The organism is Corynebacterium sp. NPDC060344 (assembly GCF_042725215.1).
GTDB lineage: Bacteria > Actinomycetota > Actinomycetes > Mycobacteriales > Mycobacteriaceae > Corynebacterium.
The window spans coordinates 173,015-214,325 of sequence record NZ_JBHXCS010000006.1; the positions used below are offsets into that span (position 1 = coordinate 173,015).

At 69.6% G+C, this 41,311-nt stretch carries 30 protein-coding genes, 1 tRNA gene and 2 rRNA genes (1 of these 33 only partly in view); 5 read left to right on the forward strand and 28 right to left on the reverse strand.

Annotation, left to right across the window (positions count from 1 at the left end; all coding sequences use genetic code 11):
- Nucleotides 1-1,330, reverse strand: partial view of an accessory Sec system translocase SecA2 gene (secA2, locus tag ACFWGD_RS09065; protein WP_377778330.1) — the 5' portion only. Its footprint begins 947 nt before the window's first position; only the first 1,330 of its 2,277 coding nucleotides appear in the window; its start codon is at nt 1,328-1,330; the stop codon falls past the left edge of the window.
- A 123-nt stretch (nt 1,331-1,453) separates the two neighbouring features.
- Here secA2 and rraA point away from each other — a divergent pair, with 123 nt between their 5' ends.
- Genes rraA through ACFWGD_RS09080 form a run of 3 tightly spaced genes read left to right on the forward strand, consistent with a single transcriptional unit; the run spans nt 1,454 to nt 3,073 of the window.
- Nucleotides 1,454-1,960: a ribonuclease E activity regulator RraA gene (gene rraA / locus ACFWGD_RS09070; RefSeq protein ID WP_377778331.1), complete on the forward strand. Its 507-nt coding sequence runs from the start codon at nt 1,454-1,456 to the stop codon at nt 1,958-1,960.
- Nucleotides 1,961-1,962: 2 nt separating this feature from the next.
- The gene (locus ACFWGD_RS09075) at nt 1,963-2,373 is read left to right on the forward strand and encodes a VOC family protein (RefSeq protein WP_377778332.1); all 411 of its coding nucleotides are present in this window, start codon (nt 1,963-1,965) and stop codon (nt 2,371-2,373) included.
- A 7-nt stretch (nt 2,374-2,380) separates the two neighbouring features.
- Nucleotides 2,381-3,073, forward strand: coding sequence for a glycoside hydrolase family 25 protein (locus ACFWGD_RS09080; protein WP_377778367.1), 693 nt, complete (start codon nt 2,381-2,383; stop codon nt 3,071-3,073).
- A gap of 46 nt (nt 3,074-3,119) precedes the next feature.
- Here the strand turns inward: ACFWGD_RS09080 and ACFWGD_RS09085 are convergent, their stop codons facing one another.
- From ACFWGD_RS09085 to ACFWGD_RS09130, 10 genes are all read right to left on the reverse strand, one after another.
- Entirely contained in the window at nt 3,120-3,695 is a 576-nt protein-coding gene (locus ACFWGD_RS09085) for a TIGR03086 family protein (RefSeq protein WP_377778333.1), read from the reverse strand.
- A gap of 143 nt (nt 3,696-3,838) precedes the next feature.
- On the reverse strand, nt 3,839-6,100 hold the full coding sequence (locus ACFWGD_RS09090) for an LPXTG cell wall anchor domain-containing protein (protein WP_377778334.1): 2,262 nt from the start codon (nt 6,098-6,100) through the stop codon (nt 3,839-3,841).
- A 311-nt stretch (nt 6,101-6,411) separates the two neighbouring features.
- Complete coding sequence (locus ACFWGD_RS09095; RefSeq protein ID WP_377778336.1) at nt 6,412-8,697, reverse strand: LPXTG cell wall anchor domain-containing protein; 2,286 nt, start codon at nt 8,695-8,697, stop codon at nt 6,412-6,414.
- Between the two features lie 227 nt (nt 8,698-8,924).
- Nucleotides 8,925-9,001: transfer RNA gene (locus tag ACFWGD_RS09100), tRNA-Pro, on the reverse strand.
- A gap of 54 nt (nt 9,002-9,055) precedes the next feature.
- On the reverse strand, nt 9,056-11,857 hold the full coding sequence (locus ACFWGD_RS09105) for a DEAD/DEAH box helicase (RefSeq protein ID WP_377778337.1): 2,802 nt from the start codon (nt 11,855-11,857) through the stop codon (nt 9,056-9,058).
- Nucleotides 11,858-11,942: 85 nt separating this feature from the next.
- Nucleotides 11,943-12,926 (reverse strand): PASTA domain-containing protein, encoded by a 984-nt coding sequence (locus tag ACFWGD_RS09110; protein ID WP_377778338.1) that lies wholly within the window; start codon nt 12,924-12,926, stop codon nt 11,943-11,945.
- Nucleotides 12,927-13,899: 973 nt separating this feature from the next.
- Nucleotides 13,900-16,227, reverse strand: a complete 2,328-nt coding sequence (der, locus tag ACFWGD_RS09115; RefSeq protein WP_377778368.1) for a bifunctional cytidylate kinase/GTPase Der — start codon at nt 16,225-16,227, stop codon at nt 13,900-13,902.
- A 92-nt stretch (nt 16,228-16,319) separates the two neighbouring features.
- Nucleotides 16,320-17,213 carry a pseudouridine synthase gene (locus ACFWGD_RS09120; RefSeq protein ID WP_377778339.1) on the reverse strand — a complete coding sequence of 298 codons (894 nt, stop codon included), beginning with the start codon at nt 17,211-17,213 and terminating at the stop codon, nt 16,320-16,322.
- 165 nt (nt 17,214-17,378) lie between these two features.
- Nucleotides 17,379-18,176 (reverse strand): ATP-dependent dethiobiotin synthetase BioD, encoded by a 798-nt coding sequence (gene bioD, locus ACFWGD_RS09125; RefSeq protein WP_377778340.1) that lies wholly within the window; start codon nt 18,174-18,176, stop codon nt 17,379-17,381.
- The gene (locus tag ACFWGD_RS09130) at nt 18,173-19,405 is read right to left on the reverse strand and encodes an adenosylmethionine--8-amino-7-oxononanoate transaminase (RefSeq protein WP_377778369.1); all 1,233 of its coding nucleotides are present in this window, start codon (nt 19,403-19,405) and stop codon (nt 18,173-18,175) included. Before ACFWGD_RS09130 ends, bioD (ACFWGD_RS09125) begins: the two co-directional genes overlap by 4 nt.
- A gap of 310 nt (nt 19,406-19,715) precedes the next feature.
- Between ACFWGD_RS09130 and ACFWGD_RS09135 the strand changes: the two genes are divergently transcribed.
- Entirely contained in the window at nt 19,716-21,200 is a 1,485-nt protein-coding gene (locus ACFWGD_RS09135) for a peptide MFS transporter (RefSeq protein WP_377778341.1), read from the forward strand.
- On the opposite strand, the gene bioD (ACFWGD_RS09140) is transcribed toward ACFWGD_RS09135, so the two are convergent.
- The gene (gene bioD / locus ACFWGD_RS09140) at nt 21,178-21,855 is read right to left on the reverse strand and encodes an ATP-dependent dethiobiotin synthetase BioD (protein WP_377778342.1); all 678 of its coding nucleotides are present in this window, start codon (nt 21,853-21,855) and stop codon (nt 21,178-21,180) included. The genes ACFWGD_RS09135 and bioD (ACFWGD_RS09140) overlap by 23 nt on opposite strands.
- A gap of 234 nt (nt 21,856-22,089) precedes the next feature.
- Nucleotides 22,090-22,647, reverse strand: coding sequence for an SMC-Scp complex subunit ScpB (scpB, locus tag ACFWGD_RS09145; RefSeq protein ID WP_377778343.1), 558 nt, complete (start codon nt 22,645-22,647; stop codon nt 22,090-22,092).
- 40 nt (nt 22,648-22,687) lie between these two features.
- Here scpB and ACFWGD_RS09150 point away from each other — a divergent pair, with 40 nt between their 5' ends.
- Complete coding sequence (locus ACFWGD_RS09150; protein WP_377778344.1) at nt 22,688-24,313, forward strand: aspartate:alanine exchanger family transporter; 1,626 nt, start codon at nt 22,688-22,690, stop codon at nt 24,311-24,313.
- A 28-nt stretch (nt 24,314-24,341) separates the two neighbouring features.
- Here ACFWGD_RS09150 and ACFWGD_RS09155 read toward each other — a convergent pair whose 3' ends face one another.
- The 15 genes from ACFWGD_RS09155 to ACFWGD_RS09225 all read right to left on the reverse strand — a co-directional run.
- A complete protein-coding gene (locus ACFWGD_RS09155; protein WP_377778370.1) occupies nt 24,342-25,148 on the reverse strand; it encodes a segregation and condensation protein A in 807 nt (268 codons plus the stop codon).
- Nucleotides 25,149-25,254: 106 nt separating this feature from the next.
- A complete protein-coding gene (locus ACFWGD_RS09160) occupies nt 25,255-26,127 on the reverse strand; it encodes a ParA family protein (protein ID WP_377778345.1) in 873 nt (290 codons plus the stop codon).
- Between the two features lie 96 nt (nt 26,128-26,223).
- Nucleotides 26,224-27,168, reverse strand: coding sequence for a site-specific tyrosine recombinase XerD (locus tag ACFWGD_RS09165; RefSeq protein ID WP_377778346.1), 945 nt, complete (start codon nt 27,166-27,168; stop codon nt 26,224-26,226).
- Nucleotides 27,165-27,857, reverse strand: a complete 693-nt coding sequence (locus ACFWGD_RS09170) for an NUDIX domain-containing protein (protein WP_377778347.1) — start codon at nt 27,855-27,857, stop codon at nt 27,165-27,167. Before ACFWGD_RS09170 ends, ACFWGD_RS09165 begins: the two co-directional genes overlap by 4 nt.
- Before the next feature lie 16 nt (nt 27,858-27,873).
- A complete protein-coding gene (locus tag ACFWGD_RS09175) occupies nt 27,874-29,535 on the reverse strand; it encodes a CTP synthase (protein WP_377778348.1) in 1,662 nt (553 codons plus the stop codon).
- 633 nt (nt 29,536-30,168) lie between these two features.
- On the reverse strand, nt 30,169-31,227 hold the full coding sequence (locus tag ACFWGD_RS09180; RefSeq protein ID WP_377778349.1) for a copper transporter: 1,059 nt from the start codon (nt 31,225-31,227) through the stop codon (nt 30,169-30,171).
- A gap of 18 nt (nt 31,228-31,245) precedes the next feature.
- The gene (gene steA, locus ACFWGD_RS09185; protein WP_377778350.1) at nt 31,246-32,430 is read right to left on the reverse strand and encodes a putative cytokinetic ring protein SteA; all 1,185 of its coding nucleotides are present in this window, start codon (nt 32,428-32,430) and stop codon (nt 31,246-31,248) included.
- A gap of 61 nt (nt 32,431-32,491) precedes the next feature.
- Nucleotides 32,492-34,243, reverse strand: a complete 1,752-nt coding sequence (gene recN / locus ACFWGD_RS09190) for a DNA repair protein RecN (RefSeq protein ID WP_377778351.1) — start codon at nt 34,241-34,243, stop codon at nt 32,492-32,494.
- A 7-nt stretch (nt 34,244-34,250) separates the two neighbouring features.
- Nucleotides 34,251-35,168 carry an NAD kinase gene (locus tag ACFWGD_RS09195; protein ID WP_377778352.1) on the reverse strand — a complete coding sequence of 306 codons (918 nt, stop codon included), beginning with the start codon at nt 35,166-35,168 and terminating at the stop codon, nt 34,251-34,253.
- Complete coding sequence (locus ACFWGD_RS09200) at nt 35,165-36,001, reverse strand: TlyA family RNA methyltransferase (protein ID WP_377778353.1); 837 nt, start codon at nt 35,999-36,001, stop codon at nt 35,165-35,167. Before ACFWGD_RS09200 ends, ACFWGD_RS09195 begins: the two co-directional genes overlap by 4 nt.
- A gap of 300 nt (nt 36,002-36,301) precedes the next feature.
- The gene (locus ACFWGD_RS09205) at nt 36,302-37,345 is read right to left on the reverse strand and encodes an HAD-IIA family hydrolase (protein WP_377778354.1); all 1,044 of its coding nucleotides are present in this window, start codon (nt 37,343-37,345) and stop codon (nt 36,302-36,304) included.
- 90 nt (nt 37,346-37,435) lie between these two features.
- Nucleotides 37,436-38,671, reverse strand: a complete 1,236-nt coding sequence (locus ACFWGD_RS09210; protein WP_377778355.1) for a hypothetical protein — start codon at nt 38,669-38,671, stop codon at nt 37,436-37,438.
- Nucleotides 38,672-38,856: 185 nt separating this feature from the next.
- Nucleotides 38,857-39,822, reverse strand: a complete 966-nt coding sequence (locus ACFWGD_RS09215; RefSeq protein ID WP_377778356.1) for an RNase H family protein — start codon at nt 39,820-39,822, stop codon at nt 38,857-38,859.
- Between the two features lie 189 nt (nt 39,823-40,011).
- Nucleotides 40,012-40,128: ribosomal RNA gene (gene rrf, locus ACFWGD_RS09220) — 5S ribosomal RNA — on the reverse strand.
- A 167-nt stretch (nt 40,129-40,295) separates the two neighbouring features.
- A 23S ribosomal RNA gene (locus tag ACFWGD_RS09225) occupies nt 40,296-41,311 on the reverse strand; the annotation flags it as partial.

The window sequence follows — 41,311 nt, forward strand, 5'->3', positions numbered from 1 at the left end:
CGGCCAGCGCCTCGGCCAGCCGCTCCGATTCGGCGACGTCGCCGGTGCCCACCAGCACCGGGCGACGCCGGGCGTTGACCTCGACGACCTCGTCGACGACGGCGGCGAAGGCGTCCTCGTGGGTGGCGTAGATCCGGTCGGGCTCGTCGTCGCGCACGCAGGGCTCATTGGGCTCGACGACGGACACGCGCATACCGTAGAACTCGCGGAACTGATCGCCCGCGGCCACGGCCGTGCCGGTCATGCCGCACGTGATCTCGTACCGGCCCACCAGCTGCTGGATGGTCAGCGAATCGAGCACCCGCCCGCCGCCGGAGACGTCGAGGCCCTCCTTGGCCTCCACCGCCGCCTGCAACCCATCGGGCCAGCGCTGCAGATCAGCGATGCGCCCGCGGGACGAATCGACCAGCGCTACTTTCCCGTCGCGCACGATGTAATCCACGTCGCGGCGCAGCAGCTCACGGGCGTGCAGGGCGACGTTGACCTGGACGAGGGTCGTGGAGACATTGGCTTCGTCGTAAAGCGAATCGATGCCCAGCAGCCGCTCCACCCGCGACGCGCCGGTGTCGGTGAGGAACACGTTGCGGCGGCCCGCGTCGACCGTGAAGTCGTCGCCCTTGACCAGGCGGCGGACGATGTCGGTGATGGCGCCGGCCGGGGCCTCGCCCTCCGCGGAACCGGCCAGGACCAGGGGCACGAGGGCCTCGTCTACGAGCACGGAATCGGCCTCGTCGATGATGGCCACCCGCGCCGGCTGCTGGACGCGGTCGGCGACGTCGATGGCGCAGCGGTCGCGCAGGACGTCGAAGCCCAGCTCGTTGACCGCGACGAAAACGACGTCGGCGGCATAGGCGTCGCGGCGCGCGGCGGCGTCGTCGGACTCGTGGACCGACGCCGACGTCAGCCCCAGGAAGTCGAAGATCGGCCCCATCCACTCCGCGTCGCGCCGCGCGAGATAGGAGTTGACGGTCACCGAGTGCACGCGCTCGCCGCGCAGTGCGAAACCGGCGCCGGCCAGCGCACCCGACAGGGTCTTGCCCTCGCCGGTGGCCATCTGCACCACGTCGCCCTCCAGCAGCCGCAGCGCACCCTGGAGCTGGACGTCGAAGGGCCGCAGGCCGATGGCGCGCTCGGCGACCTCGCGCAGGCACGCCAGCAGCTCGGTCGCGTCATCGCGGTTGTCGCGGGCGCGGGCGACGAGGTCGGCGTCGGACAGGTCCTTCAGCTCCGGCGCCAACTCCGCCGACCGCGCCACCAGCGACACGCTGCGCTTCTGGTCGCGGCTCTGCTTCCCGCCGAGGGCCTTCCAGAACCAACCCATACCCGCCACGTGCGCCTCCGTCCGGCCGTTTGCGCCCGCACGCGGCCGTGGCCGGTGCGGGTCCTTACGACGATCCAGCCTAACGCACCCCATGATCCGCGCGGTCTGGCAATGTTGGGGCGAGACACCCTCATGACCATTGACGAGAAACCGGAGGCCACCATGGGCGACGCCCAGTTCATCCCCACCGCCGACCTGGTCGACGAGATCGGCTCGCACGTGCGAAGCTGCGACACCCAGTTCCGCGACTTCGGCGGGGCCCGCGAGTTCTGCGGCCGCATTTCCACGGTGCGCTGCTTCCAGGACAACGCGCTGCTCAAGGCGGTGCTGTCGGAGGAGTCCGACGGCGGCGTGCTGGTCATCGACGGCTCCGGCTCCCTGCACACGGCGCTGGTCGGCGACGTCATCGCGGCGCTGGGCCGCGACCACGGCTGGTCGGGCGTCATCGTCCACGGCGCGGTGCGCGATTCGAAGCTCATCGGCGAGATGGAGTTCGGCTGCAAGGCGCTGGGCACCAACCCCCGCAAGTCGACCAAGACCGGCTCGGGCGAGCGCGACGTCGTGGTCAGCTTCGGCGGCGTCGACTTCGTGCCCGGCGACATGGTCTACGCGGACTCCGACGGGATCGTGGTGAAGTAACCATGCGCATCGTCTTCACCAGCATTTTCGTCCCCGACCAGGACGCCGCCCGCCAGTTTTACGTCGATGTCCTGGGCTTCCGCCTCAAGCACGACATCCCCATGGGCGGCGCGTCGTGGCTGACGGTCGTCTCCCCCGAGGATCCGGACGGCCCGGAGATCGTCCTGGAGCCCGACGGCCATCCCGCGGTCGGCCCGTATAAGAAGGCCCTCTACGACGACGGCATCCCCATGAACACTTTCGAGGTCGCCGACGTCCGGGCCGAGCACGAGCGCCTCGCCGCGGCGGGCGTCGCGTTCACGGTCGAGCCGCAGGAGCTTCCCGACGGCATGGTCCGCGCCGTGTTCGACGACGGCTTCGGCAATCTCCTGCAGATCCACCAGGTCGCGCCCGACACGGATTCCGCGGCGTAGGTGCGCCATCGGCTCCGCCACAAACTCCGGCCCCGTAACGGGCGTCGACGTCAGCGAGTGGCAGGACGGCCTGCCGTTGTCCGCGGCGGCCGCAGCAGGCCACCGCTTCGCCATCGTGCGCGCCTGCGACGGCACGTACGCCGATCCGGTTTTCGCTTCGCACGTCGCCGACACCCGCGCGTCCGGGCTGGCCGTCGGCGCGTATTGGTACGTGCGCCATCCCCTGGAGGGCACGACGTTCGGGGAGCAGGCGCACGTCGTCGCAAAGCAGCTGGATGGGGTTCGGGGCCTCTCGCTTGACGACGTCCCGGCCGTCTGGCTCGACGTCGAGACCGTGCCCCATCGCCTGGGAGCCGAGGACGTCGCCGCGGCGGCGCGGGCGTTGGCGGACGAGGGCGTGCGGTGCGCCGGGATGTACACGACGCGGTCCTACTGGCGGCTGCGGAAGGCCCCGTCGTTCGGCGATGGGCCGGGCCAGGTGCCCGGGGGCCTGTGGCTCGCGCAGTGGCCCGGCGGCGGGGATGCGGGATACCCGGGTGATGACCACCGTGCATGGCGGCCATTCCGCGGGAAAACCCCCGACCTGTGGCAATTCACTGATCGGGGGCGGGTGGCGGGCTTTGACGTCGACGTCAACGCTTTTCGCGGCGACGACGACGAGCTGGCCCTCCTGTTGGCGGGCGCACCGCCGGAGAGGTGACGCCGCCGGTTGGGTGACGCGGCCGGCGGGGTGACGCGGCCGGAAACTAGCTGGTGGCCGACGCCAGGTTGGGGGCCGACCACTGCGGGTCGCGGCCGACGAAGGCCATGAGCTTTTCCACGGCGTCGTCGGAATCGGTCTCCACCGCCGGGCCGAAGTGGCCGGAGGCGCGGAGGTTCTCCTCCATCGCGGCCATGCCCTCGTGGACCTGCGCGGCGTAGGAGGCGGAGGGGTGGATCTCGATGTCCGCGGCCTTCGCCAGGTCCCACGTGTGCATGAAGATGTCGGCCGTGTACATGCGGTCGATGGCCTCGTCGAGGCGCATGCCGGCGAAGCCGCCGGACTCGATGGTCCGCTCCGCGAGCTCGCGGTCGTCGAGGATGGCCTGCACCTCGACGGTGCGCAGGCGCCAGCGCTCGGCCAGGCCGCGCGAAGGGATGTCCTTCAGCTCGGGGCCGCCCCACGACTGCAGGAGCGACGGGAACCACGTGAGCAGGTGCTCCACGATGTCGCCGGCGACCCACTCGGGAACCGGGGTGGGCGCGTCCCACTTGGTGACGCGGTCGGCGACGGCGGAGAAGTCGCGCGCGACCTTCTCGTGGCGGGTGGAAATCTGGGTCATCTGTACCTCCTGGGATCGCCGGTGCGGCGGGGTGCCGCGGCAGGCGGCGAGTGGATGGTTGTGAAGAATAGCGCTAAGGATAGCGATTTCTGCAAGCTTTACCGAAACGCCCGATCCGTCACGCGCCGGGGCACCCCGAACACCTACCTCCCGTTCCTGCGGCGACGCCAGGTGATCAACGCCATGCCCGCGGCAATCGCAGCTCCGGCAAGTGCGACCAGGCCTGCGATTTCCACGCCGGTCACCGGCAGCCTCGACCCACCCGACGGTGGCTTGGACTGGCCGGCACCACCCGGCGCCGTCGACTTCACGGTCGTCTTCACGGTCGGCTTGCCATCAGCGCCCGTCGTGGTGGTCTTCACCGTCGTCTTGCCATCCGGACCCGTCGTCGTAGTCTGCACCGTCGTCTTGCCGTCCGGCCCCGTCGTCGTGGTCACCACACCACCCGGGGTCTCCGGCTCCGACGTCGACGGCTCACTGGACCCCGACGGCTCCGACGAGGGCTCGCTGGTACCCGACGGCTCACGGGTCGCGGAAGGCTCGCTCGTTCCCGACGGCTCGCTGGTTTCAGAAGGATCTGTGCTTTGCGACGGCTCGCTGGTTTCCGACGGCTCGCTCGTCTCCGACGATTCACCCGGCGTCTCATCGGCGGTACACACCAACGGCACGGCCGCTTGGTCGCACGCATCCCCGGACGACCACGGGAGTCCATCGAGGGAACCGCGCATGGGAATGTCATTCAGGAACGGGGACCCGATGATCCTGTTTTGCGGGCCCACCGCGTTTTGTTGCTGACCCGGGAACCGGTCGTTGTAGTCCGACGGCAGAATCGTCGACGTCAACGAGTCGTAATCGTCGGGGTTCTGCGTATCGCGGGTCACCATGCATCGGTCATTGCCGAACACGCCCCGCCTATATTCGCGCGACAAGTCGACACCGCCATCGAGCATCGACTGCGGCAATTCCGGCACCTGAAGAGTGCCCCGCACGACTCCATCGGTGACCAACGGCGTCGTGTTTTCCGTCGTGCCGCCGGCGCCCCACTCGTAATCGAGCAAACTCTGGCACTGCCAGTTCAAGTCATTTTCCCACCGCGTGCAGGACTGGGCCGCATACACCTGGGCGGGGAGGAAATTGCCCGCTCCATCGGGCGCTTCCTGCCCCTCGAGATCACCCTCCTCGCCCTTGGGCACCGTGATGTCGAACGTCACCTGCTCGGCCGGGGCGTAGTAGTCGACCACCCAATAGTTGCTTTCGCCGTTGTCGCCGGCGGGCGATTCCGACACCTCGTAGACCAACGAATCCTCATCGATCTCCGGCACCTCCCACACTCCGGGGGTCGTACCCGCAGTCGACACTTCCCGTGCCGGGATCGACCTCTGATCGGTGGGCAGGACCATTCCGCCATAGAGCGCTCCCTGCAGGTCCACCCCGATGCTGCCGTCGTACGGCTCCCCAGTGATCTCGGACATCAGGCGGTACATCTCGACGACATCGCCCTCCAGATCGACCTGGGCCTCCTGGCCCGCGGGCAGCACCGGTTCTCCCGCGAACTGTTCGGGATTGATGGTCGTGACGTACACCGCACGGTCGAGGTTCGTGGTCACCCCGGGCTCCAGGTACGTCATCTCCCGCGGCTGCGCGGTGTTTTCCACCGACGCCGGCACCGGCTGGTAGTAGAGCGTCACCACTCCGGATTCGTCCTTGGTGGCATTGAGGTAGCGCACGAGTCGGCCGTCGGCATCGCGCAGCGCCTCGCCGGTCCCGTAGTCCCGATCGGGGAGCTCAGGGTCATGACCGAGAAGGACGTCACCATAGACTTCCCATCGCTGACCGCCGAAGCCTTCCATTTCCGGAACCGTGATCCCATAGTCGCCCCGAATTCCCGGCAGGAGCAGACTGTCGGGACGAGCCTCGGCATACCTGGCAATAAACTCCTCTTGCGCGGCTTGCCGGTCGTCGTCGGAAAGCCCATCGAGATAATTCGAGTAGGCGTTGGCGACCCTGTTCTCGGCATACCTGGATTCCCGGTTCCGATAGTCGGTGTCACGGAGCTGAACATTGCTGATCTCCGGCTTTCCGACGGGAATGCCCGTCTCACCGGCAACCTTCGGGATGACGATCCGGTGGGTGGTCATCATTTCCATGGGTGCACTGGCCGACTCCAAACCACGGGTGCTCACGCTCCACTTGGCCAGCCCCTCACCCGGTTCACATTCGCGGCCGACGATGTCCACGTATCCCGGCCCACCGACGGGGACTTCGAGCAATGACCCCAGAATCGTCGCGAGAATCGCCCACACGCCCTCCGTCACCGCAGGGCTGTCCTGGGCCTCCGCTTCCTGTACGGGCGCCGCGAACATTGCCATCGCCGTGATCGCCACAACGGCAATAGATCGTTTCATGGTTTTCAACGTCCCACTCCCCTTCCAGGAAGCCGATCAATTCGCCCGAAACATGTCCGGGCATTTGCCCCCAACTTTATTTCATGTCGCCCGCAAAACAACGAAGCTACCCCGAATGTGCCATGACGCCCTACCCCTGGACTCCGCCCCAGCAATTGGGGGCTTGTGAACGGGGATATTGAATCTCCGGAATTGCGAACTATCCCCGCACATGAAAACGGGGTCCGCAGAACAATTCTGCGGACCCCGAGTCGAGGAGCGGTTCGGTCACCACCCAGTCAACAACTCACCGAATGCATCGAGCCGAACCACTACCTACCGTTATTGCGGCGACGCCAGGTGATCAACGCCATGCCCGCGGCAATCGCAGCTCCAGCCAAAGCCACCAGGCCGGCGATTTCGACGCCCGTCACCGGCAGCCTCGATCCGCCCGACGGCGGTTTGGCCTGGCCGGCGCCACCCGGCGCCGTCGACTTCACGGTCGTCTTCACGGTCGGCTTGCCATCGGCGCCCGTCGTGGTGGTTTTGACCGTCGTCTTGCCGTCCGGCCCCGTCGTCGTGGTCACCACACCACCAGGAACCTCCGGCTCCGATGTCGACGGCTCACTGGACCCCGACGGCTCCGACGAGGGCTCGCTGGTACCCGACGGCTCACTGGTCTTCGACGGCTCGCTGGTCGCGGAGGGCTCGCTGGTTCCCGACGGCTCGCTTGTTTCGGAGGGCTCACTGGTTTCAGAAGGATCGGTGCTTTCCGACGGCTCGCTGGTCTCGGACGGCTCGCTCGTCTCCGAGGACTCGCCCGGAGTCTCATCGGCGCGGCACACCAACGGCACCGCCGCCTGGTCACACGCGTCACCGGAGATGAACGGCGGACCATCGTTGACGCCCTCCATTTCGATCTCCCGAGTGAAGGGGTCTTCCCGCAGCGGATCCGTGGGCGACACGAGATTCACCTGCTGGCCCGGGAACCGTTCGTTGTAATCGGACGGAAGCACCGTCGACGCCAGCGAACCGTAATCCTCGGGGTTCTCCGTATCGCGCGTCACCGCGCACTGCGGATTGCCGAACACCCCTCGCTGGTATTCCCGGTACGGGTCCGCGCCGGCATCGATGAGCGATTGCGGGAGTTCCGGCACCTCGAGCGAACCCCGGACCACACCATCGGTGAGGACATCCGGATCTCCCTCGAACGGAGCACCTCGCCCCCAGCCGTAATCCAGGAGGGAAATGCACGTCCAATCCAGTTCGCCATCGAATCGCGTGCACGACTCGGAAACGTATACCTGCGCGGGCAGGAAATTCCCCGACCCTTCGACCGCCTCGGCGTCATCGATCTCCCCGTCTTCGCCCTTGGGCACGGTGATGTCGAAGCTCACCTGCTCCGGAGGTGCCGCGTAGTCGACGACCCAGTAATTGCTATTTCCCTCTGCATCGGGTTCCGATTCCGTCACCTTGTACCGGAAGGCCCCGTCCTGCCCGGTACCGGACAGAATGTCATCGGTTTCCACGGCCTCCAGTGGGGTCTGCGCGAACGGCAGGACGAGACCGCCGTAAACCGAGGCATTGATGTCCGTGGTCAGCGGCCCGTCGAAAGACTGCCCAATCATTTGCGCCATCACCTGGTACATGGCCAAGTGATCGGCGGCCAGATCCGCATCAACGGGAGAGCCGGCCGGCAATACCTGCAGGGAATCGAATTCGTCGGCCGGAATGACGGTCTTGTAGATCACTCGATCCAGATTGGTGGTCTGCCCGGCATTCATCATCGGATTCACGTCCGGTCCGTCCCAATTGTGCTGCCCGGAGTCGAGCAACGACTGCGGGACCGGCTGGTAGAAGACCTCGACGCTGCCGTCGGGCATCTCCATGGCATTGAGGAACCTGGCAACCCGACCATCGGCGTCGCGCAGCACCTCGACATTAGGATCGGTGGGTTCGATGGAATCGAACTCGCCGGTCAACGTCTTTCCGTACAACAGCACGCCCCGCTGATCCCAGCTCTTTCCGCCGAATCCGTCCATTGCCGGAACACCTTGATCGGCGACGATGCCCGCGGCTTCGCCATGCGGAAACGACATGCTGTCGGGACGAGCCTCGGCATAGGCGGTGGCGAAGTCGGCGAGGAACTGCTCCTGCTCCTCGGGGGTCAGCGCATTGAAGTAGTCCTGCGCTGCTGCCTGGAGCCTGATTTCGGGATGCACGGACGCCGCGCCATCCTCCATGTTCCACGTGTTCGCGCGCCACTGCACATTGTCGATCACGGGCTTGCCGACGGGAATGCCAGTCTCCCCCGCCATCTTGGGAATGACGATCCTATTCATGGTCATGTGCTGGAACGGCAATGTATCCGAATGCAGACCACGGGAACTGACGCTCCACTTGGCCAGGCCTTCATCCGGATCGCATTCGCGTCCGACTATGTCGACGTACCCGGCTCCACCGATGAAATCCAACTCGCCGAGGAACATCAATGCGATCGCCGCGCTACCAAGCGTCGTCGTACCACCCTGGGCATGGGCCGGCGGGGGCGCCGGACTCGCAATCACCAATGCCGCCGCGGCAATGGCGGCGGCGATGCCCTTTAGTCGTGCCTTCATGTTTCCGGCTCCCACTGTCTCGATATCATCGGCAATTCACCGAACTGCGACTTTCGATATCGAGATTAGTCTTTGCATACGCAATGCAGCAACGGCTAATGCGTAAAATCTGCACACGTATACAATTGTGCATTACATTATCCAGCAATTTGTAACGAAAACGAGAAAACCCGGTGGAGAAGTACTCTCCACCGGGCTACGGATGTGACGAACCGCACTCGAAAAACTGGTCGGACTGACAGGATTTGAACCTGCGACCCCCTCACCCCCAGTGAGGTGCGCTACCAAGCTGCGCCACAGTCCGCCGCTGCCGTGCAACGGCAACTGCCACAGATTACAACATTGTCGGCATCACGGACTAATCCGCAGGTCGGGGCGCGTCCTCGGCCCCCTCGGGCAAGCCTCCGGCCCCGGCTCCGCTCCCATCGTGCACGACTCCAGGCTCGACCCCAAGCTCCCCTCCGGTCTCCGCCCCAGACCCACTTCCGGCCAAGCGCTCGCGCTCCGCCGCGATGATCTCGCGGGCGAGTTCCGCCTCGGACACGTCGTACGCCTCCGGCGCGGCCTCGGCGGTGGTGGATACGCGCACGAGGTCGTCGAAAAGCTGCTTTTTCCTGGCGAGGATCTCCAGGATCCGGGCGTCGACGGAGTCCTCGAGCAACAGCCTGTGCACCTGCACGGACTCCAGCTGGCCCATGCGGTGCGCACGGGCGATCGCCTGCCACTCGGTCGTCGGCTTGAGCTGCGGCTCGCAAATGACCACCACCGACGCCGCCTGGATGTTCAGACCCACGCCGCCGGCGACGATCTGCGACACGAGCACCGCACCACCCTCGGCGGCCGAAAACTCGTCGACGAGCTCCTGGCGCCGCGCCGCCGGCACGTCCCCGGTCAGCGGGCCCACCGCGACGTCACCGAGCGCCGCCATCACCGCGTCAAGCACCGCGCGGAAGTGGGAGAACACGATCACGCGGCGGCCATTGCCGCGGGCCTCCTCCGCGATGTCGACCAGGCGCTCCATCTTCGCCGACGCCCCGCCCGCGGCATACGCGGCCCGGCGCATGGCCATGAAATTGCCCTCGCCCACGGCCGCGCGATACGCCGCATCGTCGGCGTCGGTGGCCTCGACCCAATCGTCGACCTCCACGAGCTCCGGCAGCTCATCGAGCACGTCGGCCTGATTGCGCCGCAAGTACACCGGCGCCACGAGCTCGCGGAACTCCGCCGGCGCCACCTCGGCATCGCCGTCGAGCAGATCGGGGCGCAGGTAGCGCACCAGCGCCCGAAACTCGTCGATCCGGTTCTCCAGCGCCGTGCCCGTGAGCAGGATCGCGCCATCGACCTGCTCGATGACCCCGGCCAGCAGCTGCGACCGCTTGGCGCCCGGGTTCTTGATGTAATGCGCCTCATCGACGATCACGCACGCCAGCCCCGGGCACGCCAGCACCCGATCGCGCACCGTGCCCAGCGTCCCGTACGTGGTCACGGCGACGCCACCCCGGGTCAGCCACTCGTCGAGCGCCAGGTCACGCGCCTGGCCATGCAGGCGGTGCGCCTCCAGCCGCGACTTCGACTCGACCTCGCGCACCCAGTTCGACACCACCGCCGCCGGGCACACCACCAGGAAATGCGTCCGCTCGTGCGCGTGCAGATGCGTCAGCGCCGCCAGCGCCTCGATCGTCTTGCCCAGGCCCATCTCGTCGCCGATGAGCACCTTCTGCTGCACCAGCGCGAACCGCGCCGCGAAATCCTGGTACCCGCGCAGCGACGCCTTCAAATGCCGCGTGTCCAGGTCGATCCCGCGTATCGCCGCGATGATCTCCTCGGGCAGGTCGCCGTGCACGCGGTCGCCTTCGTCGGGAAGCAGCCCCAACTGCGCCGCCAGCGCCTGGTAGTCGGCGGGGCGCGCCCGGAAATCCCGCCACAGCTCCTCGCCCGACGCCCCGGCCGGCGCGCCACCGTCGGTTGCGCCCGCAGAATCAAAGAGCTTTCCGACGGCCCCCTGCACAGCCTCCGCCAGCCCCAGCACCCCGGCGACGGCCGCGCGGAACTCCGGGATCCCCCGGCCGGACGTCGGGAAAACGACGGCGTCGCCGACGCCGGGGCCCATCACCGGCGCCAGCGAGGCCAGCGCCACGGCCGCCGCCGAACCATCGGGGCCGCGCAACGGGCCGCGGGCGATCTCCCACCGGCGCAGGTGGCGCAGCACCTCCGTGGCCTCGGGCGTCTGCGCCGCCGGGTCGAGGTGCACCGGCTGGTCGTCCATCGTCTGCTGCCGCAGCGTCTGCGCGGCGCCGAGCAGCTTTCGGGCCGAATCCGCCCCGATGCCGGGCACGTCGGCCAGCGACGCACCCGCCGCGAGCACCGCCCCAACGGTCCGCAGCCCCGCGTCCTCGATCGGCGCGATGCGCAGCCGGTCCCGCGTGACGTCGCGCAGCGCCTCCACGCCGAGCCCCGCTAGGAGCTCATCGGTGGCCTTCCCCCGCAGCCTCTCCCCCGCCGCAATCGCCGCGACGCGGGTGGTGCGCTCCGTCTCCAGAGCGCCGGACAACGCCGACAGCGCCCCCGGCAAGGCGGCGATGTCCGCGCCGGAGACCAATTCGGGAGCGCCGAAGCCGGGCGGCAGGCCGTCGGCAAGCAAGCCCATCACCCCGACGTCCGGGTACATCAGATCCGTGGGCACCAACTGCGGGGCCGCGCTGGTCGCCTCCACCTCGAGGCGCTGCAGCAGTGCCGGCAGGTCGCGGCGGCGCGCGCGATCGACGACATCGCCGAGATACGACACCGCCCGATCCGCATTCGCGCGGGCATCGGGGCGCGAGAAAAACCGCCGCCAGCCCTCCGCCGCCCACGTCTCCCGCACGGCCGTCGCCGCCGGGCCCGCGAGCTCGTCGACGAGCTTCGCTTCCTCCGCGCCGATGCCCGTCAGCCAGCGGTGGCGCACGATCTCCCCGGCACGAAGCAGGGCCGCGGCATCGACGGGCAGCACCCGCCACGCGACGTCACCGTCGACCTTGACCGGCACCGTCCGCCCCGACAGCTCCGCCGCCGCCTGGCCCGCCGTCGCGGCGATCCGCCCCCGCCCATCGAGCACCCGTTGCGCCTGCCCCGACCAACGGCGGATGAGGTCGATCGACTCGCGTGCGGCGGGAGCATTCATGCCGCCGACTTTATCCCCTGCCGCGGATCGGGCCGGGCGGGATTGGACGGTGGCGGCCCCAGCGACCGGGAACCGGCCGGGCCACCTACTCCAGCGTGACGGTGATCGCCTGATCCGTCGTCGTGGCCGTGCCCGCCGGCGGATCGATGGTCGCGACGGTGGCCGTCAGCGACGACAGCGCATTCGTCGCATTCCCGTTGGCGTCGAGGATGGTGATGTCGCCGAAACCGGCGCGTCGCAAAGCAAGCTCGACCTCCGCCGGCGACTTGCCCACCGCCTCGGGGACGGTCGCCTCGGCGACCTCGCCGCCGCCGAGGCCCGGGATCACCGGCGGGGTCTCGCGGAGGCTGTTGACCTCGTCTCGCAGGCGGTCGAGCTCATCGCGCACCGGGTCGGAGGTCTCCGTCGGCGGCTCCGAGGTCTCGCTTGCCGACGTCACGGTCTCCGACGTCGACGGCTCCGGCGGCGGCGTCGTCCCCGTGGGATCGGTGCCCTCGTCATCGCCGGAGAGGAAGCGGAACATCAGCGCGACCAAGATGACGATCGCGATGATCGCCGTCACCGCCACGATCGTCGCGCCCTTGCCGAAACCGCCCTTGCGGCCGCCGTCATCGCGAGCGTCGCGGTCGTCGTAGCGGTCGTCGTAGCGCGGGTCGCGGTCGGCGTAGTCGTCGCGGCGGGCGCGGTCGTCGTAGCGGGCGTCGTACCCTCCGCGACCGGCGGCACGCGGATCGCCCGCGGCACCGGCGTCGCGCTGGTCGCGCGGGTCCAGGCCCCGTTCCTCCGGGGTCAGCGGCGCCCAGTACTGGCCGGAACCATCGGCCCGGGTGCCGTCGCCGGCCCCGGCTCCTCGTCCGCCGCCGAAGTCGGCGTCCGGGTCGTATCCGCCGCGGCCCGCGCCACCACGGCCGGCGCCCGCCGCACCCGCCGCACCGCCAGCTGCGCCGCCGAAAAACTCGGTCTGCTGGTCATCGCGGCTATCCCACGCGCGCCGCGTTGGCTCGTCGCGGCCGATGAACTCGGTGCGGTCGTCGTCGAAGGGATCTCGGCCGTGGCGGTTGCCGGACATGCTCGTCGCCTCCTGGTCATGCGGGGCGCCGGTCGCGCCCCGTCGGTCTTGGCCCCACAATGCACGCACCGTGGGCCGAAGTGCAATTGACCGTCGCCGTTTCCGGCGCCCGAAATCGGCGACTTCCCAGATCGCCCGCTGCGGGCCGAACGCGCCTCCATCGAGGGTCGGGCCTGGATTCGAGCCCAGCGCTTCTACGGGCCGTCTGCGGACTTTTCCCGCTTCCGCATCCGGTTTCCATCCTGTGCGCGTCGGTTTCCACCTTGTCCACGCCGGCTTCGGAGGTCCCCTGACGCCCGCGATGTCCCGATTTGGGCGACCGAACCCGAAAATCACGGAAAACGGGACACCCGCGGCGTCCCCGACCTGCTGCTTTACGATGCCCCACCGTCCCGTTTTGGGCGACCTCCACAACGTTGGGGCGGATGGTGCTCGTGGGGTGGCCGATGGCGCCTACGCGGTGACCGGTGATGGCTGCTCTGTGCCGGATGGAGCGTGCAGGGTGATGGCCGGGGCCCGCGCCGTACCGGATGGTGCCACGCGATCGCTGAGGCCCGACTATCTTTGCTCCGCCGTCACACCAGCCCCAAATTTTCTGCGCGCGTTCATTTCGTAGGGCCGCCCCCCACCGGCGACCTGGCCTTTTGGCCGCCGAATTCCTACGAAATGAACGCGATCCAGAAATTTGGGGCCCGTGGGGTGCATGTGACTGGCGATCGCTGGTGGAATGGCGCTCGCGCGAGGAGGTGGTCAGCGCCGACGGCAGCCGGCAAGAGGGTCGGTCTGGAGAAAGGGGTGTGGGCGGGCCGTCGTGAAGCAAGCGGAAACGCGAAACGCGGGGAACGAGCCAATGCCCGCTCCCCGCGCTCCTTCTTCCCGCGCTATTGCCCCGGCACCAACACGATCGCCGGCATCAGCGCCCGCGCCATCGCCGGCGCGATCGCAAACGCCACCGCAATCGGCGCCCGGGACCCTACTTCCGCTTGCGCTTTTCGCGCACGCGCACGGCGATGCGCACGGGCGAGCCCTCGAAACCGAACTCCTCGCGGAGGCGGCGTTCCAGGAAGCGGCGGTAACCGTGCTCGAGGAAACCGGTCGTGAACAGCACGATCACCGGCGGACGCGTCGACGCCTGCGTCGCGAACAGCACGCGCGGCAGGCGGCCACCGCGCATGGGCGGCGGGACTTCCTGGAGCACGGTGCGCAGCCACGTGTTCAGGCGGCCGGTGGAAATGCGGCGATCCCACGAATCCAGCGCCTCGAGCATCGCCGGCTCCAGGCGCTGCAGCGCGCGGCCGGTCTTGGCGGAAATGTTGATGCGCCGCGCCCACGGCACGTGCGACAGTTGCAGGTCGATCTCCCGCTCGAGCAGGTCGCGGCGATCCTCGTCCATGAGGTCCCACTTGTTGTAGGCCACCACGAGCGCGCGGCCGGAGTCGAGGATCATGCGCAGCACGCGCTGGTCCTGCTCGGCGATCGGCTCGGAGGAGTCGACGAGGAAGATGACCACCTCGGAGTTGTCGATCGCCGACCGCGTGCGCAGCGAGGCGTAGAACTCGTGGCCCTGCGCCTGCTTGGTCTTCTTGCGGATGCCGGCGGTGTCCACGAACCGCCACACGGCGCCATCGAGCTGCACCAGCGAGTCGACGGGGTCGACGGTGGTGCCGGCGACGTCGGAGACCACGGCGCGGTCCTCGCCGGAGATCTTGTTCAGCAGGGAGGACTTGCCCACGTTGGGCTTGCCGACGATCGCGACGCGGCGCGGACCCTGCGGCTGCGCCTTGGCGCGCGGGACCTCGGGGAACGACCGGACGACCTCGTCCATGACATCGGCGTTGCCGCGGCCGTGGAGCGCGGAGGTCGGGTGCGGCTCGCCGAGGCCCAGCGACCAGAATTCGGCGACGTCGCCGAGCTGGGCGTCGGACTCGAACTTGTTGGCCGTCAGGATGACGGGCTGCTCGGCGCGCTGCAGGCGGCGGGCCATCATCTCGTCGGTGGCGGTGACGCCGACGGTGGTGTCGACGACCATGATGATCACGTCAGCGGTGTCCATCGCCGCCTCGGCCTGCCGCGCGATCGACGCGTTGAGGCCCTTGGCGTCGGGGTCCCAGCCGCCGGTGTCCTGCACCCAGAACCTGCGCCCGGCCCAGTCGCCGAGGTAGCTGATGCGGTCGCGGGTGACTCCGGGGAAGTCTTCCACGACTGCTTCACGACGGCCGATGAACCGGTTGACCATCGTGGACTTGCCGACGTTCGGGCGGCCCACGATGGCGACGGTCGGCAGCGCCTCATCCTCTTCGGAGGCACCGCCGAGGACGGAGAACGCCTCTTCGAGGTCGTGCCAGTCCTCGTCGTCTTCGCCGAGCTCGCCGGCTTCGGCGCGGGCGATGGCGTCGGCGATGATGGTCTCGTGGTCGGCGATGGCGCGGTCGAGGCCGGCCTCCGGGTCCTCGTGCGTGCCCTCGCCGGTGGCCTGGACGAATTCGGTGGCGGCGGCGTCTGAGTCGTCAGCGTCGTTGCCGTCATCGGCGCCGACACCATCGTGACCCTCGTTGCCGGCGGTAAAGCCGTCGAAGTCCGCGCCGTTCAGCGGGTCGCCGTCGACGGAGCCGGGGTAGCCGGCCTCGACGACGTCGAGGATGTGGTCGATGACCTCCTCGACGTCCATCTCGGAGGTGTCCAGCACGACGGCGTCGTCGGCCGGGCGCAGCGGCGAGGTCTTGCGCGAGCTGTCCAGCTCGTCGCGGCGCACGACGTCGGCGAGCACCTCGTCGAAGTCGGCCTCGCGGCCGGCGGCGATGTCCTGGTCGTAGCGGCGACGGGCGCGGACCTCGGCGGCGGCGGTCATGAAGACCTTCGCCGGGACGTCCGGCAGCACCACGGTGCCGATGTCGCGGCCCTCGACCACGCAGCGGCCGGCGTCGGCGGCCAGGCGGCGCTGCAGGTCGACGAGGTTCTCGCGCACCGCGGGGATCGCGGAAACGGCCGAGACGTTGCGGGTGACCTCGGCGCCGCGGATCTCGCCGGAGACGTCCTCGCCGTCGAGGAGCACCTCCGTCGAGCGAGGGTCGTCGCTGACGGCCAGCGGCAGATCGGCGGTCGCCGCGACGACGGCGTCCTCGTCGGCCGGGTCGATGTTCTGGCGCAGCACCCACAGGGTGGCCACGCGGTACATCGCGCCGGTGTCCAGGTACTTCGCGCCGAGATGCTCGGCGACGGCGCGGGACACCGTCGACTTGCCGGTGCCCGACGGGCCGTCGATGGCCAGCAGCAGGGCCTCGGCGGCGGTGGAATCGTTCATGGTGCGCCCGTCCTCGTTCGCGGTGGTGTTCGCGGTGGAATCCGCGGTGGTGTTCGCGGTGGTGTTGGTGTCGGTGTTGTCGTGTCCGGCCACTACAGCCCCACCGCCTTGTACAGCGAGGCCAGCTCGGAGCGGTTGAGCGCGCGCAGCGCACCCGGGGTCTGCTCGCCCAGCTGGACGGTGTGGATCTTCGTGCGCACCAGGCGCTCGACCGGGTACTCCAGCTCCTTGAGCATGCGGCGCACGATGTGCTTGCGCCCCTCGTGGAGCTCCACGCGGACGATGGAGCGGCCCTGCCACACGTCGATGATCTGGGCGAAGTCGGCCTTGGCGGGGCCGTCGTCAAGCTCGATGCCCTCGGTGAGATTGCGGATCAGCTTGTTGTCCGCCTCGCCCTTGACCGTGGCCAGGTACGTCTTGGTCACGTTGTAGCTGGGGTGCATCAGGCGGTTGGCCAGCTCGCCGTCGTTGGTCAGCAGCAGCAGGCCCTCGGTGGCCGCGTCGAGGCGGCCGACGTGGAACAGGCGCTGGCCGGAGGAGACCTTCTCGCCGATGATGTCGCCGACGCAGGGGCGGCCCTGGTCGTCGCTCATGGTGCACTGCACGCCGCGCGGCTTGTTCAGCACGAAGTACTGCATGTCCTCGTTGACCACCACGCGCGAACCGTCGACGCGGATGACCGCGGTGTTGGGGTCGACGCGCACGCCCTGGCGGGTGACGATCTTCCCGTCGACCTCCACGCGGCCCTCGTCGATGAGGTGCTCGGCCATGCGGCGCGAGGCCACGCCGGCCTGGGCCAGCACCTTCTGCAGGCGCACGCCCTCGCCATCGCCGGAATCCTTGCCGCCGCCGGGCTTGCGGTCGACGTGCTGGTGGCGGGCGGGGCGGGCCTGGGAAACGTAGTAGTCCCCGGCCTTCTTCTGCTTGTTCGCGGTGGGCCGGTTGTTCTTGTCCGGTGTGCCGTCTCGGCGAGCGGTGGGTGACACGGGCGTCCTCAATCTGTAGAGCGGTGCGGATTTCGCGTCCGGCGGATTGCCGCCGGCGTGCGTCGCGGGGTGCTGAGAAAGCAAACATCCCATCCTTCTCGTCGGTGCGACGTGGCGGATGGGACATGGTGTCGGGGCGCCCCACGGCGATGTCCGCGTGCCAGCCTACCCCACCAGGGCGGTTTCGCCCGATTCGGTGAACCAGCCCGGCGCGGCCGCGAGGAAATCCTCCCGCCGCAGCCTCCCGGCGCCCTCGGGCACGCAGCCGAGGACGGGGACACCGGTCAGGTGCGGCAGGTCCTCGAGATTCGTGGCGACGATCGCGTCCGGCTCCTCCCCGTCCCCCGGCACCGGCAGCGATCCGCCGATGAGTCCGATGACGTCCATCCCCCGCCCGCGCGCGACCTCGACGGTGAGCTCCGCGGTGTTGAGGCTGCCGAGCCCCAGCGACGTCACCACCACCGTCTTCGCGCAGGGCAGCGCCGCGGCGAGGTCGGGCAGCCCCCACTCCCGTGCCGCGCCGATTCTTTCGCCCGCTCGTGCAGCATATTCAGCGCCACCGTCAGCGCCACTCTCAGGACCACCATCTGCGCCCAGCCGCACGAGCAGCCCGCCGGCGCCTTCGACGAGCACGGTCCGCCCTGGCCCGTCGAGCGCCCGGATCCGCCGTGCCGCGTCATCGAGCCGCAGCGTCGGCATCCCGGCCCGGCGCGCGGCGGCCAGCGGCGCCATCGGCTCCGGGTAGCGTGCGAATCCGTGCAGGTCGGTCACGCCGGTCAGCCTCTCGACGTCGTCGAGGTCCCCGCCGCGCCCCAGCACTGCGCCGGTGCCGGGAAAACCGGTCTGCGCGGGCTTGACGACGACCACCTCCCTCCCACAGGAGCGCACCAGCCCCGCGATGGCGGCGGTGGCGATGGTCTTGCCCACGTCGGTGCCGGTTCCGGTGATGCACAGGATGGTCATTGGATCTCTCCCTTTGCCTCGGCGTCCACGATCGCCGCGATGGCGCGGCAAATGGCGGCGACCTCTGCGTCGTCGCAGATGTACATGGGCATGGCGTAGACGAGCTTCCCGAAGGGCCGCAGCCACACCCCGGCATCGACGCACGCCGCCGTGGCAAGGGCCATGTCGACGGGCCGGTCCATCTCCACCACGCCGATCGCCCCAAGCACGCGGACGTCGGCCACGCCGGGCCGGCCGCGCAATGGTTCGAGCCCCTGCCGCAGCCCGGATTCGATGCGCGGCACGGCGTCGCGCCAGGCGCCCACGGCGATGATGTCCAGATTCTCCGCCGCAATGGCGCAGGCCAGCGGGTTGGCCATGAACGTCGGGCCGTGCATCAATCCCCCGCCCTCGCCGCGAGAAATGGCCCCGGAGACCTCCCTGGTGGTCAGCGTCGCCGCCAGCGACAGGAATCCACCGGTCAGGGCCTTGCCCACGCACAGCACATCCGGGGTCACGCCGGCGGCCGCCGTGGCGAAGAGATCGCCGGTGCGGCCGAAGCCGGTGGCGATCTCGTCGGCGATGAGCAGCAGCCCATGGCGGTCGCAGATCCTGCGCAGCCCGGCGATCAATTCATGGTCGTGGAAACGCATGCCGCCCGCACCCTGGACGACGGGTTCTACGATGATGGCGGCGACCGAGTCGTCGATAAGCGATTCGAAGCCGGACAAATACTCGGCCCGGACCTGCCCCGACGAGCCGCGCGGCGGCGGGACGGGGGCGAAAACCTGCGGCGACCAGGCGCCGGCCCACAGGGAATGCATGCCGCCGTCGGGGTCGCAGACGCTCATGGGGGCGCGGGTGTCGCCGTGGTAGCCGCCGCGCCAGGTCATCAGCCGCGTGCGCTCCGGGTGGCCGATGGCGCGCTGGTACTGCAGTGCCATTTTGATGGCCACCTCCACCGACACCGAGCCCGAGTCGGAGAAGAACACCGCGTCGAGGGCGGGGTCGGTCATGGCCAGCAGCCTGCGGGCCAGCTCGACCGCCGGGGCGTGGGTGAGGCCCCCGAACATGACGTGGGACATCGTCGCCGCCTGGCGCTGCGCCGCCGCGACCAGCCGCGGGTGGGAATGGCCGTGGCACGCCGCCCACCAGCTGCTCATGCCGTCGATGAGCTCGCGGCCGTCGGCAAGCGTCAACCGGGTGCCCGCCGCCGACGCCACCGGCAGCGCCCGTACGGGGCTGGGCATGGGGCCGTAGGGATGCCAGACGTGGGCGGCGTCGAAATCGGCGAGGCCAGCGGGGGCGGCCGGGGCTGCGAGGCCGGCGGGGGCGGCGGGGGCTGCGAGGCCGGCGGGGGCGGCGGGGTTCATGGGAGGTGACGTTAGCGCCGATCCACAGAATCGAACACTGTTCAGGGGTAGCGACGGGGGATGATTTGCCATCGAACGCGCCAATCCGGACGATAACTCCATGACCAGCATTGGACAGCGTTCAAGTGGCGCGATTTCAACACCGGAACCGGGCCCGGAAGCGCTGCCGGAAGCAGCCGCGGCGACCATGCCCAGACCACCCGGGCGCGCCCGCATCGCGTTGCCCGCCATCATCGGCGTCGAATCATGGGAGCGCTTCAGCTTCTACGGCATGCAGGCGATCATGGCGTACTACCTCTACGGCGCCGTCACCGACGGCGGCATCGGCCTGCCCACCACGACTGCGACGGCTTTGATGGGCGCCTACGGCAGCCTCGTCTACTTGTGCACCATCGGCGGCGGCTGGATCGGCGATCGCGTCCTCGGCGCGGAACGGACCCTGCTCGGTGGCGCGTGGATCCTCGTCGCAGGGCACCTCACCTTGTCGCTCGTTCCCGGCGCGGCCGGCGTCGCCATCGGGATGGTGCTCGTCGCCGCGGGCTCGGGCGCGCTGAAGACCTCGGCCATCACCATGCTCGGCCGCGTCCGCGCAACGGGCGACCCGCGCCGCGACAACGACTTCCAGTTCTTCTACTTCGGCATCAACGTCGGCGGACTACTGGGCCCCGTCCTCACCGGCGCGCTATCGGTGTCCCACGGTTTTGAAGTCGGCTTCGCCGCGGCGGCGGTCCTCATGATTATCGGCCTCATCCACTACCACTGGCACCGACGCCGTCTTTCGGACTCTTGGAGGGCCGATGCCCGCGTGGCCGTCGAAAAGCCGACCTCCCCCATCGGCAGTCGCGGCCTGGTGGTCGTCGCCACCACGGTGACGGGCATCGTCGCCGCAATGATCGCGCTGACGACGTCCGGGGCGCTGCCCCTGCATCGCTTGCCGACGGTCATGCTCGCCGCCACCATGGCGGCCACCGTGACGTTGTTCGCCAAAATGCTCCTCGACCCCGGCATCGACCGCACCGAGCGGTCCCGCGTGCTGGCGTTCATTCCGTTGTTCATTGCGGCGGTGGCTTTCTGGGCCATCCACAATCAGGCCTTCGGCGCACTGGCCGTCTACTCGGATCTGCGCATCGACCGAACCATCGGCGACTGGACGGCACCGGCCGCATGGGCGCAGTCGCTCAACCCCGTGTTCACGCTGCTGCTGATCCTGCCGCTGGCGGCCCTGCGCCTCCGGTTGGGACGTCGCGCCCCGGGCATCCCCATCCAGATGATCGTCGGCACCGCGGTGACCGGCTGCGCGATGCTGATCATCGCGCCCTTCTCGGAAGTCCCGGATGGCGCCGTGCCGTTGCTCGTCATCGTCGCCGTGTACCTGACCATCACCCTGGGCGAACTCCAGGTCAGCCCAGTTGGAATGGCCGCATCCACCATGCTCGCACCGGCGAAGTACCGCACGCGATTCTCCGCGCTGTATTTCCTCACGATGGCAGTGGGTACGGCGCTGTCCGGAGTCCTGTCCACGAACTACGACCCCACCGACCCCGGCGCGGAACGCATGTATTTCCTGGCCGTGGGCTTGGGGGTCATCGCAGTGGCGGTCCTCGTGGCCGCCCTGCTGCCGTGGATCAACCGCCGCATGCCCGGCGGGGCTACTCCGCGAAGTTCCCGCTGAACCAGCTGGCGGCCCGGCCGACGAACTCATCGCGGTCGAGCTCCGCGGCGTCCTCCGGCAGCCACGCCAGCACCGGCAGACCGGTGACGATGGGCAGCTGCTCGATGACGCACTCGGCCACCGCATCGGGCTGCTCGGGGCGGGCGCCGCCGATGATGCCGGTGATCTCCAGCCCGCGGGCGCGGCATGCCTCCAGCGTCAGTTCCACGGAGTTGAGGGTGCCCGGCGACGTCGCCGTCACGATGGTCACCTTCGCACCGAGGTCCTCCGCCAGCTGCGGCAGCGCCCAATTGGAGATGCGCGCCAGCACGCCGCCGGTGCCCTCGACGAACACGGGCCGGCCATCGGCGGCGAGGTCGCGCAGCTTGTTGGCGGTCTCCTCCAGATCCAGCTCCGGGACACCGGCGCGCCGGGCGGCGAACGCCGGCGGCAGCGCATCGTCGTAGCGCGCGAACTCATGCAGGTCCTCGCAGCCGGTCAAGCGGTTGATGGTCTCCAGGGCGCCCTTGCCCTCGGGCTCACCGGTCTGCGCCAGCTTCACGACGACCGGCTCCTCGCCCGCCGCCATGGCCTGTGCGACCAGCGCCGCGGTCGCCGTGGTCTTGCCCACGGACGTCCCCGTGCCGGTGATGATGTGGATGCCCCTGAAGTACATGAGGAAGAGATGTCCTTTCCCGCTCGAGCCCCGCACGTGACCGTGGGAACCGGCGCGCGATGTGCGCTCATCCGCCGCGCCCCAGTCGGCCCGGCACTGTCACCTCCGACCATATCCGGCGTTCACTGTTCGCCTTAATCTGGGGTTGGTCAACCGACCAACATCACACCGCCGGGGTGCCCCCGCCGCCCGTTTCAGCGCGCGCTACCGGACCCGACCGTGCTCGACCGTGCCCTACCGCGGATCCGGCTCGTCGATGAGGTCGACGTCGGGAAGCAGCGGCGCAAGATCCGGCAGCTGCTCGAGCGAATCGATGCCCAGCTGCTCCAGGAGCAGGTTCGTGGTCACGTACAGGTGCGCGCCCGTCGACGGGTCCTCCCCCGCCTCGGCGACCAGGCCTCGGGCCAGCAGCGTGCGCATGACGCCGTCGACGTTGACGCCGCGCACGGCCGAGACTTGCGCGCGCGTCGCGGGCTGGCGGTAGGCCACCACGGCGAGCGTCTCCATCGCCGCGCGCGACAGCCGAGTCTGCGTCCCGTCGAGCAGGAACGCCTCCACCGCATCCGCGTATGCCGCCCGCGTGTACAGGCGCCACCCGCCCTCGATCTCGCGCAGATCGAATCCGGAACCGCGGGCCTCGAACTCGTCGCGCATCTGCCCCAGCACCTCCCGGATCGCCTCCGGCTCGACGTCGAGCGCGCGGGCGAGATCCATCGGCGTCACCGGCGTATCCACGACGAGCAGCACGCTTTCCACGGCGGCTCGCAGCGGGTCGATGTGGGGCAGGTCCATGGGCGGCAGTCTATCCGCCGGCGGGTCTATGGTGGTCATCGTGCTCGCATTTCTCGCGTCCAATGGACTGCTCGCCCTGGCCGTCATCCTCACCGTCGGATTCGCGATCGGGCGCATCCGCATCGCGGGGCTCAGCCTCGGGTCGGCGGCGATCCTCTTCGTCGCCATTGGCTTGTCGACGGCCAATCCGGACATCCAGTTGCCGCCCCTTTTGTTCCAGTTCGGGCTCGCGTTGTTCGTCTACTGCATCGGATTGTCCGCGGGGCCGGCGTTTTTCCGCACGCTGCGCAGCCGGGGTCTGGCGCTCAACGTCATCGTCGCCGTGTTGCTCGTCGCCTTGACGGCGCTGGCCTTCGGGCTGGTGACGTTGTCGGGCGCCGATCCCATCACCGGCGCCGGCATGTTCGCCGGCTCGATGTCGTCGACGCCGGGCATGGCCGCGATCCTCGCCGCCGTGCCGGACCTGCTGCCGCCGGGCGCGGACCCGGGGGTCGCCACGGACGCCGTGGTCGGCTATTCGCTGGCCTACCCCGGCGGAGTGCTGGGCATCATCATCGTCGCGGCAATCGGCGCCCGGCTCCTGCGCGTCGACCACGTCGCCGATGCGAAGGCGGAGGGCGTGCTGGCCGAGAAGCTCCACTACATCGGCATCCGCATCGGCGAGGGCCGCGAGCTGACCGTGGCGCAGGTGCCGGAGTTCACCGGCGCGGAGATCATCACCACACGAGTCGCCGACGGCGACAACCACAATCAGCGCCTCGCGGAGCCCGATGACGTCTTGCGCGAAGGATGTTCGATCATGGTCAACGGCACGGCCGAGGAGCTGGACAAGGCCGTCGCCAAGCTCGGTGAGCGCATCGAGATGGACCCGAACGAGTCGGATCTGCAGTACACCCGCATGGCGGTGTCGAATCCGGACGTGGCGGGCAGGACCATCGGTGAGCTGCGCATCCTGGAGGACCACGGCTTCACCATCGCCCGCCTGCGCCGCGGCGACGCCGACGTCGTGCCCGCCGCCGATGACCGGCTGCAGCTGTCCGACCGCGTGCGGGTGGTCGCGCCGAAGCACCGCATCGAGTCGATCCGGTCGTTCCTCGGCGACTCGGAGAAGTCCCTGGCCAGCCCGGATCTGCTGCCGCTCGCGCTCGGCCTGGCGCTGGGTCTCGCGCTGGGCGCGATCCCGATCCCCATGCCCGGCGGCGGAACCCTGTCGCTCGGCTTCGGCGGCGGCCCGATCATCGCGGGCCTCGTCTTCGGCGCTCTGGGGCGCACGGGCCCGGTGCGGTGGCAGTTGCCGTACCACTCGACGAAGACGCTCGAGGCGTTCGGCATGGCGCTGTTCATGGCCGGCGTGGGCACCACCGCCGGCGCGGGCTTCCGGTCGGCGCTGACGGACCCGACGAGCTTCCTGTACATCGGGCTGGGCCTGGTTGTGACGCTGGCCAGCGCCATCGCGACCGTTGCCGTGCTCATGGCGTGGCGCAAGCTCACGTTCGACGAGTCCATCGGCGTCGCCGCCGGCATCACCACCAACCCGGCGGTGATCGCGTACCTGAACACGGCGTCCGGCACGGACCTCGCGGCCCGCGGCTACACCACGGTGTATCCGGTGGCGATGGTCGGCAAGATCGTCGCCGCCCAGGTGCTGATCATGATGCTGCTGTAGGGGTGCACAAGGGCGAAGCTCGAGCTCGCTATTCCCAATTCGACGCGGCCACCACGGCCGGGTCGACGTCGAGGCCCGTCCAGGAAATGGTGAGCTCCTCCAGCGCCTCTTCCTGCTCGGTCTCGATGGCCTTGGCGCGGTAGAGCTCCAGAAGAGCGAGGAACCGCCCGACGACCTCCATCGAAACGCGGCACTCGGACGTCAGCTGCGAAAACGTCAGCCACGTCCCCTCGCCGGCCAGCCGCAGTGCATCGAGGATGCGGCCGGCCTGCTCCGGCACGGACACGGCGACCTGGTGGATGTGGCCGATGCCCACCTCCTCCGGCGGCTTCGGGCGCATCACGACGGCCGCGAACTCCGCAAACGACTGCGCGTCCATGCCCAACTCGACGGGAGGCAGCAGCCCCTCGAACCCCGGATCGGGACCCGTGGCGCGCGGGTACCGGTGCGGCGCAACGCGGGCCCAGTCGGCGAAGAGATCGGCGACGCGGCTGTACGCCCGGTACTGCAGCAGGCGGGCGAAGAGCAGGTCGCGGGCCTCGAGCAGCGCCAGATCCTCTTCGTCGTCGACGTCGCCGCGCGGCAACAGGCGGGCGGTCTTCAGATCCAGCAGGGTCGCGGCGACGACGAGGAACTCGGTGATCTCGTCCAGATCATTCACCGCGTCGAGGCTGCGCGTGTACGCGATGAACTCATCGGTCACCGCCGCCAACGCCACCTCGGTGACGTCCATCTTCTTCGACCCGATCAGCTGCAGCAGCAGATCGAACGGCCCCGTGAAATTGGCCAGCGCCACCCGGAAACCGGTGATCTCCTCCTGAACCGGCTCCTGCACCGGCGCCGGGCTGAGCTCCTGCGCGGGCGCCGGGCTGAGCTCCTGCGCGGGCGCCGGGCTGGGCCCCTGCACGGGCACCGGCTCGTCGGCAAGCAAAAGCGGTCCCCTACCCGCCGGTGCGCTCGATGACCTCGCGCGCCAAGTTGCGGTACTGGTCGGCGCCCGGGGACTTCGGGGCCCAGCGCGTGATCGGCTCGCCCGCGACGGACGTCTCGGGGAACCGCACGGTGCGGGTGATCACGGTGTCGAAGACGGTGTCGCCGAAGACCTCGATGAGCCGCTCCATCACCTCGCGGGCATGCAGCGTGCGGCGGTCGAACATGGTCACCAGGATGCCCAGGACCTCGAGATCGAAGTTCAGGCGATCGCGGACCTTGCCCACCGTGTCCGTGAGCAGCGCCAGGCCGCGCAGCGAGAAATACTCGCACTCCATGGGGATGATCACGCCCTGCGCGATGGTCAGCGCATTGACCGTGAGCAGGCCCAGCGACGGCTGGCAGTCCACGATGATGAAGTCGTAGTCGCGGCGCACCGGGCGCAGCGCACGGCCCAGCGCCTGCTCGCGACCGACCTCGTTGACCAGCTGGATCTCCGCCGCCGACAGGTCGATGTTCGCCGGCACCAGGTCCAGGCCCGGCACCGTCGTGTGGTGGATGGCGTCGCGGACGTCGGTGTCCGGATCGATGATCAGGTTGTAGACCGTCAGATCCAGATCTTCGTGCGGGATGCCCAGGCCCGCCGACAGCGCGCCCTGCGGGTCGAGGTCGACCAGCAGCACCTTGCGCCCGCACTCCGCCAGCGCCGCGCCCATGTTGATGGTCGACGTGGTCTTGCCCACGCCGCCCTTCTGGTTGCACATCGCCAGAATCGTCGCCGGGCCGTGGGACTCGAGCTCCTTCGGCTCCGGCAGCTCGCGCAGGGGCCGACCGGTGAGGCCCACCTGCATGCCCTCGGCATCGAACAAGCCCGACTCAGCCACCGTCAACCCTTCCGTCTTGACCTACGGCGCGATCGGCGGGAAACGCCGATCAACGCCGGGAGCGGACACTCCCTCTCGCGACCACTGTACCGGCGCTCACCGCGCCCGCGGGTGAGCACCCGCCCAAACGCGGCGGAGATTATCCGCGGTGACCATCGTGTAGATCTGCGTCGTGGTCACCGACGCATGCCCCAGCAGCTCCTGGACCGAACGGACGTCGACGCCGCCCTCCAGGAGATGGGTGGCGAAGCTGTGCCGCAGCGTGTGCGGCGACACCCTCCCGGCCAACCCGGCCCGCTCGGCCACCGTCGCCAGGATGTTCGCCGCCGACTGCCGCGACATGCGCCGCCCCAGCGAGTTGATCATCAGCGCCGGGCCCGAATTGGCCCGCGCCCACGCCGGCCGCCCGCGCACCAGCCACGCATCGACCGCCTCGATCGCCGGGCCGCCGACGGGCACGATGCGCTCCTTGCCGCCCTTGCCGCGCAGCAGCACCAGGCGCTCCTCGCGGTCGAGGTCGTCGATGTCCAGGCCGGTGACCTCGCTGACGCGCGCGCCGGTGGAATACAGCAGCTCCACCAGCGCCCGGTCGCGGACGTCGGCGATCTCGGCGGCCTCGCCCACGGGGATCGCCTCGATGAGGCCCGTGACCTCCTCGACCCGCAGCGCCTTGGGCAGCGAGCTGCCGCGCTTGGGCGGCGCCACGGCGGAGGCCACGTCGACGTCGACGTCGCCTTCCCCGAGCGCGAACTTGTGCAGGCCGCGCACCGCCGACAGGGCCCGCGACACCGACGACGCCGCCATCGGAGGTTGACCGGCATCGGCGTCGCCGCGCGACAGGTGCGCAACGAATGCCCCGACGTCGGCCTCCGTCACCGCCCGCAGGTCATCGCGGCCGAGGCCGTCCAGGTAGTCCAGGTACTTCGCCAGATCACGCCGGTATGCGCCGAGCGTGTTGGCCGACGCCCCCCGCTCGACGGCGAGGTGATCGAAAAACGCCTCCGACACCCGCCTCGTGTCGCTGGCCGATGCCGCCTTCATCTGCCCCCCGATTCCGGGACCTGCTTCAAGTCCGCGTCCGGGCCGAGCGCTTCCGCGCGTCGGGCCGCGAGCCGGGTGGGCCGGATGTCGAACGGTTCGTCCGCGTGACGACGATCCCGGCCCCCCGCCACCGTCACGTGCGCCGCGAGAATGCCCGCGACGGCGATGGCGTTGATGATCTCCCCGCGCAGCACCATGTCCGCGGCCTCGGAGAGGTCGACCCACGACTCGGTCATGTCGGCCTCCTCGTCCTCTGGTTCGGGGCGGTCGGCGTCGGAAAGCCCCTCGGCCAGGTAGACGCGCACGGTCTCTTCGGCGAAGCCGGGCGAGGTGAAGATGTCCGTGAGCAGCGACCAGCGCCGCGCGGCGACGCCGGCCTCCTCGGCGAGCTCGCGCTGGGCCGCGACGAGGGGGTCTTCGCCGGCGACGTCGAGGATGCCGGCGGGCAGCTCGACCAGCCGGTCCTGCGCGGTCTGGCGCCACTGGCGCAGCAGGCAGATGCGGCCGTCGTCGGCCAGCGCCACCACCGCCACCGCGCCGAAGTGCTCGACGATCTCGCGGGCGGCGACGCGGCCACCGGGCATGCGCACGTGATCACGGCGCAGCGCGATGATCGGCGCCTCCACGAGGATCTCGGAGTCGACGACGTCGAAGGAGTGGGAACCGGCGGCGGGATTCGAGGATGTCATAACTACGTGCCTACCCTCACGCCCGGGATTCCGCGAGCGCCGCGGCAATGAGCCCCGCGAACAGCGGGTGCGGGCTCGTCGGCCGCGACTTGTACTCCGGGTGGGCCTGCGTGGCCACGAAGAACGGGTGCTGCTCGCGCGGGTACTCGACGAACTCGACCAGCGTGCCGTCCGGCGACGTGCCCGAAATGACCAGGCCGGCCGACTCGATGGCGTCGCGGTAGGCGTTGTTGACCTCGTAGCGGTGGCGGTGGCGCTCGGAAATCTCAGTGGCGCCATAGGCTTCCGCGACGACGGAACCAGCCGTCAGCGTCGCCGGGTACGCGCCCAGGCGCATCGACCCGCCGAGGTCGGCCTCGCCGGAGACCGCCGCCCGCTGCTCCTCCATCGTCGCGATCACCGGCGACGGGGTGTCCTCGTCGAATTCCGTCGACGACGCATCGGGCACGCCGCCGCGCCGCGCCGCTTCCAGCACCGCGCACTGCATGCCCAGGCACAGGCCCAGCAGCGGGATCCCGTGCTCGCGGCAATGGGAGATCGCGCCGATCTTGCCCTCGATGCCGCGCACGCCGAACCCGCCCGGCACGACCACCGCGTCGGCGCCGGCCAGCTGCTCGGCGGCGCCCGACTCCGACTCGCACAGGTCCGAGGCCACCCAACGCACGTCGACCTTCGCGCCATGGGCGAAGCCGCCGGCGCGGATCGCCTCGGCCACCGACAGATACGCGTCCGGCAAGTCCACGTACTTGCCCACCAGCGCCACGGTCACCTCGTGCTCCGGCTCGTGGACCTTCTCCAGCAACCCACCCCAGAGGTCCCAGTCCATGTCGCGGAACGGCAGCCCCAACCGGCGGACGATGAAGGTGTCCAGGTGCTCGTCGCAAAGCACCTTCGGAATGTCGTAGATGCTGGCCGCATCCGGGCACGACACCACGCCCTCCAGATCGACGTCGCACATCAGCGCGATCTTGCGCTTGAGCCCCTCGGGCACCTCGCGGTCGCAGCGCAGCACCACCGAATCCGGCACGAGGCCGATCGAGCGCAGCTCCGCGACCGAATGCTGCGTCGGCTTCGTCTTCAGCTCGCCCGACGGCCCGAGGTACGGCACCAGCGACACGTGCAGGTAGTGGATGTTCTCGCGGCCGACGTCGTGGCGCACCTGGCGGGCGGCCTCGAGGAAGGGCTGCGACTCGATGTCGCCGACCGTGCCGCCGATCTCCGTGATCACGACGTCCGGGCGCAGGCCGTCGGCGTCGGGGCGGTCCATGCCGGTGATTCGCGACTTGATCTCGTCCGTGATGTGCGGGATGACCTGCACCGTCTCGCCCAGGAACTCGCCGCGGCGCTCCTTCGCGATCACCGACGAGTACACCTTGCCCGTGGTCACGTTCGCGCCGCCGTAGAGGTCGCGGTCCAGGAAACGCTCGTAATGGCCCAGGTCCAGGTCCGTTTCCGCGCCGTCCTCCGTGACGAAGACCTCGCCGTGCTGGAACGGGTTCATCGTGCCCGGGTCGACGTTGAGGTACGGGTCCAGCTTCTGCATGGTCACCCGCAGCCCGCGCGACGTCAGCAGCCGCCCCAGGCTCGCGGCCGTCAGGCCCTTGCCCAACGACGACGCAACGCCTCCCGTGACGATGATGTACTTCGTCACATGCTCGCCATTTCGCCCGTTCGCCATGCCAATCATCTCCCGCGTCTCGCTCGGGCGGCGGGCGCGCGTCCCGTTGTCCGGGGGCGTCCGCCGCAGGCCGTCTCGTGGCGACCACGGGATTTCAGGCTAACCGGGCGGCGTGCGTGAAGGAAGCCAAAAAGCATGCTTGACGACGCTTTTCGCCCCGCATCACGCCGTCGCCCACAGATTCAACGGGTGCGAAATCGACGCGAAACACGGCGGTAACACGCCGGGCCGGGCGCCCGCGGCCGGCGGCCGGAGCGGGGCTACTCGGCCGCGGGGGTCTCCTGCGCGGAAGTCACTCCGCGAGAGGCTTTCCAACCGTTGGCCACCCCGCCGCCGGGCTCGCCCGATCCGCAACCCCACTCTGTTCCCGGCCTCGCCCGGTCCCCACCCCACGCGAATACGACGAGCGCAGCCACAAGATTTCGGCTCCTGGTCTTTTACCGCCGTTCACCCGGCCAGTGGCTGCGCTCGTCGGATAAGCTCGCCCGCCGGCCCGCAGGCGTACGCGCGGTGGGCCGAGCAGCCTACTCGGCGGCGGGGGTCTCCTGCCCGGGGATGTGTCCGGCGGGAGCGTTCTCGGCCGGCCCGCGGGCGTACGCGCAGTGGGCCATAGCGACGAGTCTTGGCGCAAGGCTACTGCGCGGGTGAATCCTCGGCGGGGTTCTCCTGCGCGGACGCCTCGCCCGTGGCAGCATCCTCGGCGGCCGGGGATGCGCCCTTGTTCTCCACGATCGCGCGGACCACGCCCACGCGGCCGGCGACGTCGCCGATGGCGGACTGCGTCTTCACGGAACCCGCGGTATCGGAGGCGCCGAGCACCTCGAGGACGCCGCCATCACGGTCGGCGGCCGGCTCACCGGCCACGACGACCGTGCCGTCGGCGGACAGCGCCTCGGCGAAGTCCGCGAGGATGCGGGCGCCGACGGAGTTCCCGCCGCCGTCACCGTTCTCGCCACCTTCACCGTTGCCACCGGTGTCGCCGTCGCCGTTTTCAGTGTTGCCGTCAGGCTGATCCGCCGCTGCATCCGAGGCCGCACCCGACGCGGCACCGGTGCCGGAGCCCGTGACGATGACGATCGCCGCCGTCGGGCGCATCGTCCCGTCCTCGTACTCGATGAAGCCGGCGTCGCGCAGCGACCCCAGCAGCAGGCGGCGATCGGCCACCGACGCACGCTCGGAGGTGTCCTCCCCGATCAACAGCACCGGCGACAGCGCCTGGCCGGCCTGGAACCCGGGATCACGGCGATCGACGTCGAGCTCGGTGCCCGCCGGAAGCGCGCTGGTGACGACATCCTTCAGCTCATCGGCGCCCTCGGCCGACTGGAACTTCTCCGTCAACCCCATCCGCGTCACCTCCGGCGAGCCCGCATCACCGAGCAGCGCCTCCATGGCGTCCACGGACGAGTCCTCCGCGTCCGGGGTGGTCACGAGCAGCACCGGGACGTCGGAAAGCGAACCATCGACGACCTGGGCCGCCAAGTCCTCCACCACCCCATTCGCCGCATCGGCGCGCGTGTTCGCGGCATCGCGCTCGACGATGGCGGCGTCGCGCTCATCGGACGCCTGCGCACCGCCCCACTCGAGGCCGCCCTCCGGCGCCAGCACGTACGCGCCCAGCGCCGTACCCGCCGCCACGCCCAGCGCCGCACCCGTGATGCCGGCGCTCCACGCGCCCGACCGCTTCTTCGCCATCGCCTCTACTCCCCCGAACTAGTTGAACAGGCCCTGGAACCACAGGGCGATGGAATTCCACGTGTCCACGAGGTTCTCCCCCACCGACCCATCGCCCGCCGTGCCCGCGATGGCGATGATGACCGCCACCGCCACGATGATCGCCAACAGCGCCCACATGAAGCGCAGGCCACCGCCCTCGACGCGGTACAGATCCGCCACGACGTCGCCATTGACCAGTTTGTCGCCCGCCTTCAGGCGGCTGAGCAGCGCCGACGGCAGTGCGCGCTGGTCGGCGCCGCCGTAGACGTCGCCCTGGTCCAGCGACGACCCGGCCGTGACGATCATCGACGCACCGTGATGGTCCGCCAGCACCAGCGCCAGATCCGTCGCCGAATCCGACAGCGCCGGGAAGGTCATCGCGCCGATGCCCAGATCCTGGATGTGCTCCAGTCCCTGCGCGTGGCCGTCCGGGTCCGCCGGCAGGATGACGCGGGCGCCGCAGCGCAGCGTCTCCGCGCCGATGCCCGAGGGATCGCCGATGATCAGATCCGGCTCGTAGCCCTGCGACACCAGCGCATCGGCGCCGGCGTCGACGCCGATGAGCACCGGGTCGAACTCGCCGATGAAGCCCTTGAGGTTCTTCAGCGTGTTCTCGTGGCCCGCGCCCGCGCTGACGATGAGGACCTTGCGGCCCTCGAGCTTCGTCTCCACGTCCGGGATGCCCAGGCCGTCGACGTAGAGCGGCGATTCCGTCGCCGCGAACTCGACGAAGTTGCCGGAGAAGGCCTCCAAACGATCGACCATGCCGGTGCGGGCCTCGTCGAAGTCGTTGGAGATCTTGTCCATGGTCACCTCGTCGCCGGCCGCCACGCGGCGGTCGCCGAGGTACAGCTTGCCCTCGTGGAGGCGGTGCAGCTTGCCGTCGCGCAGCCGCGCCGACTCCGACAGCTGCGCGTTTTCCACCAGCACCACGCCGGCGTCGACGAGCATCTGCGGACCGAAGTTGGGCACCGCCCCGGTGGTGAACGCACCGGTGTTGACCACGGCCTTCGCGTTGGCATCGATGATGCGCTGGGCGAGGACGCGGGTGATGTCGGGCGCGTCGACGACGACGATGTCGCCGTCGGCGAGCTTGTTCAGAGCACGGTCGGAGCGCAGGCAGTCGCGGACGGCGCCCTTGACGCCGGGCTCCTCGGCGGTCTTCTTCGAGAACAGACTCATGGCCGACAGTCTGCCGCCGGGTGGCGCGGGTCCGGTGGAGGCGCGCCGGGGCCCGCGGAAACTACCGCGCGGACTTGTCCGCCTGGGCCTTCTCCAGCAGATCGGTCGCGTGCGCGCGCCCGGATTCGGTGCCGTCGAGGCCGGCCATCATCCGCGCGAGCTCCTCGATGCGCCGGTCCCGGTCCAGGGCGCCGACGCCGGAGGCGACGCCATCGTCGGCGACGTCCTTGGCCACGTGCAGGTGGGTGTCGGCGTAGGCCGCCACCTGCGGCAAGTGCGTGACGACGATGACCTGGTTCCTCTCGGCCAACCGTGCCAGGCGGCGCCCGATCTCCACCGCCGCCCGGCCGCCGACGCCGGCGTCGACTTCGTCGAAGACCAGGGTGCGGCCGCCGTCGCCCTCGGCGAGGACGACTTCCAGCGCCAGCATGACGCGGGAGAGCTCGCCGCCGGAGGCGCTGCCGGCCAACGGGCGCGGCTCGGCGCCCTTGTGGGCCGACAGCAGGAAGGAGACGTCGTCGGCGCCCGAGGGGCCGAAGGAACCGGCAGCGGTCACCTCCACGACCAGGGAGGTCATGGGCATGGCCAGGCCCTTGAGTTCGGCGGTGACGCGCTCGCCGAGCTCCGCGGCCAACGAGGTGCGCACCTTGGTCAGCTTCTTCGCCGCGGCCCGGACCTTCTTCTCCAGGGCGGCGACGTCGGCGGCGAGCTTCTCCAGCGCCTCGCCGGAGACGTCGAGGGTGCCCAGCTTCCGCCGGGCCTTGTCGCGCCACGCCAGCACGCCGTCAATGTCCGGTGCGTACTTGCGGGTGAGGTTCCGGATCTCCGACTGGCGGGCCAGCAGCCCGTCGAGGGATTCGGCCTCCTCCGGCAGCGACTCCAGGAAGGTGCCCAGGCCGGCGGAGACGTCGGTGAGCCCGCTGGTGATCTCGCCGAGGCGCTCGGCCAGATCCGCCAGCTCCGCATCCCCGGAGCCCGCCAGGGCATGCTGCGCTCGGCCGAGCAGATCCGCCGCGCCCTCTTCCTCCTCGGCACCGGCACCACCGACGCCGCCGGCGGCGGCACCGATCGCGCCGGGGCCGTCGATGGCCGCCCACGCCACGGCCGCCGCCTCGCGCAGGCCGTCGAGGTCCTGCATGCGGCGGATGGTCTCGGCCAAATCGGCGTCCTCGCCCGGCTCCGGGTCGACGGCGTCGATCTCCTCCAGCGCGAACGTCAGCTGGTCGGCGCGCATGGCCAACTCGCGGCGCTTCGACGTGCGCTCCTCCAGGTCCTTCGCCGCCGCACGCCACTGGCCGCGCACGTCGCGGTACGCCGCCAACAGCGGCGCCACCGTCTCCCCGCCCAAGCGGTCCAGCGCGGCGATCTGCTCACCGCCGCCGAGCAGGCGCAGCTGATCGTTCTGGCCGTGAATGGCCAGCACGGCGCCGGCGATGTCGGCCAGCGCCGCCGCCGGAGTGCCCCGGCCGCCGATCCACGCCCGCGAGCGCCCCTTCGCGGAGACCTGGCGCGCCAGCAGGATCTCCTCGTTTTCGTCCCTCTCGCCGCCGCACTCCTCGAGGATCGCGTCGACGTCGTCGGAAAGCGGGCCCGCAAGGTCCACCGTGGACACCCTGCCCTCCACCAGGGCCTTGTCGGCCCCCGTGCGCACGCGGCCAGCATCGGCCCGGCCACCGGAGAGCAGCCGCAGGCCAGTGACCACCATGGTCTTGCCCGCGCCCGTCTCGCCCGTGAGCACCGTCAGGCCCGGGCTGAACTCCACCGTCGACTCGGGGATGACGCCGAGATCGCGGATGGTGAGCTCGGTCAGCATCGCCCGATCACCTCCTCGGACCCCGCCACCCCGTCACCGGCAGACGGAACTTGTGCACCAGCCGGTCGGTGAACGGCGCCGAATCCAGGCGCACCCACTTCACCGCCTGCTCGCCGCGGGTGATCTCGATGCGGCTGCCCGCCGGCATCGGGATCTGCCGGAAACCATCGAGCACCGCCTGCGCGGCGCTGGTCTGCGGATTCGACTCCACCGCCACCGTCGAATGCGGCGACACCACCATCGGGCGGTCGAACAGCGCGTGGGCGTTGTTGGGCACCACGAGGATCGCGTCGAGCTCCGGCCACAGCACCGGGCCGCCCGCCGAAAACGCGTACGCCGTCGAGCCCGTCGGCGTGGAAATGAGCACGCCATCGCAGCCGTACGAGCTCACCGGGCGCTCGTCGACCTCCAGGACCACGTCGAGGACGCCGCGGCGGTTGAGATTTTCGATGCTCACCTCGTTGAGGGCCCATCCCGTGCCGATGACCCGGCCATCGTTGTCGCGCACGGTCGCCGAAATGGTCATCCGGTCCTCGACGCGCCAACTGCGGTCGATGACCCGCTGGATCGCCTCGGTCATCGACTCCTGCTCCCACTCGGCCAGGAAGCCGACGTGGCCCATGTTGATGCCCAGCACCGGCAAGTCCATCGAATGCGCGATGTCCGCGGCGCGCAGGAACGTGCCGTCGCCGCCGAGGACCAGCACCAGCTCGCAGCCGGCGGCGGCCTGCGGGGAATGCCCGTAGCGCGGGAACTTGCCCAGCACCGGGTGGCGCAGCAGCTTCGACGGGTCATCGCCGGCGAGCACGCGCACGCCGATCCCGGCGCCGTCGAGCAGCTCCGCGGCCTCCGCGGCCATCTCCAGGTTGGAGCTGCGGCCCGAATGGGGCACCAGCAGCACCTGCCGGTCGTCGTTTCCCGTCATTGCGGACCCTCCTGCACGGCGCGATCGATCATCTCGTCCAGCTTCCCATCATCGGCGTCCGACGCGCCACCGTCCTTGACCAGCCACAGGAAATACTCCACGTTGCCGGACGGGCCGGGCAGCGGGCTGGCCACGACGCCGCGCACGGACAGCCCCAGCGAGCGCCCGAAGCGGGCGACGTCGCCGACGACTTCGGCGCGCAGCTGCGCACTGCGCACCACGCCGCCGGAGCCCAACCGGTCCTTGCCCACCTCGAACTGCGGCTTGACCATCGGCAACAGGTCGGCGCCGTCGACCAGGCTGTCGACCAGCGCGGGCAGCGTCAGCCGCAGCGAAATGAACGACAGGTCGCCGACCATGACGTCGGCCGCGCCCCCGACGATCTCCGGTGTCAGGGTGCGCACGTTGGTGCGGTCGAGGACGGTGACGCGGGCGTCGTCGCGAAGCCTCCAGATCAGCTGCCCGTAGCCGACGTCGACGGCGATGACCTCGGCGGCGTCGCGGCGCAGGCACACGTCGGTGAAGCCGCCCGTCGACGCGCCGGCATCGATGATGCGCCGGCCCGCCAGGCTCAGGCCCTGCGGCTCGAAGGCCTCGAGCGCGCCGAGGAGCTTGTGGGCGCCGCGCGAGGCCCAATTGGCGTCGTCGGCGTCCTCGGAGACGCGGATGGACACGTCGCCGGTCACCGCGGTGGCCGGCTTCGTCGCGGCCATGCCGTTGACGGTCACGCGGCCATCCTTGATCAGCTCCACGGCATGCTCGCGCGAGCGCGCGATCTTGCGCCGCACCAGCTCCGCGTCCAGGCGCCGTTTCGGCGACGATCCCTTAGCCACGCGAGCCCCCTTCCCCGCCGAGCGCGTCCTGCAGCAGGGCGTGCGCGCGTTCCATCTGCGCGGCGCGGTCGGCCGGGGTCGGCGCGGGCGCTTCGAGGATCTCCATTACTTGACGACGAAGACGCTCCGGGTCGACCGCCCCTCCCGCCAGAGCGGCGGCCGCGTCGGCGGGCGTGGGCGCCGACGGCGTGGACGGAGCCGGTGTGGACTGAGCCGGCGCAGGCTGTGCCGGCGTGGGCACCTGTCCGGGCTGAGCCTGCCCGGGCTTCGGGAAGTCGCCGGGAACTGCCATGGCCGGGGTCACCGCCAGGCGGCGACGGCCGCGGCGGCCGCGTCGGAGGTCGTGCGCACGCCGGTGACCGGGGCGGTCGACGGCGCGCCGTCGGCGTCGAACCACGCGACGGACGCCGCCGTGAGCAGCGCGGCGACGGCGGCGCGGGCCGGATCGGACAGGCGCGAGTCGGAGGCGTCGCCGCCGCCGATGACGATGACGCCCGGATCATTCTCGTCGCGCTCGGCGGTGAAGCCGGCCTGCGGGCGCGGCTCTGCGTGCTCGGCGGGGGCGACCAGCGCGCCCATGTCGGAACCGATGAGCGTCGGGCGCTCTTCGGGGATCGTCGCCAGGGTCTCATGGTGGCCGGAGATGCCGGTGACCGTCATCAGGGTGTCGTAGCCCGCGGCGTTGCCGCCGGCGATATCGGTGTTCAGGCGGTCGCCGATGACGATCGGGCGCTGCGAATCCAGCCGGGCGGCGCCGCGGTGGAACATCGGGGGCAGAGGCTTGCCGGCGCTGCGGGGCGTGACCCCGGTGGCCGAGACGATCGCCGCGACCATCGAGCCGTTGCCCACGAGCAGGCCGCGCTCTGTCGGCAAGGTGGTGTCCAGATTCGACGCCAGATACGTGGCGCCGCGGGAGATCGACAGCGCCGCCTCCGACATCATCGCCCAGTTGGTGTCCGGGTTGTGGCCCTGGAACACCGCGGCCGGCCCGTCGTCGGCGGAGTCGACCAGCTCATACCCGGCGTCGGTGGCCAGGTCCCGGAAGGACTGGGCGCCGAGGACCAGGACCTTCGCGCCGGCGGGGATGATGTCGGCGGCCATCTCGATGGCGGCCTGAGCCGACGTCATGACGTCATCGGCGGTGCAGTCGTAGCCGAGCGACCGAAGTTGCTCGGCGACGGTCTCCGGCGCGCGCGACGCGTTGTTCGTGACGAACAGCATCGGCAGCCCGGCCTCCGTCAACCCCTCGAGGGCACCGGGGACCGCGCGGCCGCCCTCGTAGATCGTTCCGTCGAGATCCAGCAGTGCGGCGTCGTAGCGCCCGGCCAGCAGTTCGGTGCTCATGAAAAGCCTCGGTCCAATCTTTGAGGGGTCGTCTCGTTGAGGGGCGGTCGTTCGGGGATGCCCCCGAAGGGGCGGGGGCTACAGCTCGGCTTACAGCTCGGCGGCGCGGTCGCGGGCGTCGAGAAGCTCATCCTGGTCGAGCTCCGCCGACCGGTTAAACCACTCGCGCGCGTCGTCGGTGCGGCCGGCCTCTGCCAACGCGTCGGCGTAGGCGTAGAACAGCCGGGCACCCTCGAAGTCCGTGCGGGACGGATCGAGGTTCTGCGCCTCCAGCTCGACGATCGCCGACTCGACGTCGCCCATGTCGCGGCGGGCTCCGGCGACGACGATGGCCAGTTCGGTGCGCGATTCGTCGTCAAGCTGCCCGACCTCGTCGGAACGGCCCAGCTCGATCGCCTTCTCCGGGCGACCCAAACCGCGCTCGCAGTCCGCCATGACCGCCAGCAGGCCGGCGCCACCGGAAATGCGGCGGGCGGCGCGCAGCTCGGACAGCGCCTCCTTCCACTCGCCCGCGTGGTACGCCGCGACACCATTGGTCTCGCGGACGACGCCGACGCGGCCGGCGCGGTCCTTCGCGGCGCGGGCATGGCGCAGGGCCAGCTTCGGATCGTCGGCCATCAGCGTCGCGGCCATGATCATGTGGCGGGCGACCTGGTCGGCGTTGTCCTTGGCCAGGCTCTTCAGGTCCTGGCGCACCGACGGGTCGAGCTCGTCGGGCGTGACGTCCTCGGGCAGCGAGGGCTCGTTCTGGCGGGCGACGATGCGCTCCTCGCGGAAGCCCGGGCGCTGCGGGCCGGTGCGCGGCGCGCGCTTCTGGTCGTCCTGGAAGCGGCCGCCACGGTTGGAGTGGCGCTTCTGGCCACCGGGGCCGCCGTGGCCGCCTCGGCGATCATCGCGGCGATCGTCACGGCGGTCACCGCGCGGGCCACCGCTGCGGGGGCCGCCACCGCGGCGGTCATCGCGACGCTCGCCGCGGAATCCGCCACCACGGCGGTCGTCCCGTCGATCATCGCGGCGCCACTCGCGGCGCTCGCCGCGCTCTCCGCTCCGGTCGTCCCGGCGATCATCGCGGCGGTCACCGCGACGCTCGTCGCGGCCATCGCGGTTCTCCCAACGACGGCCACCCTGGCCGCCCTGACCGCCCTGGCCTCCGTAGCCGCCGCGTCCACCGCGACCGCCCTGGCCCCCCTGACCGCCCTGGCCACGGCCACCGGGTCGGCCACCGCCGCTGCCGCTGCCGCCGCGGCCGCCACGGAATCCACCGGGGCGTCCGCCCTGGCCTCCGCGGCGCTGTCCGTCGGGGCGCGAACCTTCGTTCTCGGCCATGTGTTGGAAGCTCCTCACGCAATTGTCGCCGGCCCGCGGTCGCCGCCCGGTCGGGGCGCCCACCGCGGGATGGCGGGAAAAAGTCGGATATAGACGTATAGAGCGGCTATCCGGAACCGTCGAGCCGACGCATCCCGTCACCGCATTCAACGGCCCAGGCTACCAGCCGCGCCTGCCGTTGCAGTTCACGCCCGGGCGGAAAGGTGGTGCGCCACGAGCACCGGATCCGCGGACATGTCCCACGTCGACGTGGCCGTCCAGGACCGCCCCCGCGTCACCGCCACCGCGGTGGCACCGACGACGGTGATTTCAGGCCTGGGTGCCGAGAAATCCTCCGGAAACGCCGCCCCCAATTCCGCCGGCACGATGATCGCGCGCCGCGTCAAAAGCTCCAGCCGCGCCTCATCACCGTCACGCGCCTTCCCCGCCGCACGCACGAGCGTCCCCTGCGCGGTGCGCGCCTTCCCGATCGCCTCCGCCACCGGATCCGCCGCCACATCGAACAGCCCGGCTTGGTCGGAGTCCGTGCGGGCCTTGCTTGACGACGACACCGCCGCCTTCGTCCGCCCCACCCCATCCGAAGGGGCCGCATCGGCCGCGGAACCCGTGGAGGTGGCCGAAGTCGAGGAGGCGGTGGAGCTCATGGAGGCGGCACCGGCCATGATCAGCTCGGCGCTCTGGGTGGCGCCGGGAAAACCGGGGCCTTCGTTGGCGGGCTCGCCCGCCTGGAAGGACGTGGCGGCGGCGCGGGCGCGCTCGTCGGCCGCCTCATTCATCTCGTGGCCGGCATGGCCCTTGACCCACTCGAAGCGCACCGAGCGCCCCTGCATGAGCTGGTCGATGACGGACAGGATGTCCACGTTGAGCACGGGCTTGCCGTCGCGCTTCTTCCAGCCCTTCTTCTTCCAACCGGGCATCCACTTGGTCACCGAGTTGATCACGTACTGGGAGTCGCAGAGAATACGCAGTTCCTCCTCTGCACGATGCGAGGTGGACGCGAGCAGATCGGCAACGGCCATGAGCTCGCCGCGGTTATTGGTGCTCTTTGTCCATCCGCCGGCCGCCCATGTGTCGTCGTCGATGTACCAGGACCAGCCGGCCGGACCGGGGTTGCCGAGGGCCGAACCGTCTGCTGCGGCGATGATAGTCATGGGCGCCGATTGTAGTTGCGCCTCTCATTCGCACCCGCGCCGGGGATGGAAGCCCACGATCGATGTGTACGAGCACGCGCTTCCACCCCGGGGAATGACCCCCTGAAATGAGAAATGAGCCGTTGCCGGTGCCGAACCCCACAGGGGGAACGACACCAACAACGGCTCACTCCTTGAAACCATGTTATTGGCCGGCGGTGACCTACTCTCCCACACCCTCCCAGGTGCAGTACCATCGGCGCAGGTGGGCTTAGCTTCCGGGTTCGGAATGGGACCGGGCGTGACCCCACCGCTATAACCACCGACACGTATACACGGGACACAATCGCAACCCACCACACACCAGACACAATGGAAGTGCCGGCGGGGCTGGGTGGTGCTGTCCCAGACGCTGGATAGTGGACGCGAACCAAACCTGGTTCTTCTCGTTACGTAGAAAAGTCAACCGCTCATACCCACTCGCAAAGAAGGGGTGTGTGTTGACGTTCGGCCTATTAGTACCGGTCACCTGAACACGTTACCGTGCGTACAGTTCCGGCCTATCAACCCCATCATCTATGGGGGACCTCAAATGAAACCTGATCTCGGAACAGGCTTCCCGCTTAGATGCTTTCAGCGGTTATCCCTTCCGTACGTAGCCAACCAGCAATGCCCCTGGCGGAACAACTGGCACACCAGAGGTACGTCCGTCCCGGTCCTCTCGTACTAGGGACAGCCTTCCTCAAGTTTCTACGCGCGCGGCGGATAGAGACCGAACTGTCTCACGACGTTCTAAACCCAGCTCGCGTGCCGCTTTAATGGGCGAACAGCCCAACCCTTGGGACCTACTCCAGCCCCAGGATGCGACGAGCCGACATCGAGGTGCCAAACCATCCCGTCGATATGGACTCTTGGGGAAGATCAGCCTGTTATCCCCGGGGTACCTTTTATCCGTTGAGCGACACCGCTTCCACAAGCCGGTGCCGGATCACTAGTCCCTACTTTCGTACCTGCTCGACCTGTCAGTCTCACAGTCAAGCTCCCTTGTGCACTTACACTCAACACCTGATTGCCAACCAGGCTGAGGGAACCTTTGGGCGCCTCCGTTACTCTTTGGGAGGCAACCGCCCCAGTTAAACTACCCACCAGGCACTGTCCCCAACCCGGATCACGGGCCGAGGTTAGATATCCAATACGATCAGAGTGGTATTTCAACAACGACTCCACCCCAACTGGCGTTGAGGTTTCACAGTCTCCCACCTATCCTACACAAACCGAACCGAACACCAATACCAAGCTATAGTGAAGGTCCCGGGGTCTTTTCGTCCTGCCGCGCGTAACGAGCATCTTTACTCGTACTGCAATTTCGCCGGGTCTGTGGTTGAGACAGCAGGGAAGTCGTTACGCCATTCGTGCAGGTCGGAACTTACCCGACAAGGAATTTCGCTACCTTAGGATGGTTATAGTTACCACCGCCGTTTACTGGGGCTTAAATTCTCCGCTTCGGCCA

Coding starts and splice junctions, on each gene's coding strand:
- ACFWGD_RS09165 (WP_377778346.1), bottom strand. CDS start 27,168: ATGAAGGCGGCATCGGCCAGCGACACGAGGCGGGTGTCGGAGGCGTTT.
- ACFWGD_RS09095 (WP_377778336.1), bottom strand. CDS start 8,697: ATGAAGGCACGACTAAAGGGCATCGCCGCCGCCATTGCCGCGGCGGCA.
- recN (WP_377778351.1), bottom strand. CDS start 34,243: ATGCTGACCGAGCTCACCATCCGCGATCTCGGCGTCATCCCCGAGTCG.
- ACFWGD_RS09175 (WP_377778348.1), bottom strand. CDS start 29,535: ATGGCGAACGGGCGAAATGGCGAGCATGTGACGAAGTACATCATCGTC.
- ACFWGD_RS09180 (WP_377778349.1), bottom strand. CDS start 31,227: ATGGCGAAGAAGCGGTCGGGCGCGTGGAGCGCCGGCATCACGGGTGCG.
- bioD (WP_377778340.1), bottom strand. CDS start 18,176: ATGACCATCCTGTGCATCACCGGAACCGGCACCGACGTGGGCAAGACC.
- ACFWGD_RS09110 (WP_377778338.1), bottom strand. CDS start 12,926: ATGTCCGGCAACCGCCACGGCCGAGATCCCTTCGACGACGACCGCACC.
- ACFWGD_RS09130 (WP_377778369.1), bottom strand. CDS start 19,405: ATGCCCAGCCCCGTACGGGCGCTGCCGGTGGCGTCGGCGGCGGGCACC.
- ACFWGD_RS09210 (WP_377778355.1), bottom strand. CDS start 38,671: ATGGCCGAGAACGAAGGTTCGCGCCCCGACGGACAGCGCCGCGGAGGC.
- ACFWGD_RS09090 (WP_377778334.1), bottom strand. CDS start 6,100: ATGAAACGATCTATTGCCGTTGTGGCGATCACGGCGATGGCAATGTTC.
- ACFWGD_RS09105 (WP_377778337.1), bottom strand. CDS start 11,857: ATGAATGCTCCCGCCGCACGCGAGTCGATCGACCTCATCCGCCGTTGG.
- ACFWGD_RS09215 (WP_377778356.1), bottom strand. CDS start 39,822: ATGACTATCATCGCCGCAGCAGACGGTTCGGCCCTCGGCAACCCCGGT.
- ACFWGD_RS09085 (WP_377778333.1), bottom strand. CDS start 3,695: ATGACCCAGATTTCCACCCGCCACGAGAAGGTCGCGCGCGACTTCTCC.
- rraA (WP_377778331.1), top strand. CDS start 1,454: ATGACCATTGACGAGAAACCGGAGGCCACCATGGGCGACGCCCAGTTC.
- bioD (WP_377778342.1), bottom strand. CDS start 21,855: ATGTACTTCAGGGGCATCCACATCATCACCGGCACGGGGACGTCCGTG.
- der (WP_377778368.1), bottom strand. CDS start 16,227: ATGAACGATTCCACCGCCGCCGAGGCCCTGCTGCTGGCCATCGACGGC.
- ACFWGD_RS09135 (WP_377778341.1), top strand. CDS start 19,716: ATGCCCAGACCACCCGGGCGCGCCCGCATCGCGTTGCCCGCCATCATC.
- ACFWGD_RS09170 (WP_377778347.1), bottom strand. CDS start 27,857: ATGACATCCTCGAATCCCGCCGCCGGTTCCCACTCCTTCGACGTCGTC.
- ACFWGD_RS09205 (WP_377778354.1), bottom strand. CDS start 37,345: ATGAGCACCGAACTGCTGGCCGGGCGCTACGACGCCGCACTGCTGGAT.
- ACFWGD_RS09075 (WP_377778332.1), top strand. CDS start 1,963: ATGCGCATCGTCTTCACCAGCATTTTCGTCCCCGACCAGGACGCCGCC.
- steA (WP_377778350.1), bottom strand. CDS start 32,430: ATGAGTCTGTTCTCGAAGAAGACCGCCGAGGAGCCCGGCGTCAAGGGC.
- ACFWGD_RS09195 (WP_377778352.1), bottom strand. CDS start 35,168: ATGACGGGAAACGACGACCGGCAGGTGCTGCTGGTGCCCCATTCGGGC.
- scpB (WP_377778343.1), bottom strand. CDS start 22,647: ATGGACCTGCCCCACATCGACCCGCTGCGAGCCGCCGTGGAAAGCGTG.